We start from the raw sequence: 57,671 nt of genomic DNA, 5'->3' as shown, positions 1-57,671 counted from the left end.
CAATCGCGGCTTCCAGCTGTCCGCAACGGGCTACGTCATGAAGTACGAGAACTATCTCTACCTTGGCCACTCGGGCGCCCAGATGGCCAATCGCCTGCCCTTGAAATATTGGAAGCAGACCGATACGACGGTCAGGGGATTCGAGATCGACGCCTCCCAGGTGATTCAGCTTGGCAGCTACGGCAAGCTGAACCTCTCTGCATTTGCCGACCTGGTCAAGAACAAGGCGGACAATCCCGACAAGCTGCGCGCGCACAACGACGGCGCGTATCTGCCCAACATGCCCACCAACCGCTATGGCGCGAATCTGCTGTGGGAAAACCAGGGCTGGAAGGCCAGGCTGTCCAGCACCTGGTACGACAAGCAGAAGTACCTGGGCAAAAGCGTCAGCGAGGAAGTGCCACTCGACGGCTACACCATGATGAACTTCCAGGTGAGCCGCGCACTGCAGGTGCCGAATTCACCGTTCGCAGGCCTCGAAGTATTTATTAGCGGCACCAACCTGCTCGATGACGATGCCAGGCCGCACAATTCTCCACTGAAATACATCGCGCCCTTGCCGGGCCGGGGTTTCCAGATTGGATTGAGCGCCAAGCTTTAAAGCACGGTACCACCGCGCTCCCTGCCCACCAGCGCCAGCAGGCTGTCGCCCCGGTTGCCGTCGCAGCAGATGGCCAGGCCATCCGTGAAGTCGGGTGCCGTCAGCCGCGTCAGGACGCTGCCGGGCGGCATTTCCAGCGCCAGCCGTGCGCCCCGCTCCCACGCCAGGCGCACGGTACTGCTCCACTGCACGCGCTGCGCCATGTTGGCGGCCAGGCTGTCGCGGATGCGGGCCGGGTCGAACAGCGCGCGCGCCGCGCTGCTACTCAGGTAGACGAGCGATGGCCGGCGCACGACCACACCATCGAAGGCGGCAGCCATGTCGCCTGCGGCGGCCTCCATCAACGGGCAATGCGACGGCACGCTGACGGCCAGGCGCCTGGTCTTGCTGGCGCCATGCGCCAGTGCCAGTGCCATCACGGCGTGCAAAGCAGGTTCGCTGCCGGCAATGGCGATCTGGCGCGGCGCGTTCAGATTGGCGACATACACGGGCGTGGCCGCGCCATGCACTTGCGCCAGCAAGGGTTCCAGCTGCGCAAGATCAAGTCCGATGATGGCCGCCATGCCGTAACCGGTGGGATACGCCTGCTCCATCAACTCGCCGCGCCGCGCCACCAGGCGCACGGCATCGGTGAAATCGAGCGCGCCGGCGACGACGGCCGCCGCATATTCGCCGATGGAAAAGCCGGCCACCATGGCCGGCAGCGCGCCACGCGCCGCCAAGGAGCGCGCCATGGCCACGCCCGCAATCAGCAAACACAATTGCACGGCCCGCGTCGACGCCAGCGCGGCAGCCGTGTCCAGCGCCAAAGGATCGTGGCCCAGCACTTCAGCCGCTTCGGCCAGGGCCGCCGCCACGGCCGCATCGCCGGGCAACGCATGCAGCATGCCCGGAGTCTGGGCGCCCTGGCCGGGAAATGTAAATAACACGCTCATGCCAGCTCCCATGGCGTAGCCGTCAGCACGGGACCGTGATCCGTTTTCAGCAAGACCCGGCCCCGCCCCGCCGCCCACTCGGCATACGCAAAGCCGCCGCTACCCGTGTCGATCTGCAGATCCAGCCGGCATGCCGTGACGGTCGCCGCGATGGCGCGCAGGGCCTCGGCCTGGGCGGCGTCCGGCGGCGCGGCGATGCGCAGCACGAGATCGAGGTCGCTGTCGGCGCGCAGCACGGGCAAGCTGCTCGCCAGCGCAAAGCCCACGCCGCCCGTCGGCCCCCACGCCCAGCCCGTGGCGTCCAGCAGCGGCGCCACCTGCCGCAACGCGTCGAGCGCAGCGCAGGAACAATCAGGCACTGGCGCATGCGCCAGCATTTCCGGCGTCACGCGGCGCACGACGGCGGCGGCATCCACTTCGCACGCATGCCGCTCGCTGCGCAGCATGCCGCGCAAGCCCACGGGGATGCGCCCGGGCGAGCAGCTGGCGCGCCGCACCACCACCGGTGCGGTCTGCAGCCAGGCGACGTCGGCCCAGGCGGGCAAGGATGCGTCGTCCGGCAAGCCGTCCAGCCACAGCAAATCATGCGCGCGCCAGGCTTCCATCAGGCCACCACCGCCTTGACGGCAAAAAACAGCAACGATGGCCCCAGCAAGCAGCCCAGGCCCGTATGAAACGTGGCCACCAGCGCGCCATACGGCACCAGTTTGCGGTCGGTGGCGGCAAGGCCCGCCGAGACGCCGCTGACGGTGCCGGCCAGGCCGCCGAAGACCATGGCCGAACGCGGCGTTTTCAGGCGCAGGAAACGCGCTGCGGCGGGCGTGCCGACCATCACCAGGATGGCCTTGATGAGGCCCGCCGCGATGCTCAGGGCCATGACGTCGGAACTGGCGCCGATGGCCGCACCCGTGACGGGGCCGACGATGTACGTGACGGCGCCGGCGCCGATGGTGGTCATGCTGACGGCGTCCGAATAGCCAAACGCGTACGCCACGCCGGCGCCGACGAGAAATGGCAGCACCACGCCCAGCATCAGCGCCACGACGCCGATCAGGCCCGCCTTGCGCGCTTCCGTCGCCTGCACTTCGAAGGCCGTGGCAACGATGGCAAAATCGCGCAGCATGGCGCCGCCCATCAGGCCGATGCCGCCGAACAGCGACAAATCGGCCAGGCCCTTGTGGCCGCCGCTATGCACACCGCCCCAGTAAGCGAGGCCCAGGCCGATCACGATGGCAATGGCCGAACCGTGCACGCGGCCCAGGGTAAGGTATTTCGACAGCGCCACCGACAGCAGCATGATCAGGCCGACAAAGGCGAATGCCGTCACGAGGCCGTTGTGGATGGCGGCTTTCTCAAAGAGCTCAAGCATGACGGTGCTCCTTGATCAACATCGGGTCGGCTTCGGCGGAAGGGTTTTCCATCCTGTTCATCAGCGAAATGACGGCGCCGCAGACCAGCACGGAACCGATGGCGGCCAGCACGGCCACCGGGCCGCCGCGCAGGGCCGCCACCACGTCCTGCTGCGCCGCCATCGCCACCACCACGGGAATATACATGGCGCCCCAGTATTCAACGCCCCGCTCCGTCATTGGCGGCAGCCAGGCGCGGCGCTGCATGTAGAGCCGGGCGCAGATCAATAGCAGCATGGCGATGCCCACGCCGCCCACGTTGGTCTTGACGCCCATCAGCTGCCCGAGCAGGTCGCCCAGGAAGATGCCGAGCAAATGGCATAAGGCCAGCAGTGCGGTTCCGTAAATGATCATGATTGTCTCCGTTATAGGAATAGGAATGACTTGGTGTCTTCTCTGTTGTTTCACTTACCACTGCTGCCCCAGCACCTCCCTGACTTTAGCCGACGCCTGGCGGTGCGGCGCGCCCAGGCGGCTGGACAGGTCGCGCTGCGGATCGGCGCGGATGTCACTAAGGGCCGCCTGCAGGCAGGCGTCGACGGCGGCCGTGTCCTGCGCCGACGGATCGTCCGGCTGCGCCACCTGCAAGGTTTGCCAAAGCAGGCCCAGGGTGGCGTAGTTGCCAATGTCGTAGGCCATCGGCGCGATGCTTGCGGCCAGCGCTTCCAGCGCTGCGACGGTGCGCAGGGTGATGCGGGCGGCCGAGGCCTTGCCCATCGCATGCACCATCACTTGCGGATCGTCGAGCGCGATCAGGCGGTTGGCCTGGTAGCCGTGGGCGAGAAAGGCGCCCGACATGGCCTTGCCGACGATCAGGCCAATCACGGGATGGCCAGTCAGGCGCGCCTCGGCATACGCCCCCGCCGCGCCGGCCAGCGCCTGGTGGATGCCGTACGCTTCTTCGCGCCGGCCGTACGCCTGGCTGGCCACGTCGATGACGGCGACGATGGGCCGTTTCACGGCCAACTCGCGGTCTTCAAACACCACCTGCTGCACGGCGCGCGCCAGCTGCCACGCCTCGACCAGGCCGATTTCACCCGTGCGTGCCCGCGTAAAACGGTTGTCCGGGTCGGGCAGCACGGCAATGTAGCGCGCAGTTTCTCCGGCCAGCGGCGCGTCGACCACGCACACGGAAGGCGGATAACCGTCCAGCGGCGCAGCGTTATTCGTGAGTGCCGCCAGCCAGACGGCGCCCCGGCTCGTATCGGTGATGGCGTTCATGCTGCGGTTCCTTTGCTGTAGATGGCGCGCACGGCTTGCGGCGTGGCTTGCGGCCCGGCGTCCACTTGCGCCAGGCGGGCAAGAAAATCGTCTGCCTGACTGCTGCGGTGCTGCGCCGGCATGCCACGTGCAAACAATGCGGCCACGGCGGCGCGCATCTGCGCCGTATCGTCCTCGACATAGGCGTCGGCCAGGCCGCTGTGGAAACGCTGCTCGCCGCCCGTGAGGCTCCAGATGAACGGTTTGTTACGCGAGTCGAATTCGTCCACGCCCGCCTCCTGCTCGATCACGGCCGGCCCGTTCAAGCCCAATCGTGCTTCGCGCGTGACGACCAGATAGCTGCACAGGCCCGCCGCGATCGACATGCCGCCGTAGCAGCCCACCGTGCCGGCCGTAATCCCTATCACAGGCTGGTAGCGGCGCAGGTCGACGATCGCCGCATGGATGTCGGCGATGGCAGCGAGGCCCAGGTTGGCTTCCTGCAGGCGCACGCCGCCCGTTTCGAACAGGATCACGGCGCGTGTCGGTATTCCCTGGCGGTTGTCGCGCGCCGCCAGTTCCAGCGCGCCGGCGATTTTCGCGCCGCCCACTTCGCCCATGCTGCCGCCCTGGTAGGCGCCTTCGATGGCCAGCACCACGGCCGGCTGGCCGTCGAACAGGCCCTTGGCCACCACCACGCCGTCATCCGCCTGCGCCGTCACGCCTTGTTGCGGCAGCCACGGCGAGGCGATGCCGCAGAACGGGTCGAGCAGTTCGCGCATGCTGCCAGCGTCCAGCAAGGCCCTGGCCCGGCTGCGCGCCCCGCGTTCGATGAAGCTGTCGCGCTCCAGCAATTCCTTCAAGGTGCTCATGCCGTCCTCCCCGCTTGCAATTCTTCGTAGGCTTGCTCGATGCGCATGCGCACCACGCCCGGCGTGGCGCCGCAATCGTTGATGACGATGCGCGCCGCCGGCAGCGGCTCGCCGCCGAATACGCGCTGCAGGAGCGCATCCCACACGGCGCCCTTGCCATCGACCGAGGTGTTGACGACGATGCGGGTCACGCCATCGTCGCCTGGCTGCAGCAGCACTTCCAGATCGCCCGAGCCGACGACGCCGGCCAGCGCGCGGCTAGACGCCGGCGGCCCGGCCGGGAATGTATAGTCACGCGTTTCCATCCGCTTCTCCTTGTGTCAATCGGTCGAGGAACAGGGTGGCCGCCAGCAGGTCGGCCGCGCCGCCCGGCGACACGCCGCGCGCCAGCGCCACGGCTTCCAGCGCCAGCAGCGCCTTGGCGCCATCTGCCGTGGCGGCGCCACCAGCCGCCAGCACCCGCGCCGCCCCCTCCTGCAATGCCAGCAAGGCCGGCTCGCCGCCGCGCGACAGCACGCAGGTGTCATCGAGCTGGTTCACTATCGCCAGCAAGGCGTTCAGGCGCGCCGTCGTTTCGTTGTCGCCGCGTGCCCGCGAGGCGTGCAAGGCCGGCAATCCGGCGCCCGTCACCTGCGGAAAGCCGGCCCGGGCCTGGCCCCGTGCGCCATCGACCTGGTACTGGCGGCACGCCAGCTCGCCCTTGTTGCCGGTGGCGCCAGGCGCGCCGCGGTCATGCAAACGGGCCAGCGCACCGGCCCGCGCCGCCACGGCCGTTGGCGCCAGCGATGCGCCGCGCGCGCCCTGCTGCGCCGCCGCCGTCACCAGGAGACCCAGCGCCCAGATGGCGCCCCGGTGCGTGTTCACGCCGCCCGTCGCCGCCAGCATCAGCGCCTCGCCATCGCGGCCGATGGCGCCGATGCGCTGGCGCAGCTGGTCGTCGTCTTCACTCTGCGCGCCAGCGTCGGCCATGGCGGCAAACACGGGCTCCAGCAGGCAGGCCGAATGGCACATCAGGGCCCAGTTCAAGTCCGTGTGGGCGCCACGGCTGCGCAAATCGACCAGGCCCGGTTTCGGTGTCAGGGTCACTTCATCGAGCAGCGCCTGCAGCACTTGCCGTCCCAGCGCGGCAGAACGTCTCTGCACTGGCCTTATCATCATTGTGCTCATTGCAATCATTACCAGCTCCTGAATTTGGCGGGTGGTTGATACAGGCCGTCCGACCATTCGACCAGGTCGGCGATGCTTTTCGCGGCCAGCAGCGAACGGTTCGCCGCGCCGCGCTGCACACCGATATCCTCGGGCAGCGCGATCAGGCCGTCGGCGCGCAATTTCGCCGTCGTCTTCGGGTCGTGGCGCAAGCCGATGGGCGTGACGCCGGCGACCGCCGCCAGCATGGCCTTGCGTTCGTCGAGCGAACGGGCCTTGTACAGGTAGGCGATGCCCTCTTCCGTCAGCACGTGGGTGACGTCGTCGCCATAGATCATCACGGGCGCCAGCGGCATGCCGCTGGCCTGGCCCACGGCCACGGCGTCGAGCGATTCGACGATGGTCGGCTGGCCGCCGTCCTGGAACGTCTCGACCATCTGCACCACCAGCTTCTTGCCGCGCGCGAGCGGGTCGTCCGTCTCGATCAGGTCCAGCCAGGCCGGCGTCGGATGGCGCCGGCCATGCGGGTCGTGGCCCATGTTGGGCGCGCCGCCAAAACCCGCCAGCCGGCCATTCGTCACGGTGGACGAATTGCCCAGGCCATCCATCTGCAAGGTGGCGCCGATGAACAGGTCGACCGCATACTGGCCCGCCAGCTGGCACAGGGCGCGGTTCGAGCGCATCGAGCCGTCGCGGCCCGTGAAGAACACGTCGGGCCGCGCGGCCGCATAACCTTCCATGCCCAGCTCCGCGCCGAAGCAGTGCACGCTCTCGACCCAGCCCGTCTCGATGGCAGGGATCAGGGTCGGATGCGGGTTGAGCACCCAGTTGCGGCAAATCTTGCCTTTCAATCCCAGCTGCTCGCCATACGTGGGCAAAATCAGCTCGATGGCGGCCGTATTGAAACCGATGCCGTGGTTCAGCGACTGCACCTGGTGCTTTTCATACACGCCGCGGATCGCCATCATGGCCATCAGCACGTGCACGGGCTTGATCACGCGCGGGTCGCGGGTAAACAGCGGTTCGATGAAGAACGGTTTGTCGGACTGCACGACGAAATCGATCCACGAGCCGGGCACGTCGACCCTGGGTAAATCGCTGACGTCGTCGACGATCTGGTTGACCTGGGCGATGACGATGCCGTCGCGGAAAGCGGCCGATTCCACCAAAGTGGGCGTGTCCTCGGTGCTGGGGCCCGTGTACAGATTGCCCTGGCGGTCGGCCATGTAACCGGCCACCATGACGACGTTGGGCGTGAGGTCGACGAACAGGCGCGCATACAGTTCAATATAGGTGTGGATGGCGCCCACCTCGAGCAAGCCATCCTGCAGGAACTGGGCGATGCGCAGGCTTTGCGTGCCGGCAAACGAGAAATCGAGCTTGCGGGCGATGCCCCGCTCGAACAGGTCGAGGTGTTCGGGCAGGCTGACGCTGGGCATGATCAGGTGCAGATGGTGGATCTTGTCGGGGTTGACCTGGGTCAACATGCGGGCGAGGAAATCGGCCTGCTTCTGGTTATTGCCTTCGAGGACGACGCGGTCGCCCGGCGCCAGCAAGGCTTCCAGCACGGCGACCATGTCGCCCTGTTGCAGAACGGGGCCGCTGGCGTACTGGCGCACGGCTTCCAGGCGGCGGCGCTTCTCGGTGCGCCGCGTGTCCCATTGTTTTTGCCGCTGCCCTGGCGCTGCTGTGGCGGTTGACATCTTGCCTCCGAATTAAGCTATCGAAGCCTGACGATAGAGCGAAAACGGGGCCGCGACAATCAACCTGCTACCATGTTCATTACCCTGAAGTTAATGAACTCACGATAATCACGGTGATCATGGCCATCAACGAAGAAATCACGCTGAAAAAGCTCGAGGTGTTTCTCAGCTTTATGGAATTGAACAACCTGGCAAGGGTGGCCGATGCGCTGGGCCAGAGCACGGTCAGCGTGCACCGCGCCCTGCACTCGCTGGAAGACGGCTTGCGCTGCCCCCTGTTCAAGCGCGAGGGCCGCAGCCTGATCCCGCTGCATGCGGCCTACACCTTTGCCGAATCGGCGCGGCGCGCGCTGGCCGAGTGCGAGGAAGGTGTGCGCAAGGTGCGCGAAATGTCGGGCATCAACCCCGTGCGCCTGAAGATCGGCTCGCTGTATTCATTGACCCTGCACTGCATCCCGCAGCTGGTGATCGCCTTGAAGCTGCGCCGGCCCGGCCTCGACATCGACCTGACGCTGGGCTCGAACCGCGAACTGCTGCAAAGCCTGGCCGATGGACGTTTGGACGCCATCATCGTCGGCGTGCAGGAAGACGAACAGCATGCGGGCCTGGTGGCCGTACCCCTGTTCCAGGACGACATCTACCTGGCCGCACCGCTAGCCTCGCCGTATGCGGGAGCCGCATCGGTGGACTTGCAGCAGCTGCGCAACGATAAATTCGTCACCCTGAACGAAGGTTTCGTCACCTCGCAAAGCTTCAACCACGCGTTCGACCTGGCGGGATTCGTGCCCGACACGGCCATGCGCGTGGGCGACATCTTCTCGCTGATCAACCTGGTCAGCGGCGGCATCGGCTACAGCCTGCTGCCGGGCCGCGTGCGCGCCTTCAGCTCGCGCATCGAACTGCTGCCGCTGGACGCGCGCTACGGCTCGCACCAGCAGATTACCCTGCTGATGCTGAGCAGCCGCGAGCGCGACCCGAATTTGCTGGCCCTGGCGGCGGAGTGCCGATTGTATGGACGTGGCGAGCGCGCAACTGGCAACTGAAATAGCGTCGCAGGAGCGCCGCGAGCATGCCTGTATCAACTCAAGTTGGAAACTCTCCGCGCATATAGGTTTTCCAGAGATTGTCGATAAAGTCGATCTCGACTTTATTCTGGCATGCCTGCGCAATCAAGCCCATATCGTCCGACACGTAGCCAGCAAGGTCGGAATTTTCAGTGACTTGATACACTTTCTTGAATGCGATCTCCCTGATCTCCTTCACTTGGGCGCCTTCAGATGGACAAGATGAGCTCACTTTTTCGTAGCTGGCACACCATGCGCCATCAAACTCAGCAGATTCCCTGTCGTCCAATGCAGCATCCCAATCAGTCTCTTTCTGGAAAATAGTCTCAAGAAAAGTGCTGTCATTTATTGTCGCTAAAATGTCGTTTTCGGTCGTCATCTCGATATTTCATATTGATCAGTGTAGATGCCATTCGGCATTTCGTGTTCTGGCGCACCAAGGCGGGTGATGACCTGGCGCGGAATGACACGGTACGATTAAACCGCGCTATCCCAAGGCGCTGACAAGCGCACGGCGCAGTTGATGAGGCCCACCATCGAATACGTCTGCGGGAAATTGCCCCACATCTCGCCCGTCACGGGATGCGTATCTTCCGACAACAAGCCCAGGTGGTTGCGCGCCAGCAGCATGGTCTCGAAGATTTTGCGCGCTTCGTCTTTCCTGCCGATGCGCGCCAGCGCGTCGATGCGCCAGAAGGTGCAGATGTTGAAGGCCGTTTCAGGTTTGCCGAAGTCGTCGGGCGCTTCGTAGCGGCGCATGTAGGGGCCGTCGCACAGCGATGCTTCCAGCGCGTCGACTGTCGCGATGAAACGCGGATCCATGGGGTCGATGAAGTTGACTTCCGCCATCAGCAGCACGGAGGCGTCGAGGTCGCGCCCGCCCAGGCTTTCCGCGAAGGCCTGGCGCTCCTCGCTCCACGCTTCGCGCAGTAATCTCTCGCGTATCAGCACGGCGCGGCTGTTCCAGTGGTCGGCGCGGTCCGGCAAGCCCAGTTTATGGGCGACCTTGGCCAGGCGGTCGCAGGCGGCCCAGCTCATCAGCATGGACGAGGTGTGGACCCTGGCGCGCGTGCGCAGCTCCCACATGCCCGCGTCCGGTTCCGCGTGCAGTTTGAAGGCCTGGTCGCCCACGGCTTCCAGCGCGGCGAACTCGGCTTTTCCCGCCCGGTGGAACAAGCGATGGTCAAGAAACGCCTGCGCCGCGCCCAGGACGATGTTGCCGTAGACATCGTGCTGGAAATGTTCCTGCGCCTGGTTGCCCACGCGCACGGGACCATTGCCGCGATAGCCGGGCAAGTGGTCGAGCATGGATTCCGGCAACTGCTCTTCCAGGCCGATGCCGTACAGGGGCTGGATGTGGCCGCCCTTCGAGCGCGCGACGATATTCGTCAGCCAGCGCAAATACTCTTCCATCGTGCCCACTTCGGACAAACTATTGAGTGCCCGCACGACAAAGAAGGCGTCGCGCAGCCAGCAATAGCGGTAATCCCAGTTGCGGCTGCTGCCGGGCGCTTCCGGGATGCTGGTGGTCATGGCGGCGATGATGGCGCCCGTGTCTTCATATAAAGACAGTTTTAATGTGATGGCCGCGCGGATGACCACGTCCTGCCATTCCAGCGGCACGGCCAGGCGGCGCGTGTAAGTGCGCCAATAATTGATGGTTTCCTTTTCGAAGATGCGCGCCGTCTCGTCGATGCCGCCGGCCAGGGTTTCATCGGGGCCCAGCAGGAAGTTGGCCGTGCCGCCCAGCACGAAGAACGTTTCGCTCAATACATAGTTGAGCGACACATCCGTGTTCAGTCGCAAGGTCTGTTCAGGTCCCACGTAGCGGATATGGTGGCTGCCCTGCGTGATTTGTGGCGCCAGTTTGCCCCAGTCGTAGCGGGGGCGCAGGCGCACGCGGATGCGCACGGCGTGGTCGAGCGGCCGGACGCGGCGGATCAGCATCAGCGGGCGGAACATGCGGTCGCGGCTGAGGAATCGGGGCGCGAAGTCCGTGATTTCCACGCCGCGCCCCTGCGTATCGTACAGCCGCGTGCGCAGCACGGCCGTGTTCGGCTCGTAGAATTGCTCGCTGCGGGCAAAGTTTTCAATGTCGATGGCCCACACGCTGCCGTTTTCCGTCGCGTCCAGCAGGCCGTTGAAGACCGGGTCGCCATCGAAACGGGGCAGGCACGACCAGACGACTTGCCCCGCCTGGTCGATCAGCGCGCTGAAGGCGCAATTGCCCACCACGCCGCAGTTGAGGGACGCTTGCGCGGGCACGCCGCCGGGGGCGTCATAAGCTTGTTCAGGGGATATTGTCATCGGCTACTCCTTGAAGGGGGATACGGACGCGGCCAGCAGCGCCGTGCGCAAGGCGCCCGGGCTGGCCAGGCGCAGGGTGGCGGCGCTGGGGCCCTTGCCCACTTTCACGCCCTGCCCGCCTGCTTGTTGTACAAAGGCAAAGCCTGCCTCGTCGGTGGTGTCATCGCCCGCGAACACGGGACGGCGGCCGGCGAATGGCGCCTCCACCATGAAGGCGGCGATGGCGCCACCCTTGTCGGTGGCAGCCGGCTTGGCTTCCAGGACCATTTTGCCATGCAACAGCAATACCCCCGGGCACGCTTGCACGGCCGCCGTCATTTCGTGTACGCACAATTGCTCGAGTTCGGGCGCCAGCCGGTAATGCAGGGCCACGGCGCCGCGCTTGTGTTCCACCAGCAAGCCGGGATATATCGCCGCCAGCGCCCGGGCGCGGGCCAGCACGGGCGAGACGTCGGGCGTGGCCGCCACATGCAGCACGCCATCGGCGTCGCGCCGCTCCACGCCGTGCACGCCGGCAACCGGCAGGGTCAAGGGCGCCAGCATGGCGTCGATCTGGGCGATGGGACGGCCGGAAATGAGGGCCAGCGCGCCGCCGTGTCGCTCGGCCAGCAGCGCCAGCGCTTCGACCACGCCCGCTTCCAGACGCACGCCGTCGGGCGTGGGCGCCAGGTCGACCAGGGTGCCGTCGAAGTCGAGGAAGACAGCGCTGCCAGGCGCACCCAGCAGCTGCAGCAAAGCCGCACTATCGTCAGGTGTATCGTCCATCAGATCCCCTTGCGCCGCTTGATGCGGCTGTGGGCGTCGATCTTGGTCATGACCTTGTCGCGCTGGCGCAAACGGGCCGCGTCCAGCAGCATGCGCCCCGCCCAGCGGTAGACATTGAAATGTTTCACACGGGCCCGCATGCTTTTCATGCGCTCGCGCTGTTCCACGGGCGGCATCACAAGGGCGCGGTACAGGGCGTCGGCGCCCTGCTCGATGTGGTAGGGGTTGATGATCAGCGCTTCATGCAGCTCGCGCGCGGCGCCGGTGAATTGGCTCAGCACCAGCACGCCCAGCTCGTCGTCGCGGGCGGCAATGAATTCCTTGGCCACCAGGTTCATGCCGTCATGCAAGCTCGTCACCATGCACACTTCGGAAGCGCGGAAATAGCGCTGCAAATCGTCCTGGCCATGGTGCTCCGCTTTCAGCAGGATGGGCACGTAGTTGCCGCTGCCGAAGCGTCGGTTGATGCGTTCGACCATCTTGCGCACCCGGGCGTCGAAACTTTGATATTCGTCAAGCGAAGCGCGGCTCGGGGCGGCAATTTGCACGAAAGTAAAATTGCCCACCATGCCAGGCTGCTGTTCCAGCATGCGCTCGACGGCCTGGAAGCGTTCGACGATGCCTTTCGTGTAATCGAGGCGGTCCACGCCGATGCCCAGCAAGTGGTCGGGCGCCACGCCCAGTTCGCTGCGGATTTGCGCGCGGCACGTGGCCACGTCGGGCTGCGTCGGATTGTCTTCCGGCCAGGCGATGGAAATCGGATAATCCTCGACCTGCGTCATCTCGCCGCCGTAGGAAATCGTGGAAGCCTCGGGCTCGATGCGGGTTTCCAGGTAGCGGTCCACCGTTTCGAGGAAATTCTTGCGGTGGAATGGCGTGTGGAAACCGAGGATGGTGCTGCCCAGCAAGCCGTCGAGGATTTCTTCTCGCCAAGGGCAAATGCCGAACGATTCCGAGTTCGGCCAAGGAATATGCCAGAAAGTAATAATCGTCGCCTTCGGCAAGGCTTCGCGCACCATGCGCGGTAGCAAGGCAAAGTGGTAATCCTGCACCAGCACGACGGGGTTGTCCGTCTTCGCCTCGGCGATCACGGCGTCGGCAAAGCGGCGGTTGACTTTTACATACTGCTCCCAGTCGGACGAGCGGAACACGGGGCGCACGTGGGCGATATGGCACAGCGGCCACATGCCTTCGTTGGCGAAGCCATAATAATAGCCCTGCTCTTCCTCATCCGTCAGCCACACGCGGCGCAAGGTATAGCTGGGATTGTCGGGCGGCACGGGCACGTGGTCGAGCTTATCGACCGTCTCGCGGTCGGCGGAACCGGCGCCATGCGCGATCCACGTGCCGGAACAGGCGCGCATCACGGCTTCCACGGCCGTCACCAGGCCGCTGGCCGGGCGCTGCACCGCTATTCCATCTTCCGTTTTGGTGTGGATGTACGGCTCGCGGTTCGACACGACGAGCACCTGGTCGCCCTGCAAGTCCGCTTCCAGCAAGGCGCGCAGCTTGTCCGGCGTCCAGTCGGACGACCAGCCGTTATCGCCCTGGCGTTCCAAATGGTATTCCTGCAGCAATTCGCGCAAGTCGCCGATCAGCGGCTGCATTTCCGGCGGTGGCGCGGGCGCGGCGGCGGGTGCGGCAGCGGCCACTGCGCCATTACTCTTCGGCAGCAACTCGCCCCGTAAAATATCCTTGACGGCCGCCAGCCAGCCGCGCCAGCTCAGGTGCGCGACGAACACGGTCATCAGGGAAATCAGCACGGCCAGCACGGCCAGGAAAGCAAATATAAAACGTTTGGTATCCGTATTGCGGCGCTCGACAAAGCTCATGTCCTGCACCAGCACCAGGCGGCCCAGCTGCGATGCATCCTGCATCACGGGCGTTTCGCTGATGTGTACCTGGCCTTGCGGCAATTGCGCCAGGGATTTGTACAGGCCGCCCGTAGGAGGCGTGCTCCAGCAGCCGATGGAAGCCGGGTATTGCGCGGATTGGTACAGCAAGTGGCCCGCGTTGTCGCAAAAGCCGATGGCGATCAGGCGTTCGTCGCGCGTGGCGCCCTGGAACAGTTCGCTGATGCGGGTGGCGTCTTGCGCGGGCAGGTATTCGGTGAGCGAGGGCCGGAGGGTTCCAGCGAGCAATTCCGCCCGGCTGTCGAGATCGCGCACATACCAGCGCAGGGTGATATTGTCGAGCAGGGGTACTACGATATAGGCAAACAGTCCCAGCACCAGGGCCAGTGGCAGGATGAAGCGCAAGGACATTCGGAGTGATCGTACTATCATCGTTTTCCTTTGCAAAAACAAAAAGCATGGCAAGTATGACTATGTTTCCGCTGCGGCGACGCCCGTTTGCTTTCCGTATTGAAACGTCAACGTGACATGGCGCAGCGCAGCAATTTCGTCCAGTATCCACCTTGACGCAAGTCTTATCCGTACGGCAACGCACGCCCCCGTTACGCCATCTGCCCGTAAAATACCCGCTTCCGACATCCCTCACCAATCCAGTCTAAGGAGTTTTCGCCTATGGATCTCAGCACGTTCCACTCGCTGATGGGAGGCCCGCTGCGCTCGGCGCTGACCGTGCTCGTTTCCGCCCTGCTCGTCACCGTGGTCGCCATCGGCGTGCACCGGGCCGGCATCAGCCTGCTGAAAAGACTGGCCAATGGCCGCCCGTTCACCACCAACGCCACGCGCGTGGCCTTCCGCGCCAGCCAGCTGTGCGTGATCGTCTTCGGCCTGCGCATGGTGCTGGCCGGCGCGCCCGACGACACGCCAGGCCTGATCGCCATGTCGCACATGGCCAGCGTAGCGCTGATCATCGCGCTGACCTGGCTGGCCATGCAATGCATCCAGGCCCTCTCCATCACGATTTCCGAAGTCAATCCCGTCGACGTGGCCGACAACCTGCGCGCGCGCCGCCTGATCACCCAGGCCCGCGTGCTCACGCGCAGCGCGCACGCCATCGTCGTGATCCTGGGCCTGGCCTTCGTGCTGCTGACCTTGCCCGGCGCGCGGCAGATCGGCGCCAGCCTGCTGGCCTCGGCCGGCGTGGCGGGCCTGGTGGCCGGTATCGCCGCCCGTCCCGTGCTCGGCAATTTCATTGCTGGGCTGCAAATTGCGTTTTCGCAACCGATCCGCATCGATGACGTGCTGATCGTCAATGGCGAATGGGGCAAGGTCGAGGAAATCAAGGGCACGTATGTGGTCGTGCGCGTGTGGGATGAACGCCGGCTGATCGTGCCGCTGCAATGGTTCATTGAAAATCCGTTCGAGAACTGGACGCACAGTTCGTCCACCCTGCTGGGCACGGTGTTCCTGTGGCTCGATTTCAGCATCCCGCTCGAGCCCCTGCGCGCGGAACTGACGCGCATCTGCGAGTCCGCCACGCAATGGGATGGCCGCGTCTGCACCGTGCAGGCGACGGATTCGAACGAGCGGGCCGTGCGCGTGCGCTTTCTGATCAGCGCGGCAGATTCGGGCCTGGCCTTCGAACTGCGCTGCCTCGTGCGCGAGCAGATGCTGGCCTTCATCACCACCCACTATCCGCACGGCCTGCCCCGCTTGCGCTCCACGCACGACCCCATCGAACTGCACGCGATGCAGGCGCAGAACGACAGCGTGTCGCTGCACAAAGCATAAAAAACCTGCGGCGCGCTGCCCGGGCCCGCGCGCGGCTAGAATAAGGCGCATGAGCACCACCGCCTGGTTCATCCTGATCGGCTGCCTGATGCTGGCGCGCGGCCTGGGCGCCGACAGCATCGCGCGCCTGCCATTGACTTCGGCCATGGCTTACCTGGGCGTGGGCCTGCTGCTGGGCCCCATGTTCCTTGGCCTGTTTTCCTTCGACCTGGTGCGGCAGGCACCCCTGCTGGAAACCCTGACGGAAATCGCCGTCCTCATCTCCCTGTTTTCCGCCGGCGTCAAGATGCCCGTGCCGTTCAGCCTGGCGCGCTGGATGCCCTCGCTGCGCCTGGCGTGGCTGTCGATGGCCATTTCCGTGGCCCTGGTGGCCGCGTTCGCCTACTGGGTGCTGGGCCTGCCCCTGGGCGCGGGCGTGCTGCTGGGCGCCATCCTCGCGCCCACCGACCCCGTGCTGGCCACCGACGTGCAGCTGCGCCATGCGGGCGACAGCGAACAATTACGCTTCATCCTGACCAGCGAGGCGGGCATGAACGACGGCAGCGGCTTTCCCTTCGTCATGCTGGGCCTGGGCTTGCTGGGCTTGCATGAACTGGGGCCGCACGGCGCCACCTGGCTGTGGCGCGACTTGCTCTGGGCCAGCGCGGGCGCCATCGCCCTGGGCGCGGCCGGCGGCGCGCTGCTGGCCTGGCTGGGCTGGCAGGTGCGCGCCAAGGAACCGAAGCACGCCATGCTGGACGACCTGGCGGCGCTGGGCTTGATCGCCCTCGTGTATGGCCTGGCCACGTGGCTGCACGCGTGGGGCTTTCTGGCCGTGTTCTTTGCCGGCGTGGCCTTGCGCCAGACGGAACTGCGGCTGGCCGGCGCGCCAAAAGACCGGCAAGGCTTGCTGCAGGCCGAGGACACCCACGCCGTATCCGCCGCCAGGCCGCACGACAGCGACGTGCCGCTGACCGTCAGCGGCGAATCGCTCGTCTTCAAGGAACACCTGGAACGCCTGTCCGAACTGACCCTGGTGCTGCTGCTGGGCGGCGCCGTCACGGCCGCCGCCTGGAGCTGGCAGGCGTGGAGCGTGGCCCTGTTTTTGCTACTGGTGGCGCGCCCGGCCAGCGTGATGCTCGGCTTGCTGGCTTCGGGCACCAGCGTGCGCCTGCGGGGCCTGGCCGCCTGGTTCGGCGTGCGCGGCATCGGTTCGCTGTACTACCTCAGCTATGCCATCGCGCATGGCTTGCCGCGCCCCCTGGCGCGCGAGCTGGCCGACATCACCCTGGTCGTTGTCATCCTGTCCATCGTCGCGCACGGCCTGACGGTCAAACCCCTGCTGGTGCGCTACTGGCGCAAATAACGGGTGCAAACAAGCGCCGGCTCCCCCCTTTGTCATTGCTGCACAGCAATGTTTTGTCAATTGCCCCTATGGCGGGCAGAAATATTGTTAAGATCATTAAAAATGGCAAAAGAGAGAAGCAATGAAACGACGAAGTGTGCTGGGACTGGGCGTCTCACTGGCCCTGCTGCAAACGGGCTGCGCCACCGATCCGGCCAAGCTGGCGTGGGAAACAGAATTTGACGGCTTCATGCGCGACGGCCTGGCCCGCACGGAAACGCCGGGCATGAGCGTGGCCGTGGTGCGCGGCGAACAGACCATTTTCTCGCGCGGCTATGGCTGGGCCGACATCCAGGCCGGCAAGAAGGCCGATGCCAACACGGTGTTCCATGTCGCCTCCGTCAGCAAGCTCGTCACGGCCACGGCCGTCATGATGCTGCTGGAACAGGGCGCCTTCCAGCTCGACGACAAGGTGGCGGCCTATCTGGACTTCCCGCTCATGCATCCGAAGTTTCCCGACGTGCCCATCACCTTTCGGCATTTGCTGAGCCACACCTCGGGCATTTCCGACGCCGTGTACGAAAAGACGACGGCGTTTGCCGTGCAGGGCGACCCGCGATTGCCCCTGCGCGACTTCGTCAAGGGCTATCTGTCGCGTGGCGGCGCCTGGTATGACGCGGACGTGTCGTTTGCCGCCCGGCCCGGCACGGAATGGCGCTACAGCAATGTCGGCATCGCCCTGCTCGGCTATCTGGTGGGCCGTTTGAACCCCGACGGCCTCGACGCCTTTGCGCACGAGCACCTGTTCGAACCGCTGGGCATGGACAGCACGGCCTGGAATTTGGCCGGCTTGCCGCGGCGCGCCGTCGTGGCCCAGCCGTATGCGCACAAGGAACCGGGCCTGCAAGTGCTGCCGCCCGTCGGCTATCCGGACTGGCCGGCCGGCCTGCTGCGCAGCTCGGCGCATGACTTCGCCCGTTTCCTGGCCATCTTCAGCAATAACGGCCGGGTCGAAGGCCACCGCTACCTGCAGGACGCCACCCTGCAATTGTTTTTCGCGCCGCAAGCGGCCGCCGTCTCGCCCGCCGATGCATCCGTGCGGCAAGCCCTGGTGTGGCTGCTGCGCGACGTCGATGGCAGGCCGCTGGCCACGCACAGCGGCGGCGACCCGGGTGCCGCGTCCGTCGTCTGCGTGGACCGCGCCAGCAAGACAGCCGTGCTGGCCTTCGCCAACGTCAGTGCCGACAAGGAGTTTCGTTCATTCCAGAAAGAAGTCGTGCTGCGCCTGCTGGCCCATGGCGGCAGCGGCGTGCTGGCGCGGTAGGCATGCCGCTTGTGTGAGCGGGCGCACGGTAGCGTACAAGCAAGAAAGTATGCTGTGCTGGTCAGACTTGACACTCAACGAGGAGACCAGCATGACGAACCGCATCGGCAACAAGGACGTGGCGCAACAGCGCAGCAAGAGTGAAAAAGCCCGCATCAAGGCACAGAACATCGCCGGCGAGGCGGTCAAGCGGGCCGAGGCCAGGGCCAAGTACCTCAACGCCATCAAGGGACAAGCGGGCCAGCCGGGCCAGCCCGCTCCTGCTGGCTAGGCGCCGAACCAGCCGTGCAGTTTTTCGGCGGCCCGTTCCTTGACCTCGGCCGTGATGTAGGTGGCGACCGTGGCGACGGCCGCCGCCAGCACGGCCAGGTCATCCGCATAGCCGACCACGGGCGTGATGTCGGGAATCGCATCGATGGGCGAAATGAAATAGCCGAGCGCGCCATAGATGGCCGTCTTGGCCCACAGCGGCGTATTCGGCTGCTGCGCCGCGTAGTACAGCCACAGGGCTTTTTCGATGACTTCGCGTCCCGCCGTCTTGGCAAACTTGACGACCTTGTCCCAGAAGCTGTCATCCGTGTATTTCTTTTCATACTGCTTGTCGGCCTGGGGGGCGTGGTCTTCTTCCAGATTCTTTTTTCTGCCAAACATCTGCTGCTCCTGTCTGTGCCGCGCACGGCGTTACGAATGCGCACCTTAGCATAACGGCGCGACGGGTGCGCGGCCTGCAAGGTACCTTATATCCATGGAAATATCCGCCACCACCACGGCCCGCGCCGCCGGCCTGCGCTACACGGGCGACCACCAAAGCGGCATCGCCCGATTGGGCAAGCCCGGCAAGTTCCGCTACCGCGACGGGGACGGGGACGGCCATATCGTGCGCGATGCCGCCACCCTGGCGCGCATCAAGGCGCTGGCCATACCGCCGGCCTGGACGGACGTGTGGATCTGCCCGCACGCCAACGGCCACCTGCAGGCGACGGGACGCGACGCGCGCGGCCGAAAACAGTACCGCTACCATGCGCGCTGGCGCCAGGTGCGCGACGAAGTGAAATACGAGCGCATGCTCAGCTTTGGCCGCGCCCTGCCCGCCATCCGCGCCGCCGTCGCGCGCGGCATGCAGTTGCCAGGTTTGCCCCGTGAAAAAGTGCTGGCCACCATCGTGCACCTGCTGGAATTGACGATGATGCGCATCGGCAATGAAGAATACGCGCGCACAAATAAATCGTTCGGCCTGACCACCCTGCGCACGCGCCATGTGCAGGTCGACGGCAGCGCCGTGGCCTTCCACTTCAAGGGCAAGAGCGGCGTGCGCCACGATATCCGCCTGAGCGACCGGCGCCTGGCCAGGGTGCTGCAGCGCATGCGCGAACTGCCGGGACAGGAACTGTTTCAATATGTCGATGAGGACGGTGCGCGCCATGGCGTCGATTCGGGCGACGTCAACGACTACCTGCGCGAGGTGACGGGCGAAGACTACACGGCCAAGGATTTCCGCACCTGGTCCGGCACCTTGCTGGCTGCGCTGGCCCTGCAGGCGTTCGAACAGGTCGATTCCGATGCGCAAGCGAAGAAAAACATCGTGCAGGCGATCGAGTCCGTGGCGAAAAAGCTGGGCAACACGCCGACGATCTGCCGCAAGTGCTATGTGCACCCGGCCGTGCTGGAATCGTATCTGGATGGCAGTTTATTGGAAGGCATGCGCGCGCGGGCGCGGCAGCAGATGCAGGACGATTTACAGGCGCTGGCGCCGGAAGAAGCGGCCGTGCTGGCCTTGCTGCAGCAGCGGCTGCAGGGTGCGCTCAAGCCTGGCGCGCGGGCTGCGGCTGGCAGCGTGCCGACAGTGTGAGGGCGTCGCTGCTGCAGATGGGCAAGGCGCCGTGGCCCGCATCGCGCGCCACGGGCGCCGGCGCGGCGTCGCTGGCCGGCGCCTCGACCGTCGTCATCCAGGTGGCCGCCAGGGTCGAGAAGGTAAACAGGCAGATCAGCAGGAAAGGCTTGTTCACGTGGAGGGACTGGCCTGGCTTTTGCATCGCATACTCCGTCGGACTGGTTGGCTGTTTCAGCATGGACACGATCATCGCGTGTTTCCGCAAGGCATACAATCAGACAGTTTCGACAAGACGGGTAGGACAGCGCTGACAGGCTCAGCCATAAAGACCTGTGTCGGCAGATTTGACACCTGCTCCCGCCCGCATCCGCCAAGCCCTTGTTTTTACAGCATAATTGATACAGGAACGCTTCCTGCTTGACCTCCTGCCTGGGCACGCTTGGCGCCAGTCAACGGGGGAACGATCATGAGCTTTATCAAACAGGCGCTGCTGGCGCTGCTGCTATGTGTGATGTCTGCCGCGCACGCCACCAGCATCGGCTACACGGCAACATCGCTGGGCGGCACGCAGTGGCGCTACGACTATACGGTCAGCAATACCACGCTGGCCATTCCCATCGAGGAATTCACCTTGTTCTTCAGCGTGGGCCAGTACGCCAACCTGCACAGCATCTCCACGCTGCCAGGCTGGGACGTGCTGCTGGTGCAGCCAGACCCTGCCATTCCAGGCGACGGCTACCTCGACGCGCTGGCGTTGGCCGGCGGCATCGCGCCCGGCGCCACGGCCACGGGCTTTTCCGTCACCTTCGATTACCTGGGCGCGGGCAGCCCCGGCGCCCAGCCGTTTTCCATCCTCGACCCTGTCTCCTTCGCCGAGCTCGAGGCGGGCATCACGCAACCGGCCGCCGTCGCCCTGCCCTCCACCCCATGGCTGTTGCTGGCGGGCGTACTGGCCATGGCCTGCCTGCGGCGCCGGCAACTGGCGTGCGCCGCGCTGGCCACAGGGCTGGCAATGGGCCTGTGTGCCTGCGGGGGGCCGAACGATCCCACGCAAGCACCCGCGCCAAAGGTCATGCTGGCCGCCGCCGCGACCAGCACCACCGCCCAGGCCGCCGGAGACCTGGAAGTGACCTTGCTGGAAAAAGTGGCCGAGCAGCGCGTCAGCCGCACGGCGTGGGACTACACCTATCGCGTGCACATCCGCAACAATGGCGGCGAGACGGCCAGCAATGTGCAAGCCGTGCTGGCCAGCGCCCCGGCGGGCAGCACCATCATCGATGGCGAGGTGCTGGCCGGCAACATCGGCGCGGGCGCCACCGTCACGCCCACCGACACCATCACCCTGCGCATCGAGCGCAACATCCCCTTCCAGAGCGCCGGTCTGACGTGGACCTTCAGCACCGGCGCCGGCCTCGTCCTCGCCCCCGTGCGGCCCGCGCAAGTGGTCGTGCTGGCGCTGGCCGGGCTGGGCTTTCCCGACGGCGCCGACAGCGTCAAGACCAGCGGCGCCGTCACGGACGTGCTGCTGCAGGACGGCAGCCTGCGCTTTTCCACGCCCGGCGACACGGGCGTGGATCAGCACGCGCAATTTACCCTCAGCAAGGGCGGCAAGACCACCACCCTGGACTTGCTGATCCAGACGGCACTGCCCACGGCCGTGGAAACCTATGTGGAGCCGGACGACGATGGCAACCTGCCCTCCGCGGCGCCCGTGCTGGCCATCACGGGACTGGGGCCGAACAACCGCCTGCAGCCGGGCGCCCTGGGATTACGCCTGATGGGCGCGGCCCCGATGGCGCTGCAGGATGACAGCGACGGCCTGCTGTCGACCCCAAATGGCCTGGCCATCAGCCTCAAAGCCTACTGGACGTTCGATGCGGCCAGCGGCACCTTCAGCATCAGCGCCACGGCCATGCAGCAGCTGCTGGCATCTTTGCCCAACGGCAGTTATGACCTGAACCTCAATTTCGTCTCGCAGGATGGCGAATTCACGGCCAGCTATGCCTTGATCGTCATCAAGTCCGGCATCGTGCTGCAAGGACAGTTGCGCACGCCGGCAGGCGGCAATGCCACGGGGCTGGCCGGCAAGAAAATGTTATTGGCCGGCTATAACAACCACCAGCGCCAGGTGGCCATGGTCGACGCCACGGGCGCCTTCCACTTCGATGGCGTGCTGCCCGATACCTACCAGCTGACCTTGAACGACCTCGTCCACCCGAACGTGGTCAGCGTCAGCGCCGTCGTGTTTGAGAACAGCAGCAGCGTCAACGTCGGCATCGTCTACCCGTACGGGGCCGGCCTGGCACTGCGCGCCGAGGCGAAGACCTATGCGGCGGGCAGCGTCACGCAGGATGGCGCCGGGCCGCGCGCGCGCGACCTGCCCGCCGGCTCCCGCGCCGCGGACGACGCCACGCCGCAGGATGACGAGGGCAGCAAGACGTTCACGGCCACGGCGGCCGCGCAAAACCAGACCATCACGACGCCCGTCGCCTTCACGGTACCGAAAGGCACGAAAAACGTGGGCGTGAAAATCACCGTCAGCACGGCCGAGTATCCCACCTACACAACGGCGCAAAGCCAGTACAACGATACCTGGTCGTACGCCGTGACGGGGCTGCCCGGCGTCAACCTGGCCGCCACGGGCGCCGTCAACCAGACGCACTTCACGCAAGGCACCATCGTCAGGACGGAGTGCGTCGACGTCAGCAAGCAAACCGAGGCTGGAGCCTTGAGCCTGGGCGGCAACGTCAGCGCCACGAATATCGGCGACAGCGCCCTGGCCACCGTGACGACGGTGGAACTGAGCCTCGCCTGCAAGGGTTTGAAGGTGACGCTGGCGAAGTTCAGCTCGCCGAACCAGGCCGCCCACCCCGTGCTGCAGCCGATCAAGCTGACGGGCAATCTGGCGGGGCCGTATGTATCCGTGTCGCAAGGAGCGGCCACGGCCACGCACACCTTGCCGCTGGAATTGCACTACACGCCGGCGGCGGCAACGATTACGGAAGTCAACATCGGCATCTCGTCGGGCGGCGGCGATCCCGCCTTCAGCACGGAGAATTTATTGTCCCAGACGAATACCAAGACTGCCGGCACAGTGAAATTCCCCAGCCTGGTGCTGCCCGCCTTTGCCGGCGCCAAGCTCGACAAGAAGGCCGTCGTCACGGTGCGACTGAAAGGCAGCATCGACAATGTCGATGCCAGCTCCGACCCGGCCGAAGGGGGGCAAGTGGAGTTCAAGGGAGACACGGCCTACACCCCCCTGTACCTGGCCAACGACGAGGCGGCGCTGGCGGCGCGGCGCTACGGCACGCGCGATGCGGGCGGCGATTCGTGGGCCACGCGCCTGGCCATCGCCTGGCTGGCGGGCAAGCCCTACCGTTTCGACGACATCAGCGGCCAGCACGTGACGCAGACGGCAACGGGCCGTTCCATCCTCGGCCACAGCGGCCACAGCGACGGCCAGCAGATCGACTTGCGCTACGCGGACGGCGCGGGCGGCTACACGGACGCGCTGGGCGGCCAGAACGATGGCGCCGCCATTCACCAGCTGATCAATGCCGCGAAGGCGGAAGTGGCGGCCAACCCCGCGCAAAAGCCGAAACTGGCCGCCCTGCTGGCGTGGATCGCGGCGAACCGCGCCATGCTGGACTTGGAAGCGGCGCCGGCCAGCACGCGCGTCATCTACATCGGCCCCAGCTTCATCAAACTGGCCCTCGTCGACGGACGTTTTTCCGCCGCCCCGACCGACCATATCCCCGGCGCTGGCACCTGGACCAAGCCGGCAAAGGTGCACATCGAGGCGGGACACCTGAGCCACTGGCACATCAGCATCACGGCCCATCCGTAAGCAAGGTCAGGCGGGCAGATCGGACAGTTCCAGCTCCGAAAAGCCCGCCCGGCGCCGCGCTTCCAGATTGAACGGGCCGCGCAGGGTCGGCGCTTCGTAGCGCAGCGCCAGCTCGGCATAGGTGGCGCGCAGCTCCAGGCCCCTTTGATCGCACAGGTAGCCGTACCAGCGGTTGCCGATCTCCACGTGCCCCACTTCATCGCGCAGGATGATGTCGAGGATGGCGGCGGCGGCCATGTCGCCCGCCTGCGCCAGCTTGGCGCGCAGCGGCGGAATCGCGTCCAGGCCCCGCGCTTCCAGGGTGCGCGGCACGAGCGCCATGCGCGCCAGCACGTCGCCGCGCGTCTTGTCGACCATTTCCCACAGGCTATCGTGGCCGGGAAAGTCGCCGTACGTGTGGCCCAGCACCTGCAAGTGCGCCTGCAGCATGGCAAAGTGCGTGGCTTCCTCTTTTGCCACGCGCAGCCAGTCCGTATAGTAATCAAAGGGCAAATCGGGGAAGCGCCACAGGGCGTCGAGCGCCAGATTCATCGCATTGAATTCGATGTGCGCGAGCGCGTGAACCAGCATGGCGCGCCCTTCCGGCGTGATCATCGAACGCCGCCCCACCAGGCGCGGCGGCACCAGTTCCGGACGCTCGGGACGCCCTGGCACGGGGCCGGTCGGCGCCAGCGGCGCCTGCGCATCGAGCGCAAGCTGTGCTTCGGCCATGGCCGCCACCATCGCCACCTTGGTCGCCGGATCCGGTTCGAGCAGGCAGGCCAGCGCATAGGCACGCAATTCCTGTGGCGTAGCAGTGGTGGTGATAGTGGCGAAGGTCGATGGAAATTGTTGCATAGGGATACTTTCGGCGCTAATTTGAATAAGGGCGCAGTCTATCAAAACCAGGTGCAACTTACTTCGAGTGGGAAACGAGGCTCGATAGTATAAGAGGGGTAAGGCACGCGTACTCGCATGGTGAACAAAGGTGAACCCTACTTCGGACGCCATGCGTTGATGCCTACAACCTTGACTACTACTGCCCCCATCTTGTTCGAAGTTACCTGTGCAGCATAGTCCGTGAGATGCAATATCAATTGATCGAAGTTCCTGTACCTTCCATCAATACGCCACTTTCTGAACTCATGCAGACTGATAACCAAAATGCCATGACGACGATTTTGGGGGAGTAAATAGAGACTAGCCAGCTGTTTCGATACAGCAGCCTCGTATTGCTTGACCGTCCATCCCTTGTTCGCGTTTTTAATTTCAATAGCGATCTGTGCCGGACACGATGTCGACGATACAACGATATCTGGCTCTTTACTGTTAGCAACTTTCGGTTCTCGATACGTATGGTAACGGGCTTTGCTGAGATCATTCAGCCGTTCGGTCAGCCATTGCTGTACCTTTTCTTCGTCATCTGCCAAAGCAAGGAGGGAACGACTGGAGGCATCCGCGCAGTCGAACGAGGCAGTTATATCAGACAATACGGCCATGGCAAGTCGAAGCAGTTGCTCTCCATTCTTGACTGGCGCTACATGTAGACGGCCGAAATCATTCACCTCGGCAACAGTCCATGGATCAACGTCTGCATCCGCATGTGCCTTCCGATGCGCCAGCTCCGAAAACCGCATGGCATGGGGGGCATATTCCGGACTACCTGCCATCTGCATCAACACATCGTAAGCATCTGCTTCGCGCCTGGCCATTACCTCACTCAGAAGAGAGTTTCGCGCACTCTCTGCCAGATCCCTCCGGGAGACGGTCGAGTCGCTTTCCGATGTTCTATCGTCACGCGGACGAACATGGCGATAAGCCAATTTCAGCAACTTGGCAAGTAGCTCTAATCTCATGCTGTGAAGTGCAACGAATGCGACTCCGCCGCTAGTGTGACAATCAAACAATCTACCAAGCCAATGTTGTACCCTTAATTCAAACTCGGGCTTCGACTCCGCGGATGTGCGTACGAGTTGGGTGAGTACAAGTCTGGCCAAGCCATCGCCATCGACTGATGCCAAAATCCGAAGATACACAAAAATCCGCTCGTCGTCCCCTGACGCCATGTGCACAAGCAAGCGCTGTTGAGCCAGTGCAATCACACCCTTTCTAGCCAAGAAATCCACGTGACGCGCGACAATACGACTACAGTAGTCCAACGTTTGCTTGTCAGTGGGCTCCCTACGCTTTAAATGCTGAAAGACTTTCTCGGTAACTATCTGCTGGCCCGGAACGTCATGATAGGCGGCATTTGATAGGATATCGTTGACTTGGTTATTAGCGCCGAACTCGTATTGCAATGCTGCAACAATTTCCAGCAAGACGATTTCAGGTCTTGCCATGATGAGTTTATCAACCCATGCAGATTTAATCGTCCCCGCGATCATTGCATGACGAACGGCAATCTTTGCATCGGCGTCACTCAAATCCGTGGCCCAGTCGCTGCTCTGGCAATCCAAAGCCAATGCATCGAGTGCCAGACGGCTTGAACGCGTGAACGTGCGGCTAATGCCTGAAACATCCGGCCGGATTGGCTTAGACAGGCGCCATACTTGGCGCATGCCGGCAGCGTAATGATTGATAACCTCAGGGTCAAATACGCCATTGAAAAGTGAATAAGATAAAACACCGCTTTTGCCATCCTTGGCTGCACGCTTTTTTAACCATGTTGTCAAGTAATAAAGCCTATGTAAGCCACCACTCCAGGATGTCAATGCATCGGCGTGATCGAGGATTGCCGGAGTTTTACGAAGCTCCTCACGAAAATCAATCCACGATTGCTTCGCTTTCGCAGTTTTTTGCTTCTCTTCAAGCTCCGCCTCAAGTTGTTTCTGCACATAGACGTCTGGTTCGCGTGGTTTTAAAAACTCGGCAAGATCCCTGCCCAATACCAAATCTCCGGACGCCAATCGATCCAAACACATCCGTAAAGGCGATACCTCATCAGCTTTCAGCGCATGCCAAAGCGCGCTGAAAGCAATACGCCGATCATCTTCACTACACATTTTCTGCGCATCGTCCAAAAGCCACTCAAGGTCGCTTGCATCGGTTCCCCAAAGAGTACGACTATAAAAGGGTCCAATCTGACAGAAATGGACGATTGGATGATCCGTTGCCGGCCTACTGCGCCAAGCAGCGGCGTCGGCCCACATCAGTTGGCGATTCAACTGTTTATCCCCACGTACCCTATCTTTAAGCACAGGCAACGCCGCGTCATCATGGTAATAGTCCAACACGCGTTCGACCGCCATCAGCAAGCGCAACATTCCTTCCTCAACCTCGCCTTGTCCGCATATTGTAAATTCAACATTCGCCAGTTCTGCAATTCCCTTGCAAAGCTCGGCATACCGTGGAACAGTTTCGTTCGGGGCATTCCGGCGATCCGAACCGAGAACCAGATCGGCGATACCAGCAACCAATCGCTTCTTGTCTGGCCTAGATGGCGTTTGCTTGTGCAATGTGGCAAGGTAACTAGCAAAGCCATCGGATGAGAATTTTCTTGCTTGCTGAGAGCGGTCGATCAGCATGAGAAGGCCTGTGGTATTCAGGTAGTTCGGGTAAAGCAGCTCAGCCAACCGGGGTGCAAGATGAGCATTCAATCGGTCAGGTTCCGCAATCAACTGTCTCGCAATTTTTTTCAAACCGGAATGATCGTTGCATACGACCATGGCTCGGGTTGCAGCTATACGCATGTCGTCTTGAGATTGGTCGCAAGCGGCCTGCCGCGCCAAGTGCACACATGCTTCAACCCGGCCTTCTTCAATGAAATGCAAGAGATGCAATCTAAATCCCGCTTTGGAGTTAGCTTGCCAAGCGAGCTTAATTGCATTTGCTAGCGCCGCATTCGAAAACATCCACGCTGCTCGATTATCGATATATTCATAATCAAGCCTGCCGGCAGCATCTAGGTGAGCGTAGGATTTCAGCAAAGCCCCCCTAGCCTGCAAGGAAAGAGATTTAGGATCGCCGTGCACAATCAGTGCAACAGGTTCGCGCTCAATCAATTCATGACAAACTTCAGGCACCCACTGAGACAGCCACGCGGTTACGGCAAGTAACGACGGAACTGCAGTCTTTGCGCCATACGGATCCGCGAAGAGCAATCTTTTTATTTCAGATATGGGGCAATTATGCTCAAGCAAGGTACGCAGCCAGCAGGCAGCAAGGAACTCCTGTGTAGTCCGATGGTGAAACTTGATGCGTCCGTATGTGCTTGGCGCAAATACACCAGTCCGCAATAAGGCATTTACCTCATGTGGAGGCCAGTCATCCAATATATCGGAAGGATTAATTGCCCCTTTCGACAAGGTGATGTCTGGCTCTTGCCCGGGCGCTTTCAGCGCAAACGTCTTGGCGAATACTAAGGCAGCGGCCAGTCGCATTGCCCCATCCATTGCACGCTCCGGACTTAACAGCCCGGCCCGATGTTGGTTTTCCTCACGGAGCTTGCGGCGCACACCCGCTGCCGTCATTTCGATCAGCGAAGCAAGCCGCGAATGTTCAGCCCAATAAGCAATCAAGTCTATAAAGTCACCCGGACGCTCTGCCATTGCATCTAAACCAGATTGGTTAATAGCTTGAAGCAGCGCTAGTCCGTCAATTTTGGCCGCGTCTGCCATTTTTAGCTTCTGTTCGTCGGTCAAAGGAACTAACTGAACGACAAGTAAATTACTAGACCTAGGCACCTCACCCCAACTTGCTGTGTTGGTCTGTATCGTATGCTTGTCAAAAATAGGCCCTAATAAGATTTCGTCACGATCATGGCACGCTAAATTATTATCAACGAAAGGTAGTTCGGTCTCAATTGCTTCGCGATCGGACTTGCCTTTCCAGTCACTGACTCGGCAGCTAACAATAATAAACGCTCGATTCAGGCTATCATTACCCAGTTCATTGCTGAGGGTCCGGAGAGCACCTGGAAACGACTTGTTGTTAATTCTGGCTTCATCGACCGAATCAAGAAAAAACCAGGCATCGCCCGTCTTGCTCTGCTTCCACGTGTCAAACAACTGGGCATCGTCCGTTCGCAGAGCGGCTATGAAGCCACGATCTATCAGATCCTCAATACGAACATAAAACGCGGGGTGCCCTTGCCCCCTTTGCATTATGGCTCTTTGCTCAAGTTCCTTGGTTTTCCCGCACAACGCTTCCGCAAGCAGGACCACACGGCGACGCTCGAGAAGTTCTGCCCAGTTAAGCCAATTTCCATACTTTCGTCCTAAATGTAAACTCCAGTCGAGTTCCTCATCCTTGTCTTTGCATATTGGTGCGAAGTGGCGTTCCAGATCGACGAAGTCCATCATTTAGGGATAGCTCTGTATGGTTTGTATTGCTCAAATGATACCACTTTCTAAGGGCAATGAACCCTGACATCGGCACAAGCCATCATTTGAGAAAGTAGTGGCGCTTGGGCTAGCTTAAGTTCACGAGTATTAGTGAAATGGCTAAAAACTATGTAACGCGTTTCAGCGACTAACTGAAACCTGCCCCATCAGCCAGTCCAGCAGCGCCTGCACTCTCGCCGGAAGTGGCCGGGCGGCATGCACGAGGTAGTACGCCTGCGGGCTGGCAAAGGAAAAATCGCCGAACGGCAAAACCAGCTGGTCACTATCCAACCACGGCTGCACCAGCTGGCGCCGGCCCATGGCCACGCCCGCGTGGTGGATGGCCGCCTGCGCGCACAGGTCGGCGCGGTCGAAGCGCAGGCTGCGCGCGGGCAAGCTCACCTCGGGCGCCTGCGCGTCCAGCCACAGCCGCCACTCGGCATCGGGCGCGCAGGCGGGCCAGGCCAGGGTGTCGTGCAGTACCGTCGCGCCGGGCAAGTTGTGTGGCGCATCCAGCAAGCCGTGCTCGCGCGCATAGTCGGGACTGCAGACGGGCGCCAGCCATTCCTCCATCAGCTTGCGCGAGGCCAGGCCGGGGAAATGGCCGTCGCCATAGTGCAAGGCCAGGTCGACCTGGCCGGCGCGAAAGTCCACGCTATCGTTGCCCACGCGCAAGTCCATCGACACGTCCGGATATTGCGCCGTAAAACCTGCCAGGCGCGGCACCAGCCAGCATTGGGCGATGGACGGGCGCGCATGCACGATGAGGCTGCCCGTGAGCGTGTCGCCGGCGGCCAGGGCCGCGTGCAGGCTGTCCCAGCCGATTTGCAGCGCGGCAAAGATGCGTTCGCCGTCGGCCGTCAGCTTGACTTGCCGTGTCAGGCGCTCGAACAGCCGCAAGCCCAGGCTGCTTTCCAGCCGCGCGATGCGATGGCTGACGGCGCTGGGCGTGAGCGCCAGTTCCTGCGCGGCCAGCGCAAAGCTGGCATGGCGCGCCGCCACGAGAAAGGTATGCAGGTTGGCGAACTGGCTGGCCGTCAGCGTTGTCGTGAGCGCCGCGCCGGCCGGCATCAGGCGGCTCCGGCCGCCAGCAGCGCGCGGCCACGCGCCACGTAGGCGTCCATTTCCGCCTGCGGCACCATGCTGCCGCCCGTGCCCCACACCAGATGCGTGGCCTGGGCCAGATTCGGTTGATATTGCGGCGCGGCCAGCACGGGCTTGATGCCGGCGAAACCGGCCACGGCGGACGGTTCCAGGCGCAGCTGCTCCGTTTGCTCCAGCGTCGCCAGCAAGCGGTACAGTTCTTCATCCGTGACGGTGGCGTAGCCGTCGATCAACCGCTGCATGGCGCGCCCGACGAAGCCGGACGGGCGTCCCACGGCCAGGCCATCGGCAGCCGTCAGGTTGTCGATGCCGATTTCCTGCACGCTGATGCTATCGTGCAAGCCCGTGTGCACGCCCAGCAGCATGCACGGCGAGTGGGTTGGCTCGACGAACACACAGTGAACATCGTCGCCAAAGGCCAGCTTCAAGCCGAAGGCAACGCCGCCGGGGCCGCCGCCCACGCCGCACGGCAGGTAGACGAACAGCGGGTGGTCCGCATCGACCGTGACGCCAGCCGCCGCAAATTGTACTTTCAGCCGCTGGCCCGCCACCGCATAGCCGAGGAACAGATCGTGCGAGTTTTCATCGTCGACGAAGTGGCAGGTCGGATCGTTTTCCGCCTGTTTGCGCCCCGCTTCCACGGCCACGCTGTAGTCGGTCGCGTATTCGACGACGGTGACGCCATGGCTGCGCAAATTATCCTTCTTCCACTGGCGCGCGTCGGCCGACATGTGCACCGTGGCGCGAAAGCCCAGGCGCGCGCTCATGATGCCGATCGACAAGCCGAGATTGCCCGTGGAGCCCACGGCGATCGCATACTGGCCAAAGAAGGCCCGCACGGCGTCGCTGGCCAGCAGGCTGTAATCATCGCCCTCCTTCAGCAAACCGGCGTCCAGCGCCAGCGTTTCCGCATGTTTCAGCACTTCATAGATGCCGCCACGCGCCTTGATCGAGCCGGAAATGGGCAAATGGCTATCCTGCTTGAGCCATAGCTGACCGCTCGTCATGCTTGATGCCAAGCCCAGCGCCGCCTGCATGGCCGGCAGCGGCACGACGGGCGACTCGATGATGCCGCCGCTGGCCTGCGTTTCCGGAAAGGCCTTGGCCAGATAGGGCGCAAAGCGTGCCAGGCGCGCGCTGGCGTCGGCCACGTCAGCCGCCGTCAAGCCCACGTCATTCAAGGCCTCGGCAGCGGGTGCGATGGCGGGATTGAACCAGCTCAAGGGCTGCAAGGCCATCAATTCTGTAATCAGGGGAAATTTTTCGCGCAGCGCGGAGATGGCGGAAGTGGGCAGCATGGCAAGCTCGTCAAGGAAGAAGCCATGATTAGACCGCATCCTGACGCCGCTGGCAAACGATGCTTGCTCAGGCGATGGATGACCACAGATCATCTGTGATGCCGCGACAGAAAAAAAACAGGCTAGTCGCCAGGGGCAGGAGCCCTGGATTTTCTGCTGCTCAAGAACGATGCGATGAACACGGCTGGAAAACAGGCCAGCCAAAGATAGCATCCGGCACCGAATCCCAGCACTTCATAGGAACCATTATCACTAGGAATTGTCTTGATGCCAAAGGCTGTCAGTGCCAGCGCAAAGCCAAAAAAGGCGGCCAGCTTGGCGGCACTGGGCTTGTCTTTCGAGAAGTACATGGCAAAAATAAGCAGCGGATTGGCAAACCAGGCAAAACTGCCAGCCAACGGCCCTAACCAGCCGAGCAATAATACGCCCCCACCCAGCAAGACTTCGTGGGAGTGCACGATTGCCGTCAAGAACAGCGATACCACATACGCGACAACAGTCAGGGACAGCACGATGGCGGCGGCATCTTCGCCAAGCAGTTTGCGGGGAAAAATACTTATCTCCTTATGGTTCACACGGCACGGAGCCAGCTTCCTACCCGCACAGACCTCGCTATCGCACCTGGACGGCACATGCCGGCAACAGGACGCCATGCAGCATAACAAATTACCAAGAAGAAACATACGCACATTGTCACGACCACCTGGCTTTCGCCTATGCGGTGAGTTCGGCAGGCGCCTTCCACCTGCCGCAACGGCAGCTGGAAGGCGCCATTGCGCTTAGAACGTCAGCTGCAGCCCCAGATCAATCGACCGGCCCTCGGCCGGCAAGGCTTGCAGCGCGCCGCCGTTCGCCTTCAAGCCCGACAGATACACGCCACCGAGCGGGTCCGCATACGCGCGGTTGAACAGGTTGCTGACACCGGCGCTCAGGCTGGCCATCTTGTTCAATGCCACGCTGCTGCGCAGGTTGACGAGCGCGTAACCGCCCGTTTCCGGTTCGAAGCGGCGCGCATCGACCTTGTCCTTGCGGACCACGATCTTCGTTTCGATGCGGCTGCTCCAGGACCCCAGCTTGTGCTCGACGGCCAGCAAGGCGTTGAACGGCATCATGCGGTACAGGTCGCCGCCATCGCTGCGCTTGCCCCGCGTGTAAGCGGCATTGCCCGTCGCCATGAAGCGGCCCCAGCGCGCGCTGCTGGCCAGCGGCAACTGCCACGCCACATTGGCGCCATACAACTTGGCGTCGTGGTTGGCAAAGCGCAGCAAGTTGCCGTTGGCACCCATTTTCATGTACGGATGGAAAGACGCCAGCACGTCGACGTCGATGTAATTGTCGACCTTGCTGTAATAGGGATTGACGCGCAGGAACCAGCCCTCCTCGCCGCCGCCATGCCAGTCGGCCGTGAATGCCGCCGTATAAGCCGTCTCGGGTTTCAGGTCGATATCGCCCACATAGCCGTTGCCGTCGCCAAACCAGTTGGTCATGGTCATGGCCATCGAGCCGCGGCCCCAGGAATAGCGCTCGTACAGGTTGGGCGAGCGCACCTTGCGCGCCAGCGCGAATTCATAGCTGCTGGCAAGATCCGGCGTGAAGGTAGCTTGCGCCGAAGCATCGATATTCGTGTCGCGCTGGCTGCGGCTGCGCGCATTGAAGGCCTTGGCGGCCATCAGGTCCGGCATGTTCATCATATTGGTGCCGTACGATTGCACGTCGCCCGCATCCATGCGCACGGATTCGCCGCGCAAGCCCAGCACGCTCGTCCAGCGCGCATCATGGCGCGTTTCCAGCTCGCCAAACAGCACGGTGCGGTCGCGCTTGCCATCGTTGATGTTCAGATAGGTGCGCGGCCCCATCATCATGGAACCGGGCACGGCCGGCCAGTAATCGTCGAGGCGGAAGCCATGCCACTCCTGGCCCAGGCGCAACTCGCCCGCGCTCATGGGCAGGCTGGCCATCAGCGCATAGCCAGTATTGCGTCCATGCGTAATCATCGGCATCGAACCCTTGCGCTCGGGCGAGAAAAAGCCCATTTCATGGTCCGTCTGCTGCCAGTAGGCGCGCGCGTCGAGCACGCCCCAGCCGAATTCGCCTTTGTAGGCGAGATTGGCGAACTGGCCATGGTTATCCGTCATGTCCATGTACTGGTTGGGGAAGCCCTGATACGGAATGTGCTGCACGCCGGCGCGCAGGGTCAGCTGCTGGCCATCGCGCTTGGCCGCCAGCACGATGGACTGGTTGATGCTTTCATACATGCTGGCCAGCACTTTATTGCCGTGACCATCTTCATAGCTGTGGCCGCGCGCGTAAGCGCCGCTGTAGCCGATGCTGAGCACGTCGCTGGCGGCCGAGGCGTTCACGCTGGTCGCCACGCTGTTGTTGACGCTGCGGCCCGACACGGCAAAGCTGCCTTGCGTCAGCAGGCCCGCACCGGGCTGGGCGAACACGGGGGCGTTCGATTGCACCTCGATGGTGCCAGCGATGCTGTCACCGCCCGCGCTGACGGGTGTCACGCCCGCGATCAACTTGATGCGCTGCACCTGCTGCGGATCGACATACGACAGCGGCGCATTCATGTGATTGGCGCAGGCCGACGTCAATTCCATGCCGTCGATGCGGATCTTGATGCGATCATCGGCAAAGCCATTCACGACAGGCAAGCCGGATACGCCGCCGCCTGCCGCCACGCTGTAGCCGGGTGTGCTGCTGAGCATCAGGGCCGTGTCGGCGGCGGGACGGTAGCCGTCGCCAATCGCCGTGACGATGACTTTCATTTCAGGCAGTACCTGTTCAGTGCGCGTTTGCGCCACGGCGGGCATGGCGATGGCGAGGGAAATCAATATTGGTAAATGTTTCATGATGCTGCTTTCACATTCTGAGTAGACAAGGCGAACGGCGGCGCGCGCACAATCGGCGCGGCAAAAAAGCCATTCACACGGGAAATGAAAAAATCAGAAAGCGGCGGGCGGGCCGCGGGGCTGGACGGGTGTCCAGGCGAACAAGGGCGTGGCGGATTGGTAAAACAGCAGGGGCAGCAAGCCCGTGATGAGCTCGCCGGAAGCAAGCACGAGAGTCTTTGTGGGAATATCCAGGGCTGCCGCATGCATGCTGCAGCACGGGCAATCACCCATGCGCAGGCTGCCCTTGGAGGTATCGGCCGTATCCGTGGAGAATGTTGTGGACAGCATATTCATGCCGCCCGCCACCGAGCAGATTTCCAGGCTGGGCACGGCCAGGCCGCTGGCGACCGTCAGCGCGCGCGACACCGTAGGGGCGAGCGTGGCCAGGAAGATGGCGATACACGCGATCCACAAGACGATGCTGGCCTTGCCTTTGCTGATGAACATGGCAACATTGTATCAGCGCCGATCACCCGTGGACAGCGCGCAAGTCAAGCCTTACAGATCCACCTTCATCGACAGCTTGATGGCGCGCGGGGCACCGGAGGCCAAACGCGTACCGGCGCCAGCCCAGTAGCGCTTGTCGGCCGCATTTTCCACGTTCAGCTGCCACACGACGGCCTTGTCCAGCACGCGGTTCGCATAGCGGGCGCCGGCGCTGAACAGGCTCACGCCACCTAAGAAGGCCTGGTTCAGGTCGTTGACGGGACGAGCGCTGTAGTAATACGCGCCGCCGTTGACGGACAGGCCCGGCACGGCGTCGAACGCGTAGGCGAGAAAGGCGCTGGCCGTGCGTTTCGACGCGTTTTCCGGCGCCTTGCCGTTGTAGTCGGCGTTGATGTGCGCAAAGCGAGGGTCGAGGAACTGGGCCGACGTCTGCCACGACAGCTGGCGCGTCAGCTTGCCCTGGGTCGACAGTTCCAGGCCACGGTAGCGCTGTTCACCGTCCGACGTGAACACATTGCCGGCATTCGTGTAGTAGCCGGGGCGCGTGATGTCGAACAAGGCGGCGGAGAGCAAGGTGCCGCTTGGCGTCAACCAGCGCGCGCCCAGCTCCTTTTGTTTACTCACGCCGGGCGCCATCTTGACGCCCTGGTTGACGGTGCCCGTCGGGCCCGTCTCGCCCTCTTCCAGCCCGCGCGCCGTGGATGCATAGAACGACAGCTCGGGCGTGGCCTTGTAGATCAAGGAGGCCATCGGCGTCGTCTTGCTGACGTCGTAGTGGCTGGCGCCCTGGTCGCTTTGATAGCTGCTGCGGCGCACGCCGATGACGCTTTGCCATTGCTGGCTGAAAACCATGCGGTCGAGCGCGTACAGTCCAGTGTCGCGCGTATCCAAGGCGGCCGTCGTGGGCGCCGTCGGCTTGGGACCGAACACGACATTCGTCACGGGGACGGGGTTGTACAGGTTTTGCGAGGCGATCGTGTAATTGCTCTGGTAGATAGCATCTTGCGACTTGTCCGTGCGCGAGGCGCCCAGGGTCAGTTCGTGGACAATGAAGCCCGTATTAAAATTGCCGGCCAGTTCCGCGCGCAGCAAATCCGACGCCATCACGCTGTGCTGGATATTGCCCGTGATGCGGCCCGCGCCCGTGGCCAGCGCGGCCGCGTTGTTCAGGCGGAAGATGGCCAGACGGCGGTCGCGCGCCGTTTCCGAGTGGCCCGCCTCCACCGTCAAGGCCCAGCCATCGGTGATGGCGTAGTCGGCGCGCAATTGCGCGTTTTTCGTTTGCGCTTCGAAGTTCGACCAGTCCGGGCCAATCAGCTTGCGCGGATCGACGGCGCGCGGCAAGCGGATCACGCCTTTGACGGCCGTGGGCAAGGCCACGCCCGCCTGCTCCGTCACTCTGCGGCGCTCGTATTCCAGGTCGGCCTTGAGCAGCAATTTGTTCGTTACTCTCCAGTCGAGTGCCGTGGAAAGGAAGCGGCGGTTGCCGTTGCCGACATGATCGAGGTAGGAACCGAGGGTGCCGCCGGCCGCATTCACGCGCACGCCGAATTCCTGTTGCGCGCCAAAGCGGCGCGCCACGTCGACGTTCGCCACGGCACTGCCACGGTCATCGAGGCTCAAGCCCATGCTCGTGACGGGCTGGCTGCCGGCCCGCTTGGTGACGAAATTGACGACGCCGGCCGGCGATGTAAAACCGTAGTACAGGGCCGAGGCGCCCTTCAGCACTTCCACCCTTTCCTTGTTTTCCATGGGTACTTGCGAGAAGTTCATGATGGGCATGGAACCGTTGAGGCGGTAATTCGTGCGGTTTTCCACGGCAATGCCGCGTATCACCAGCTGATCCCACGTCTCGCCGCCGTTTTGCTGGCGCGTTACCCCAGCCGTGTTACGCACGGCGTCATACAGGCCGGACACGGCTTGCTGCTCCAGCAATTCGCGCGTGATCACGTTGACGGTCGACGGCACGTCCATGATGCTGGCGCCACGGAAACTGCCCGCCTCCGTGGTCAGCGGCACCAGTCCTTGCGCGCGGGCGCCCGTCACTTGCACGGCTTGCATGACTTTCTCATCGCCAGCCGTCGGCTCGTCCTGGCCGCCGGCCCCATTGGCCGCCAGCACGGCGTGGGAAGCGAAGGCCAGCGACAGGGCTGCGGCGACTGGAAGTAAGCGGGTGCGGGGAGTGACGACAGGCATGACATCAGGCTTTCAATGAGAAAATGGTGCGAATGAGAACTTACGGTTAGCGGACATGATACCGATAATGAGAATCATTATCAAGTAAGAGTGAGTTTGTGTGAGTTTTATAGAAGAAACTAGCTCCCTTAGGCGCCTGTTATCACTTGAACACGTTTGGATTTTGCAGACGAGGCCGCAAAGAGGCATACTGACAGTCACGGCGCGCAAGACGTGCCATCTAACAAGATCAAAAGGTAAGTTCGTGAACACAATCGACAACAAAAGCGTGCAGACGAAAACATTTCGCTGGAAACGCTGGCAGCGCTGGGCCGTCGGCACAGGCTGCGCCCTGGCCGCCTACAGCGCGGCCGGCTTCTGGCTGGTGCCCTACGTCATCAAAAACCAGCTGCCTAAATTTGCAGAAAAAGAACTCGCGCGCCAGGCCAGCATAGGCGACGTGCGCTTCAACCCGTTTACCTTGCGCCTGGAAGCGGACCAGATCGCTTTCAAGGAAGCGCCCGGTGCAAACAATGCGCCGCTGCTGTCCATCGGCGCCCTGGCCGTGCAGCTGGAATGGAAATCCATCGTGCGCCGCGCCTGGAGCCTGGCGGAAATCCGCATCACGGCCCCGCAAGCCCAGCTGACGATCACGCCGGACGGCAAGTTCAACCTGGCCGAAGTGCTGGCCACCTGGCAACGCAAGCATCCGGAAAAAAGCGAAGGTGGCATGCCGCGCCTCGTCATCGCCCACTTCGCGCTGGAACAAGGCAAAGTGGACTGGCACGACGAGAAGGCGGGCTATGCGGACAACTTCACGCCCATCAACTTTACGCTCGACAATATCTCCACCCTGCCCGACGCCAACGGCAGCTACAGCCTCAGCGCCGACGCGGCACGTGGCGGCAAGCTGCACTGGCGCGGCACGGCATCGCTCAGCCCGATCCGTGGCGAAGGTGAACTGATACTCAACGACGCTTCCCTGCCCGGCCTGGCCGCGTATTTGAAAGCTTATACACGCGCGCTAGTGACCAGCGGCAAGCTGTCGGCGCGCCTGCCCTACGCCTTTTCCTATGCCGACGGCAAGCTGGAAGCGACCGTCAAAGGCGCGGGCCTGGCCTTGTGCGACCTGGCGCTGGTGCAAAGTGGCAAGAGCGCGCCATTTACGTCGCTGGATACCCTGGGCATTGCCGGCGTGAACGTCGACCTGGCGCGCCAGAAGGTCACCGTGGATAAAGTCAATCTGGTCGGCGGCAAGGTGGCCGTGCGGCGCGACAGCAAGGGCGAGATCGACGTGGCGAACCTGATGCTGCCGGGTAATCCCGCACCAGCCGCATCGGCCACCGCCGCACCCGCCGCACCAGCCAAGCCTGGCAAGTGGAAGGTGGACTTGAAGCAGCTGGCGCTGGCCAATGTGGATGTGTCCGCCATCGATGAAACCGTCTCGCCGGCCCTGCAATTGAGCGCGAAACAGTTGCAACTGCAGCTGCAGCTGGGCTTGCAGCAAGGGCAAGCAGGAAACAGCGTGCTGGTCGACAACGCCAGCTTTGCCCTGGCCGATCTGGCCATGCAACGGGGCGCGCAAACGCCGTTCAAGCTGCAGAAACTGGGCTTTACCGAAGGCAAGATCGACCTGGCGGCGCATACCGTGCACCTGGGCGCCGTGACAGCCAGCGGCGCGCAGATCGACCTGGCGCGCAACCGCCAGGGAGAATTTGCGATTGCGCAAAAGCTGCCCGTGTTTGCCTCCAGCAAAACCGACGCGGGCAAGGATGCACCATCCGCGCCCTGGTCCACCAAGATAGACAAGGTAGAACTGAGCAAGTTCGGCGCCCGTTTCGATGACGCGGGCACGGGCATCAAGGGCAACTTGCAAGATGCCCGTTTGTCCCTGCACAACGTCAGCAACGACATGAAACAGGCGCTGCCGTTCGAGCTGGGCGTAGGCCTGCGCGAAGGCGGCCTATTGACGGCCAATGGCAAGTTCGTGCCGGGCACGGGCGCCGTCGATGCGCAGCTGAATTTGAAGCAGCTGACCCTGGCGCCCGTGCAACCGTTGCTGGCGCAGCATATCAAACTGAAACTGGCAAGCGGGTCGCTCTCCGGCAGTGGCCGCCTGACGACGGGCGGCGGCGCGCCGAAAGCGCCCAAGGTCCGCTATGTGGGCGGCGTCGATATTGCCGGCCTCGTGCTCAATGAAACGGATGGCAAGCGTTTCGCCTCGTGGAAAAGCGTGCGCGCCGACAAGCTGACGGCCAGCGTGGGCCCGGATTTTATCGACATCCCCGAGCTGCGCGTGGTGGAACCGAACGCCCAGCTGATCATCGAAAATGACCGCAGCCTGAACGCGCAGCGCCTGCTGGTGAAGGCGCCCGAGCCTGCCACCGCTCCGGCGCCTGCCGCCGCCACGCCGACGGCCGACGCCGCCTTCCCCGTGCGCGTGCGCCGGGTACGCCTGCAAAACGCCAAGCTGGACTTTGCCGACCTCAGCTTGCGGCCCCAGTTCGCCGCCAAGATCTATGAACTCAATGGCGTCGTCACGGGCCTGTCGACGAAACGCGATGCGCGCAGCCAGATCGAACTCGACGGCCGCATCGACGAGTTCGGCCTGGCCCGCGTGCGTGGACAGCTGAACCCGTTCGCCCCGACCGACAACACGGACTTGAACGTCGTCTTCAAGAACGTCGACATGGTCTCCGCCTCGCCGTACACGATGAAGTTCGCCGGCTACAAGGTGGCCGAAGGCAAGATTTCGCTGGACTTGCAATACAAGGTGCGCAACCGCCAGCTCGACGGCACCAACCAGATCGTGCTCGACAAACTGACCCTGGGCGAGCGCATCGACAGCCCGGACGCCTTGAAACTGCCATTGGAACTGGCGCTGGCCATCCTCAAGGATAGCGACGGGCGCATCGACCTGGGCTTGCCCGTGTCGGGCGACATGAATGACCCGCAATTCAGCTATGGCGCCCTGATCTGGAAAGCCGTGGGCAATGTGCTGACGAAAATCGTCACGGCGCCGTTCCGCGCGCTGGGCAACTTGCTTGGCATCAGCGCCGACAAGCTCGAAGCTATCGATTTCGATGCGGGCAGCGCCGTGCTGCTGCCGCCCGAGCGGGAAAAGCTCAAGCAAGTGGCGCAAATCCTCGCCAAGCGCGAACAGCTGAGGCTGGCCGTGCCGGGCCAGTACAGCGACACGGACGGGGCCGCCCTGCGCGCCCAAGCCGTGCGCCGCGCCATCGCCGCCAAGGCCGGCATCAAGCTGGAAGCGGGCGAGGAACCGGGACCGTTGAACCTGGGCGAACGCAAGATACGGGGAGCCCTGCGCGACCTGTACGGCGAGCGCTTCGGCAAGGCCGAGCTGGACAAGCAGAAAAAGGCGGCGGAATCGGCGGCGCCCGTAGCAGCGTCGGCATCAGCTGCCGCATCGGCTCCGGCAAAAATCCCCGTATTCCAACGCCTGGGCAAGCTGATCGAAGGCGAGCCGCAAGTGGCCGACACGGGCGCCTTCTACAACGGCTTGCGCGAGCAACTGGAAGCCAAGCAACCGCTGCCAGCCGACGCCTTGAGCAAGCTGGGCACCCAGCGCAGCGCGGCGATTCTGGCCGCCCTGCAACAGGACGGCACGCCTGCGGCCAGGGTCAGCGCGGGTGCGCCGGAAAAAACGGAGGCCGCGCCGGGCAAGCTGGTGGGACTGAAACTGGGATTGGCAGCGCAATAAAATCTGGGGTCAGACCCGTGGGGTCTGACCCCAGCTCTTTGCCTGTGGGCTCCAAGCATCCCGCAGCATGCACATTAAGCCCTTTACTTTTTCTTCTCCACCGCCTCATCCGGCAAGGCAAACGCCACCAGGCTATCGCCCATCTTCGTCCCCAGCGAACCGTGGCCGCCGGCCATGACGACGACATATTGCTTGCCCGTCTTGTCTGACACGTAACTCATCGGCGTGGCCTGGCCGCCGGCTGGCAGGCGGGCTTTCCATACGGTCTTGCCATTGCGCACGTCGTAGCCGCGGATATAGTAGTCGAGCGTGCTGCTGAGGAAGGCCACGCCGCCGCCCGTGGTGCTGATGCCGCCCAGGCTGGGCACGCCCAGCGGCAAGGCGATGGGCACGGGGGCGCTGTCGCGCGTGGTGCCGTTCTTGTGCATCCACACTTTTTTCATGGTGCGCAAGTCGACGGCGGCGATATAGCCCCATGGCGGCGCCTGGCATGGGAAGCCCAGCGGCGAAAGAAAAGGCTTGATTTCCACGGCAAACGGCACGCCCGTCTGCGGCTGCAAGCCCATTTCCGAGCCCGTGCCGCCCTTCGCGTTGGCTTGCGCGCGCGGCACCAGGCGTTCCAGGAAGCCCATGTAGTCGGGGTTCACCAGCAGCAATTGACGCACGGGGTCGACGGCCGCCCCGCCCCACTCGAAGATGCCGAGCGGGCCCGGCGAGATGATGGCGCCCTTGATCTTGCCTTCGGCCACCGTTTGCGGCGTGAACGGCCCTTCATAGCGGTGCTGGCGGAAGATGATGCGGCACGCCAGCTGATCGAACGGCGTCGTACCCCACATATCCGTTTCGCTGATGTTTTTCTCGGGCAAGAAAGTGAGGGCCGAAAACGGCTGCGTGGGCGACAGGCGGTCGCCGGGCGCCGGGTTGTTCGTCGGCACGGGTTTTTCCGGTGCCGGCACCACCAGACTGCCATCGCGGCGGTCGATTACATAGATATCGCCCCGCTTGGTCGTGGCCACGACGGACGGCACTTTACCTTTCGGCGTGTCGATATCGACCAGGGTGGGCTGGCCGCCGATATCCATGTCCCAGATATCGTGGTGCACGGTCTGGTACACCCAGCGTACCTTGCCCGTCGCCAGATCCAGCGCGACGATGGCGCTATTGTATTTCTCGCCATGGGGATTGCGGTTGCCGCCCCACGTGTCCGGTGTTTCATTGCCCATCGGAATGTACACCATGCCCAGCTTTTCATCGACGCTGGACACGCCCCAGGAATTGGGCGAGTTGTTGGTGTACGTCTTGCCGTCGGCAATCGGCGCCGTGTCGTCGGGGTTCGAGGCATCCCAGTTCCACATCAGCTTGCCGGTGACGGGATCGTAGCCGCGGATCACGCCGGACGGCTCTTCCGTGGAAAAATTGTCGGTCACGCTGGCGGCCATCACCACCACGTTCTGCGCCACGGCCGGCGGCGACGTCGGCATCAAAAAGCCCCGCTTCTTCATGCCCATGCCGTGGTACAGGCCGATCACGCCGTTTTCGCCAAAGCTTTTGCACGCTACGCCCGTATCGGCATTCACGGCGATCAGGGTGGCATCCATGGTGGGCGCGAGGATGCGGCGCGGGCATTCCATGCCGGCCGCCTCGGGTGCCGGGTCGCCCTTGGCGCGGCCCGCGTTGACGTCCCAGTAGGCGACGCCGCGGCAGATCATGTGCTGGTAGCTCGATGCGTCGCGGTTGATCTTCGGATCATGGCGCCAGATTTCCTTGCCCGTATCCGGATCGAGCGCGATGACGATGTTATGCGGCGTGCACAGGTACAGCATGCCGTTTACCTTCAGCGGCGTGACTTCGTTGGCGATCTCGCCCGGATCGTTCGGGCCCTTGAAGTCACCCGTGTTGTAGACCCACGCCTGTTTCAGCTGCGCAGCGTTGGCCGGCGTGATCTGCGCGGCCGGCGCGTAGCGGTCGCCATAGCCGGAGCGGCCATACGCGGCCCAGTCGTTGGGCGCCACGCCGGGCGCAAAATCGCCTTGCGGCGTGGCCGCCATGTTTTCGGCCGGCACTTCGCCATGCAGGGTGTAATAGTCCTGGAACAGGGAGAACACGCCCACGGCGGCGGTGACCAGCACGGCGGCCGTCAGCGCGCTCTTGCCCGCGTCGCGCGGTTTCGCCCCGACCGTCAAGGGCGGATCGAGGCGGCGGTCGACGAACGGCAGCAGCAGCCAGACGGCGGCGGCGAACCAGATATCGAGGCGCGGCAGCAATTGCCACCAGTCGAATTTCACTTCGATCACGGACCAGATCAGGGTGGCGAACAGCAGCAGGGCGAGAAACAGCTGGGCGCTGCGCCGCCCCTTCCACACGAGCGCGCCCGCGATGAGCATGCCGATGCCGGCCACGACGTAATACCAGGAGCCGCCAAGGCTGACGAGCCAGGCGCCGCCGCCGGCAAGCGCCAGGCCCAGCAAGATGAAGATGACTGCGGTGATGACAAGCAAGGGTCCAGGCCGGGCAGAGGCAGTCATGATGCTCCTTTACAAGAGTCAGTCGGCGGCACGCGCCTGCGCACCGTATTTGATGGCAATCAAGGAATTCATTTTTTCACTAATCGGCAAAGCGTGCCACACGCCAGAAGGCCAGGTACACGCCGTGTGGCTTTTTATACACGGCCTGACGGTCCAGCCCGTCACAATCATGCGATTTTGATGAAAAACATCGATTAAAATAAATAAACAACAAATTTCTCGAATAAAACAAATTTATGTCGTAAAATAAAAAAACAGACAGACCAAGCATTTCCGTGATTTTTCACTTTCCCTGGAGCGGCGCCCATCATGACCATCGCTAAACGCCTGTACGCATTGATCCTTTCCGTCGTCTTTGGACTGGCCGCCCTGGCGGGCTTTGGCATCTACCAGATGGACCGCGTGTACACGGCGGCCAGCTATGCCACCGTCAACACCGTTCCCAGCCTGCTGACCTTGAACCAGGCGTTCGTGCCGTTCGCGCAGATGCGCACGGCCGTCTGGCAGCACATGGCCAGCAAGGATGCCGCCGGGCGCGACAAGCTGGAAGCGGGCATCACGGAAGCGCGCGCGGCGGTCGGCAAGGCGCTCGACCAGTATGAAAAAGAAGACATCACCGATGAACAGGACCGCGCGCTGCTGGCCGCCGAGCGTGCCGTACTGCTGCGCTACGACACGCTGCGCGACAAGGTGCTGGCCCTGTCGAAAGCGGGCGAACCCGGCGCGGCACGCGACTTGCTGATGGCAAGCCAGCCCATCATCAAGGAACTGGTCGACGCCCTTGCCGCCCACCACCGCTACAACGAAACCCTGGCCGCCAGGGGTGCGGCCGACGGCGCCGCCGCCGCTGCCAGCGCGCGCTGGATTGCCATCGGCCTGGCCCTGGCCGTGACGGCCCTGGTGGCCGGCATGGGCCTGCTGCTGGCGCGGCGCATCGCCGCCTCGCTGGACGGCGCCATCGGCGTGGCCCGCACCATCGCCGGCGGCGACCTCAGCGTGCAGGTCCGCGCCGCCTCGAACGACGAGGTGGGCCAGCTGATGACGGCCCTGGCGGACATGAGCGGGAGCCTGGTGCGCATCGTGGCCGAAGTGCGTTCCGGCACGGATACCATCGGCACGGCGTCAAGCGAGATCGCGGCAGGCAACCTGGACCTGTCGGCGCGCACGGAGCAGCAAGCCGGTTCGCTGGAAGAAACCGCCTCGGCCATGGAAGAACTGACGGCCACCGTGCGGCAGAATGCGGACAACGCCCGCCAGGCCCAGCAAATGGCCGTCAGCGCCTCGGACAAGGCGCAGCGGGGCGGCCAGGTGATGGGCGACGTGATACGCACGATGGAAGCGATCGACAGCTCGTCCAACAAGATCGCCGACATCATCGGCGTCATCGACGGCATCGCCTTCCAGACCAATATCCTGGCACTGAATGCGGCCGTGGAGGCGGCGCGCGCCGGGGAGCAGGGACGCGGCTTTGCCGTCGTGGCCACCGAAGTGCGCAACCTGGCGCACCGTTCCGCGGCGGCCGCGAAGGAAATCAAGGTGCTCATCAGCGACTCCGTGCAACAGGTGCAGCAAGGCGGCAAGCTGGTCCGGCAGGCCGGCGCGAGCATGACGGAAGTGGTTGACACGGTACGCAGCGTTACCGACATCGTCAGCGAAATCTCGGCCGCCAGCGTGGAGCAAAGCACGGGCATCGAGGAAATCAACCGCGCCATCACGCAGATGGATGAAGTCACGCAGCAGAATGCGGCCCTGGTCGAGCAAGCGGCGGCGGCATCGCAATCGCTGCAGGAGCAGGCGGCCAGCCTGGCCGGCGTGGTGGGCTCCTTCAAGCTGGCGCAGGGGCAAGCCGGCGCGGCGCCCCAGGCGCCTTCAGCCCGGCGGCCCGCACAACACAAGGCCACGCTCAGGCTGGTCGCCACGCGCCCCGCAGGCCAGGCCAGAAACACAGCCCCGGCCGCCGCCGATGCGGGCGACTGGGAAGTATTTTAGGTCCGCCGTCACGCAGGATCACTAGCATAGCCCGTACTGGAGCACTGCCATGAACGCCTTTCTCTCGATCCACCCCTTCCTGCGCTGCGAAGACCTGTCGCTGATGCGCCCGGCGCTGGCGCTGGCAGGCTTGCTGTTGCTGCTGGCCGCCCTGCTCTGGCGCCGCAAGCGCTGGCGCCAGGCCGGCCGCGCGCCGGCCGCCAGCGGCGCGCCGTCCGATCTGCATGCGCTGCTGCAAATGCGCAAGACGGCCCCGCAGGCGAAGGCGGCTGGCAGCGCACCGCCGCCAGCCCCCAAGGCACCGGACACGCCGCCGTTCGACGCACCCCGCCTGGACGCCATGTTCGGCTACGACCGGCGCCTGCAGGGCGAGATTCTGGCCCTGTTCGTGGCCGAGACGCGCGACCGCCTCGCCGGCATCGCCCATGCGCTGCGCTGCGAGCGGACCGCCCCGGCAAGAGTGCTGGCGCAGGAAATTCTCGACGGCAGCCAGTCCATGGGCCTGCTCCCCTTGCAGGCGCTGGCGCGCCAGGCCGTGCATGCAGGCTTTTCCAACGATATCGGCGCACTGCGCCGACTGCATGCGGAACTGCTGATGGCGCTCGATGCGCTGTCGCAAGCCGTCACGGCCCTGCAAACGGGCGCGGCGCTGGCTGACGACCGCAGCGGCGTCGGCAGCCGGCCATGAGCACGCGCCAGACCACGGCTCGCCACATGCAAAGTTTTTAGTGAATTCATCTAATTCGTTGAAATTGATTTTTTATGCACGATTGCGTATCATCCCCTTCAACTACATCCGCGACCATAAAGCCCATCATGCACACTGCAGACGTTTGCACTACCCAAAAGGCTGCCGAAATCCTCGGCATCTCGGTCACTTCGGTGCAGCAACTGGTCGAGGCAGGCGTCATCGAAGCCTGGAAGACCAAGGGCGGCCACCGGCGCATTCCCCTTGCGGCCGTCGAAGCGTACAAGGGCAATCCCGGCCAGCCGGGCCAGGACCAGCGCGCGGCACGCGCCAGCCGCCCCGCCCCATCGGGCCGCCCGCCCTCGATCCTGGTCATCGAAGACAATCCGATCGAACGCGCGTTGTATGAAAAGCAGATCGGTTCATGGGGCTTGCAGGCAAGCTTGCGCTTTTGCGAAAACGGCTACCAGGCGCTGATGGAAATCGCCCGCGACCAGCCCGACATCCTGCTGGCCGACATCATCATGGAAGGCATCGACGGCTACGAGGTGATCCGCACCATCCTGGCCGACCCGCTGCTGGCGGAGATGCACATCGCCATGCTGTCGAGCCTGACGCCTGAGGAACTGGAAGAACGGGGCGGCGTGCCGCCCGGCGTGGTGTTCTTTGCCAAGCCCGTCAATTACGACGAGTTGCGCGGCTATCTGCGCGCCTGTTGCGCCGGCCATGCCCGGCGCAACAGCCTGGCCGCATAGGTCGCCACCGCCTCCCCCTTCGTCACGGAGCCGCCATGCCAGCCTATCGCCACATCGATCCTGCCGTGCTGTTCCACGCCACCGGCCACGACCTGGAGATGTTCCGCGCCCTGTCGCAGACCTACCTCGATACGTCGCCGGCCATGCTTGCGCGCGTCGAGCAGGCCGTGCGCGGCGGCGCGGCGCAAGCCATCGTGCACAGCTGCCATACCTTGCGCGGCACCGTCGCCCTGCTGGGCGCCAGCGCCCTGGTGGCGCGCCTGGCGGAACTCGAACAGCTGGTGCGCCACCAGGGCGTGGCGGCACCGTGCTGGCTGGCCGAAACGGCCGCGCTGGTCGGAGAAGTGGAGCGGGAGGTACGCCGCAGCATGCTTGACTACACGGGTGTACAGGCATGAACGGGGGCCAGGAGCGCGGCGCGGCCATGGCGCCGCAACCGGGCGAAGAAGCGGCCTCCCTACCCGCACCTGCCCCGGAACCGGGCGCGCGCATCCTGCTGGTCGAGGACACGGCGCTGAACCGCCAGCTCGTGTGCCTGCAGCTGGCCGGCCGCGGCTACAGCATCGACACGGCGGAGAACGGCGCGCTGGGCCTGCAGGCGCTGGCCGCGCAGCCATACGACCTGGTGCTGATGGATTGCATGATGCCCGTCATGGACGGCTATCAGGCGTGCCTGGCCCTGCGCGCCGGCGAAGCGGCCAGCGGCGCGCCGCGCCTGCCCGTCATCGCCCTCACGGCCGGCGTCACCGGGGATGACCGGCAGCGCTGCGCGGCGGCCGGCATGGACGATTACCTGTCCAAACCCTTCACGGCCGCCCAGCTGCGCGATATGGTCGAGCGCTGGCTGACACGCCAGCCGCCCGGGCCGGCGTCCGATACAACACTTCCCACATAAAAATCATTTTATTCGATAAAATCAATTATATTCGCTATAATTGATTCATATTGACGCGCGCCGGTGACGCCGGACATCCACGCGTAACGCTTTATCCTGCGGAGGCGGCATGCGGCAGCACACAGATGGCAAGGCCGTGGCCTGGGAGCGCTGGGATGCGCGCACCCTGCTGTCGCTCTTCATGGCCATCCTGCTGGCGGGGCTGTGGAGCATCACCGTGCTGCAACTGCGGCACGCCCACGACGCCGCCATCGCCGCCGGCGGGCGCGATGCGCGCAGCATGGCGCGCGTCTTCGACGAGCACGCGATCCGCACGATCGAGGCGGCGGACCAGGCGGCCACCTACCTGCGCAGCCGCTACCAGGCGCTGGGCAACCGCCTCGACATCGTGGCGGACCTGCGGCAAGGCCTCAATCCAGGTCCCCTGTACAACCTGTTCAGCATCATCGACGAACACGGCGACACGGTGCTGTCGAGCCGCCCCTTCCAGCCGACCAATCTGGCCGACCGCGAGCACATCCGGGTACACATGCAGCGCGACAGCGGCGAACTGTATATCAGCAAGCCGGTGCTGGGCCGCGTGTCGAAAAAATGGTCGCTCCAGATGACGCGCCGCATCAACCACGCCGATGGCCGCTTCAAGGGCGTCGTGGTGGTCTCGATGGACCCGTATTACTTTACGCGCCTGTATGATGAAGTCGACCTGGGCGAGAACAGCTCCATCGCGCTCGTCGGCAGCGACGGCGTGGTGCGCGCGCGCCGGGTCGGCGCCGTCAATACCATCGGCCAGGATGTCGGCGACAGCAAGGTATTTGCCCTGATGCGTGGCGGCGCGCGCGGCAGTTTCACGGAGCGCAGTCCCGTCGACGGCACGCTGCGCCTGTATGCGTTCGAAAAACTGGCCGGCTACCCGCTCTACGTGCTGGTCGGCCTGGACCACGACACCATATTGGCCGACTACGTTTCGCGCCGCGACCAAGCCTTGCTGATGGCGGCCATCACGAGCGCGCTGATCGTGCTGTCGTGGGCCGCGCTGGTGCTGCTGATCGGCCGCCTGGTCGACAGCCGCGCCAGGGCCATCGCCGCCAGCGAGGCCAAGTCGCGCTTCCTGTCGAACATGTCGCATGAACTGCGCACGCCCCTCAACGGCATCCTCGGTTTCTCCGAGCTGCTGCAGGAACAGCTGCGCGAGCCGGAACAAGCCGCCTACGCGCAAACGATACACGACTGCGGCCGCCAGTTGCTGTCCATGGTCGAGGCGGCGATGGAATTGAGCGCGCTCGAGCACGAGCAGGTGCGGCTGGCGCCGGGCGCCGCGTCCCTGGACCAGCTGCTGGAACTGGCGCTGGCGCCGCACCGGCCGCGCGCCGCGCACAAGGGCTTGCAGCTGGCCGCGCAAGTCGCGCCCGCCACGCCGCCCGGCATCGATTGCGACCGCGTCCGCCTGGTGCGCGTGCTCGATATCCTGCTCGACAACGCCATCCGCTACACGGCCGCGGGACGGGTCGACGTGCACGTCATGCACAGCGGCGCCGAGCTGCAGATCGAGGTGCGCGATACGGGCATCGGCATCGCGCTGGCGCGGCAGGACGACATCTTCGACAAATTCTCGCAGGCCGACGACTCGCCGAGCCGCGCCCATGGCGGCGCCGGCATGGGCCTGGCCATCGCGCGCCAGCTCGTCACCCTGATGGGCGGGCGCATCGGCGTGACCTCCGCGCCGGGCCGCGGCACCGTCTTCCGCCTGCACCTGCCGCTGGGCGGCAAATTGACCACACTATCAACTGCATAGTCGTGGCAAAAGTTGTTCTTCGTGCATATCGGGTATAGCATCGCCACATGAACCTCCACCCAGATGCGGCGGCAGTGCGCAGACGATTGATCGAATGGCTGTTTTTCCTCCTCGGGCTGCTGATCATGGCTGCCGCCCTCGCCTACGCGCACCTGTCTGAAGTCTCGCGGCATGACGCGGCCGAACGCGAGCGGCTCAGCGTGCTGACGGCGCTGCTGGCAAAAAACATCGAAGTCGACCTGGCGGCGACCAACCTGGTGCTCGACGGCGTGATCCGCGACTACCTTGGCGCCGGCGCCGCTCCCGACGCCGGGCTAGCGCTGCCCCGGCGCCTGGCCGCGCTGGTCGACGCCATGCCGGGCGTGCGCACCATGCTGGTCATCGACGCGAATGGCAAGCCGGTCGCCACCAACATCCCGGAACTGGCCGGCCAGGACTTTTCGCGCCGCGGCTACTTCCAGACGGCGCGCAACGCGCCCGATGCACGCATGCTGTACATCTCGGCGCCTTTCCTGTCCTTCAAGCGCGACCTGGTCATCACGGCGGCGCGCATGGTGCAGGACCGGCAAGGCCGCTTTGCCGGCGTTGTGGTGGCCACCTTCGACCCCGAATACTTCACGGCCAAGTTCCGCACCGCCATGTATGCGGCCGATGTCTGGGCCGTCGTCGTGCATGGCGACGGCCGGCAATTCCTCAACTATCCGGCCAGAAGCGCGAACGGCGGCAATGTGGACCTGCCCGGCAGCTTCCTGCGGCGCTTCCGCGACAGCGGCTTTCAGGCGGGCGTGCTGAGCGGCGTCGAGATTGCCGGCGCCGGCGGCGCCGCCTCCCCCCGCGTCATGGCGATGGCGACCATCGCCCCCGCCGCGCTGCGCATGGACCGCGCCCTGATCATCGGCCTGAGCCGCGAAGAGGCGGCCATCGCCGCCCCGCTGCGGCGGCAGGCGCTGAGCTACATCCTCGGCTTTACCATGCTGGCGCTGGCCGGCGCCAGCCTGCTGTTCTGGAGCCAGCGGCGGCGCCGGCAGCAAGCCGCCTGGCAGGTGGAACAGGAAAGGGAGCGCCAGGCCATGCAAGCCGTGTCCGACAGCGAAACGCGCTTTCGCACCCTGATCGAAGATGCGCCCGTGGCCATCGCCATCCTGCGCCATGGACGCTTCGTGTATTCCAATCCCCGCTACCGCCACCTGCATGGCTATGCCCCCGAGGATGACCTGAGCGGCCTGGCCTGGCGCAGCATGCTCACGGCCGCCTCGCAAGTGGCGCTGGCAAGCAACGAAGCGCTGATCGAGGCCGATTCGGCCAGCGAACAGATGTTTGAAGCCGTCGGCGTGGACAAGCAGGGCCGGCCCGTGCCCATCCTCAAGACCAGCACGCGCGTGATGCTCAAGGATGGACCGGCCACCCTGATTTTTGCCCAGGATATTTCCGCGCAAAAGCAGGCCGAGGCGGCCATGCTGCTGGCGCGCGACGGGGCCGAAGCGGCCAACCGCAGCAAGGCGGAATTCCTCGCCAACATGAGCCATGAAATCCGCTCGCCGCTGAACGCCATCCTTGGCATGGCCTGGCTGCTGGAAAGGGGCAGCCAAGACGAAGAAGGACTGCTGATGACGCGCAAGATCCGCGCCGCCGGCCAGTCCCTGCTGGGCATCATCAACGATGTGCTGGACGTGTCGAAAATCGAGGCGGGCCACATGACCATCGAACAGGCGCCGTTCCGCCTGGCCGAGGTGATCGAGAAGATCGCCGCCAGCATGGGCGTGGCCGCGCACGACAAACCGGTCGAGGTGCGCATCGGACCGCTGCCCGACGGCATCGACCACGTGCTCGGCGACGCGCTGCGGCTGGAGCAAGTGCTGGTCAACCTGGGCAGCAATGCCATCAAATTCACGCCGCAGGGCACGGTCGAGCTGCTGACGACGCTGGACAGTCGCGACGGCGACGCCGCCGTGCTGCGTTTTTGCGTGCGCGACACAGGCATCGGCATCGCCCCGGAAGTGCAGGAGGCGATCTTTTCCGCCTTCGCCCAGGCCGACACGTCCACCACGCGCCGTTTCGGCGGCACGGGCCTGGGCCTGACCATCTGCCGCCAGCTGGTGCGCCTGATGGGCGGCACCCTGCACCTGCAAAGCGCCCTGGGCCAGGGCAGCGCCTTCAGTTTTACGGTGCCGGTGCGGCTGATACCCGCCGGCACCCCGTCCTCGCCCGGCATGCAGGGCATGCAGGATCTGCGCGTCTTGCTGGCCGATGGCAAGGCCGGCACGCGCGAGGCCGTGGCCGCCGTGGCGCGCGGCCTGGGCTGGCACGTGCATGCCGTATCCGGCGGCCAGGCCGCGCTCGATTATGCGCTGGCCTGCGCCGACGACGCGCGCCCCGGCGTGGTGTTGCTGGCCGCGCGCATGCCCGACATGGAAGGGGAAGCCGCGGCGCGCGCGCTGCGCGAATACTTGCCGCCGCAGGACTGCCCCGTCGTCATCCTGGCCGCCAGCGGCGCGCCGGCGACGTCACCCGCGCGGCGCGGTACCGACCCGGCCAATGCCGCCGATGCCATCCTCAACGAACCGGTGACGGCTACGAGCCTGTACCACGCGACGATGGAGGCGCGCCAGCAGCGCGCCATGGCCGCCGGCCTGGACGCCAGTCTGGTGCCACTGGAAGAGCGCCAGCTGGCTGGCGTGCGCGTGCTGGTGGTCGACGACAGCGAGATCAACCGCGACGTAGTCAGGCACATCCTGTGCGACCAGGGCGCCTTGCCCTCGTTCGCCTGCGATGGCCAGCAGGCGCTGGACTGGCTGCTGGCCCACCCCGACGACGTCGACATCGTGCTGATGGACGTGCAGATGCCCGTCATGGATGGCTTGCAGGCGACGCGCGCGCTGCGCCAGCTGCCGCAGTTTCAGGATTTGCCCGTGGTGGCGCTGACGGCCGGCGCCTTCCAGACGCAGCGCACGGCGGCACTGGAAGCGGGCGTCAACCATTTCATCAGCAAGCCGTTCGACGTGCCGCAGACCATCGCCCTGGTCGCGCGCACGCACCGGCGCCATGCGCAAGGCTTGCCAGCCCTGCCGCCGGTCGTGGCCGAAGGCGCGATGCCCGTGCCGCCGGGCGGCGCGGCGCCTGTGATCGACCTGGCGCAAGGTCTGGCGCAGTGGCTCGATGAAGCGCCCTACCGCCAGCACCTGTCGCGCTTTGGCGACACCTACAGCAACACGGTAGGCGCCATGCGCGCGCTGCTGGCGGCCGATGCACGCGACGACGCGGCCGCGCTGGCGCACAAGCTGGCCGGCGTGGCCGGCAGCCTGGCCCTGCCCGCCACCCTGCATGCGGCCCGGCATGCGGAACAGCTGCTGCACGCGGGTGACGATGCGGCCGCCGCGCTCGATGCACTGGAACAGGCGCTGGCGCACGCCATCGAAGCCGCCGCCGCCTTCACGGCACAGACGCCGGTCGTCCAGGCGCCCGTGCCAATGACAAACCTGTCAACATGAAAACTGGGAGAACACCATGATCTGGTGCAGGGATTTGCTGCTGAAGGCCATCATGCTGGCCCTGCTGCTCTTCGTCGTGGGCGATTCGCTGTCCTACTGGACGCCGGAAATCAGGGAACTGATAAGCTGGCGCCCTTCCTGACCCTGGCCTAGCCTTCGCGGCCATCGACCCTGGCGCGCCACAGGTACGGCGCATACACGCACGCATACAGGCCAAAGGCCAGCGACCAGCAGGCGCCAGCCGCCAGCAGCAGCGGCATGGACAGCGTAGCGGGACCGACGGCGGCCAGCAGGCGCGCCAGCGCGCCCAACTGGATCAGCCAGTACATCGCCGCCTCCGCCCTGCCGCCCTTGAGCACACGTCCCGTGTGACCCAGGGTGGTGCGCGTCATCATGCCGATGATCAGGCCCGCCATCGAGCCCACGGTCAGCGCGTGCAAGGCGGCGCTGGCCGGCAGCAGGCCCAGGCTGGCGGCCGCCAGCAGCGCGAAGCCGATGCCGATCCACGCATACGACAGGTGCAATATCCACAGCAGCGGCACGCGCAAGGTGCGCTGCGGCTGCCAGGCCAGCAGGTTGGCCAGCGACACGCCGCTTGCCACGAGGGCCAGCGGCGCCGTCAGCCAGGCTGGCGCGCCGGCCAGCCACGCGATCGCGGCAGCCGCCATGCAGGCCACGGCGACCAGCGCGCGCTTCGGGCTGGCCACGGGCGTGCTGCCAGGTGCGCCATTGCGGGTAAACATGGGGATCACGCGCGCGCCGATCACCGATTCGATCAGCACGATGATGAAGATGGCCGCCTGCACGGGCAGGAACAGCGACAGCGGCAACCAGCCCAGCACGGCTGCGTGGAACAGGCCATTGGCCAGCGCCAGCAGGGCCAGCAGAGCGACGAGGAACAGGTTGCGCGTATTGCCCGAGCGGCGCAGCACCAGGTACAGGGGCCAGGCCGCCAGCGGCAGGAACAGCCAGTCGACCAGCGCCGGCAACAGGCCGGGACCGCACAGCATGGCCACGCGTCCGGCCAGCCACAGCCCCACCAGCGCCATCAGCTGCGCGCCGTGCGGCGTGGGCAAGCCCGTCCAGTTGCGCCCTGCCGTGTAGAGGAAACCAACGACGACGGCCAGCGCGAAGCCGAACACCATTTCATGCATATGCCAGCCCAGGCCTACTTGCAAGCCGCCCGTCAGCCAGCCCGCATAGCTGGCCAGCCACAGGGGAATGCCGAGGGCCGCGAACACGGCCGCCAGCAGATAAAACGGGCGAAAACCCAGTTGCCAGACGGCGTGGCCGGCCTGCCAGGGCGCGGCGCCTGCCGTCGTGGAAGGTGGGGAAGGTTCGCTGATCGGGGTAATGGCCATGATGGGCTCGCTTTTAAAGATATATTCAATATACTACTTTAAAAGCGCAAGGACATCCATCGGCAAAAAGGACTAGAGAGAGATATTCGCCATGGGGTCCGGCCCGGCGGGTCAGACCCCGACTCGGGCTATTTGCCCTGGCGGTGCTCGACCGCGTACACGGCCGCCTGCACGCGGCTGGTGAGGTTGAGTTTTTTCAGCACGTTCTGCACGTGGATCTTGACCGTGCTTTCGGCCAGGTCCAGCGTGCGGGCGATGCCCTTGTTGCTCTCGCCGCGCGACAGGCAATCGATGATTTCCTTTTCGCGTGGCGTGAGCTTGTCCAGTTCCGACACGGGTTCCTCGCGCCGCGTGCCCGCCTGCAGCTGCGCCACCAGTTTGCCCGTCATCGCTTCGGCGATGACGACTTCACCTGCCGCCGCACGGCGGATGGCGCGCACCAGGTAGTCGGCGTCGATATTCTTGATCAGATAGCCGCAGGCGCCCGCGCGCAGGGCCGTCGCCAGGTCTTCCGCATCTTCCGACACGGTCAGCATGACGATGGCCGTATCGGGGCAGTCGTGCTGCATCAGCTGCAGCGCTTCCACGCCGGACATGCCGGCCATGTTCAGGTCCAGCAGCACCACGTCGGGCTGCAGCTGGATGGCGCGCTTGATGCCTTCCACGCCATCGGCCGCCTCGCCCACGACGGAAAAGTCCGTGTGCCGCTGCAGCAGCGAGCGTATGCCGCTGCGGAACAGCGCGTGGTCGTCCACCAGCATGACGGTGATCGGTTTATCGGGTGTCTCCATTTTTTATACTTTCAGGTAGTTACTCAGGCGGCGCGGCGCTGCTCGCGCGACAGATGCAATTCGACCGTGGTGCCGCCGCCCTGGCAGGCATGCACGTCGAACGTGGCCTCGATGCGCTGCGCGCGCTCGCGCATGATATGGATGCCGACATGGCTGTCGCCCTTTTCCAGCACGGCGGCGGCGTCGAAGCCAACGCCATTATCGCTGATCGTCAGCGTAAAATCCTGGTGATCGGCGAGGCGCACTTCGACGTGGCTGGCCTGGGCGTGCTTGCGGATGTTCGACAGCGCTTCCTGCACGATGAATAATAACTGCAATTGCTGCTCGCGGGGGAATGGCGCGCCGTCCACGTCAGCCAGCAGATCGGCCTCGATGCCCGTCTGGCGGCGGAATTTGTCCACCGCCGCGCGCAGGGAGCCGATCAAATCATCCTCCATCAATCGGCTGCGGAAGTTGGCCAGCAATTCGCGCACGTCTTCATAGCTTTCCTTCACGCCTGCATGCAGGGCCGGCACGATGCCCGCCACCTCGTCGAAACGCGCGTTGCGCACGGAGTCGTCAAGCATCTGCACTTGCAGATTGAGGAAATTGAGGCTTTGCGCGATGCTGTCGTGCAGGCCCTGCGCCACCAGGTTGCGCTCTTCGGAAATGGCCATCTCGCGCTCGCGCGCGGCCAGGCGCAGGTTTTCCAGCGCGATGCCCAGCAGCTGGCCCAGGGTTTCCAGCAAAGCCAGCTCGCGCGCGGAAAACACGCGCGCATGGCGGAAATGCAGGTTGAAGAAGCCCAGGTGCTGTTCGTGCGCATGGATATGGAAGACGGAAACGGTGGCAAAGCCTTCGCGGTGGCAGCGCAGCTCGTGCGCCTTGTCGATGCGGCGCATGTCGTGCACCTTCGCCACTTTCATTTCGACGGCCGTGCCGCACAGGCAGTCGCCCACCTTCAGGCAGTGCTCGGACGCCACCAGTTCTTCGGACAGGCCCGTATGCACCACCATGTGCAGGTTGCCGCGCTCGGCGTCGAGCACGCGCACGGTGGAGCCGTCCGCCTCGAAATAATCGACGATGCGCTGCATGAAGCCGCCGCAAATGTCTTCCAGGGGCTGCGGGCGCTGCAGGAAAGCGGCGCTTTCGTACAGCAAGGCCAGTTCGCGGTTGCGGTATTCGAGCGTGGCCGTCTTGCTGCGCACGCCCTCTTCCAGGTTGCCGTACAGCGCCTGCAGGCGGTCGGCCATCTGGTTGAAGCCACTGGCCAGCTGGCCGAATTCGTCATTGCTTTCGACGGCCAGGCGCACGCTGAAATCGCGCTCCTTCATGCGCTGCATGCCCAGGCGCAGGCGCGTGACGGGCTCGATGATGAGCATGAACATCAGGTAAATCATGCTGACCGTGCCGATGACGGCCATGCCGACGAGGATCAGTTGCGAGGCGCGCAGCCAGAAGGTGCGCTGTTCGCTATCGTGCTCGATCAGGCGCACCAGTTGATCGACCTGTCCCACAAAGGTGTCGGCGTCATGCTCGAACTGGCGCGCGCGCGCGGTGGAGTCCGCGGCCAGGGCCGACGGGCGCAAGGCGCCGCGCCAGGCCGTGCCGATGCGTTCGAATTCGGACTTGATGGCCGTGCTGGGAGGCAGGAACAGGGGGCGCTGCGGATCGCCGTGGCCGATCTTGGCCAAGGTTTCGTCGATCAGCAGCACTTGCTGGCGCGCCTGTTCGCGCGCGTCGCTGGCAAGCAGCAGAGTCAGGCGGTAGGTCTGCATGCGCAGCCGGCCCGTCTCGTTGATGGCGGCCGAACTGCCTTCGAGCTGCCACGACAAAAACAGGGTGCAGCCGATGGCGCTCAGGGCCAGCACCAGCATGAGCAGCAGCGCGCCGACGATCTTGGTCGACAGCTTCTGCCAGGAGGAAAACATCGCTTTAAATTTCATACACCCTTTACTTGGCACCGCCCCGTTCAGCCTCCGGTTTGGGCCATAAAACGGATAATCTTGTCTGGCTGCGTATTGAAATCATGCTGCTGCGGCTTGAGTTCGATGGCGGCGCGGATCGCCGCTTCGATCTCCGCATCCGTGGCCCCGCCGCGCAGCATGGGGCCGAGGGCGAATTTCTCTTCCTGGCCCAGGCACAAATACAGGGTACCATCGACGGACAGGCGCACGCGGTTGCAACTGGCGCAAAAATGCTGCGACATGGGCGTAATAAAACCGATGCTCGAGCGTCCATCGGCTGTCGCCATGTAGCGCGCCGGCCCGCCGCCCAATTCCTGCGCCTGCGGCACCAGGCCAAAACGGGCCGACAGGCGCTCGCGCACGGGACCGAGCGGCATGTAGCTGGCATTGCGGCCCGTACTGCCCATCGGCATGGCTTCGATCAGGCGCAGAATGAACTGCTGCTCGATGCAAAACGCCGCCATGGCCTCGATCTGGCCGTCATTGATGCCGCGCATGGCCACCATATTGATCTTGATCGGGTC

Annotated in this window: 45 protein-coding genes (2 of these 45 cut by a window edge); 17 read left to right on the top strand and 28 right to left on the bottom strand. The window is 64.2% G+C overall.

Going from position 1 to position 57,671, the window contains the following annotated elements:
* Positions 1 to 601, top strand: partial view of a TonB-dependent receptor gene (locus tag FG13_RS03620; RefSeq protein ID WP_235211656.1) — the 3' end only. The gene continues 1,703 nt to the left of window position 1, outside the view; the window shows 601 of its 2,304 coding nt (coding positions 1,704-2,304); its start codon lies beyond the left edge, outside the window; the stop codon is at positions 599 to 601.
* On the opposite strand, the gene mdcH is transcribed toward FG13_RS03620, so the two are convergent.
* The 9 genes from mdcH to mdcA are packed head-to-tail and all read right to left on the bottom strand — an operon-like array spanning position 598 to position 7,866.
* Positions 598 to 1,536, bottom strand: a complete 939-nt coding sequence (gene mdcH, locus FG13_RS03615; protein WP_035827081.1) for a malonate decarboxylase subunit epsilon — start codon at positions 1,534 to 1,536, stop codon at positions 598 to 600. The genes FG13_RS03620 and mdcH overlap by 4 nt on opposite strands.
* Entirely contained in the window at positions 1,533 to 2,141 is a 609-nt protein-coding gene (locus FG13_RS03610) for a malonate decarboxylase holo-ACP synthase (protein ID WP_035818468.1), read from the bottom strand. Before FG13_RS03610 ends, mdcH begins: the two co-directional genes overlap by 4 nt.
* Positions 2,141 to 2,905, bottom strand: coding sequence for a malonate transporter subunit MadM (madM, locus tag FG13_RS03605; protein ID WP_035818466.1), 765 nt, complete (start codon positions 2,903 to 2,905; stop codon positions 2,141 to 2,143). Before madM ends, FG13_RS03610 begins: the two co-directional genes overlap by 1 nt.
* Positions 2,898 to 3,299, bottom strand: a complete 402-nt coding sequence (madL, locus tag FG13_RS03600; protein WP_035818465.1) for a malonate transporter subunit MadL — start codon at positions 3,297 to 3,299, stop codon at positions 2,898 to 2,900. The genes madM and madL overlap by 8 nt, the downstream gene beginning before the upstream one ends.
* 54 nt (positions 3,300 to 3,353) lie before the next feature.
* The gene (gene mdcE, locus FG13_RS03595; RefSeq protein WP_035818462.1) at positions 3,354 to 4,166 is read right to left on the bottom strand and encodes a biotin-independent malonate decarboxylase subunit gamma; all 813 of its coding nucleotides are present in this window, start codon (positions 4,164 to 4,166) and stop codon (positions 3,354 to 3,356) included.
* Complete coding sequence (locus FG13_RS03590) at positions 4,163 to 5,017, bottom strand: biotin-independent malonate decarboxylase subunit beta (RefSeq protein WP_035818459.1); 855 nt, start codon at positions 5,015 to 5,017, stop codon at positions 4,163 to 4,165. The genes mdcE and FG13_RS03590 overlap by 4 nt, the downstream gene beginning before the upstream one ends.
* The gene (locus FG13_RS03585) at positions 5,014 to 5,322 is read right to left on the bottom strand and encodes a malonate decarboxylase subunit delta (RefSeq protein WP_035818456.1); all 309 of its coding nucleotides are present in this window, start codon (positions 5,320 to 5,322) and stop codon (positions 5,014 to 5,016) included. Before FG13_RS03585 ends, FG13_RS03590 begins: the two co-directional genes overlap by 4 nt.
* A complete protein-coding gene (locus FG13_RS03580; protein ID WP_035818454.1) occupies positions 5,309 to 6,193 on the bottom strand; it encodes a triphosphoribosyl-dephospho-CoA synthase in 885 nt (294 codons plus the stop codon). Before FG13_RS03580 ends, FG13_RS03585 begins: the two co-directional genes overlap by 14 nt.
* Entirely contained in the window at positions 6,193 to 7,866 is a 1,674-nt protein-coding gene (gene mdcA, locus FG13_RS03575) for a malonate decarboxylase subunit alpha (RefSeq protein ID WP_035818452.1), read from the bottom strand. Before mdcA ends, FG13_RS03580 begins: the two co-directional genes overlap by 1 nt.
* A gap of 119 nt (positions 7,867 to 7,985) precedes the next feature.
* Between mdcA and FG13_RS03570 the strand changes: the two genes are divergently transcribed.
* Positions 7,986 to 8,909, top strand: coding sequence for a LysR family transcriptional regulator (locus FG13_RS03570; RefSeq protein ID WP_035818450.1), 924 nt, complete (start codon positions 7,986 to 7,988; stop codon positions 8,907 to 8,909).
* A gap of 40 nt (positions 8,910 to 8,949) precedes the next feature.
* Here FG13_RS03570 and FG13_RS03565 read toward each other — a convergent pair whose 3' ends face one another.
* The 4 genes from FG13_RS03565 to FG13_RS03550 form a co-directional block, all read right to left on the bottom strand.
* Positions 8,950 to 9,309: a hypothetical protein gene (locus FG13_RS03565; protein ID WP_035818448.1), complete on the bottom strand. Its 360-nt coding sequence runs from the start codon at positions 9,307 to 9,309 to the stop codon at positions 8,950 to 8,952.
* Between the two features lie 98 nt (positions 9,310 to 9,407).
* The gene (locus tag FG13_RS03560) at positions 9,408 to 11,237 is read right to left on the bottom strand and encodes a glycoside hydrolase family 15 protein (protein WP_051958463.1); all 1,830 of its coding nucleotides are present in this window, start codon (positions 11,235 to 11,237) and stop codon (positions 9,408 to 9,410) included.
* A 3-nt stretch (positions 11,238 to 11,240) separates the two neighbouring features.
* Positions 11,241 to 12,002 carry a trehalose-phosphatase gene (otsB, locus tag FG13_RS03555; protein ID WP_051958461.1) on the bottom strand — a complete coding sequence of 254 codons (762 nt, stop codon included), beginning with the start codon at positions 12,000 to 12,002 and terminating at the stop codon, positions 11,241 to 11,243.
* On the bottom strand, positions 12,002 to 14,266 hold the full coding sequence (locus FG13_RS03550; protein ID WP_152598661.1) for an alpha,alpha-trehalose-phosphate synthase (UDP-forming): 2,265 nt from the start codon (positions 14,264 to 14,266) through the stop codon (positions 12,002 to 12,004). The genes otsB and FG13_RS03550 overlap by 1 nt, the downstream gene beginning before the upstream one ends.
* Positions 14,267 to 14,527: 261 nt before the next feature.
* On the opposite strand from FG13_RS03550, the gene FG13_RS03545 reads away from it, so the two are divergent.
* The 4 genes from FG13_RS03545 (at position 14,528) to FG13_RS03530 (ending at position 18,562) form a co-directional block, all read left to right on the top strand.
* Positions 14,528 to 15,643: a mechanosensitive ion channel family protein gene (locus tag FG13_RS03545; protein ID WP_035818443.1), complete on the top strand. Its 1,116-nt coding sequence runs from the start codon at positions 14,528 to 14,530 to the stop codon at positions 15,641 to 15,643.
* Between the two features lie 49 nt (positions 15,644 to 15,692).
* Positions 15,693 to 16,988, top strand: coding sequence for a cation:proton antiporter (locus FG13_RS03540; RefSeq protein ID WP_035818441.1), 1,296 nt, complete (start codon positions 15,693 to 15,695; stop codon positions 16,986 to 16,988).
* A gap of 121 nt (positions 16,989 to 17,109) precedes the next feature.
* Positions 17,110 to 18,291, top strand: coding sequence for a serine hydrolase domain-containing protein (locus FG13_RS03535; RefSeq protein WP_081922402.1), 1,182 nt, complete (start codon positions 17,110 to 17,112; stop codon positions 18,289 to 18,291).
* A 91-nt stretch (positions 18,292 to 18,382) separates the two neighbouring features.
* Positions 18,383 to 18,562, top strand: a complete 180-nt coding sequence (locus FG13_RS03530) for a hypothetical protein (protein ID WP_035818439.1) — start codon at positions 18,383 to 18,385, stop codon at positions 18,560 to 18,562.
* On the opposite strand, the gene FG13_RS03525 is transcribed toward FG13_RS03530, so the two are convergent.
* A complete protein-coding gene (locus tag FG13_RS03525; protein ID WP_051958457.1) occupies positions 18,559 to 18,942 on the bottom strand; it encodes a YkvA family protein in 384 nt (127 codons plus the stop codon). The genes FG13_RS03530 and FG13_RS03525 overlap by 4 nt on opposite strands.
* A 94-nt stretch (positions 18,943 to 19,036) precedes the next feature.
* Here FG13_RS03525 and FG13_RS03520 point away from each other — a divergent pair, with 94 nt between their 5' ends.
* A complete protein-coding gene (locus FG13_RS03520; protein WP_035818438.1) occupies positions 19,037 to 20,140 on the top strand; it encodes a DNA topoisomerase IB in 1,104 nt (367 codons plus the stop codon).
* Here the strand turns inward: FG13_RS03520 and FG13_RS03515 are convergent.
* Positions 20,094 to 20,324, bottom strand: coding sequence for a hypothetical protein (locus FG13_RS03515; protein WP_161784143.1), 231 nt, complete (start codon positions 20,322 to 20,324; stop codon positions 20,094 to 20,096). The two genes, FG13_RS03520 and FG13_RS03515, sit on opposite strands and share 47 nt — an antisense overlap.
* A 264-nt stretch (positions 20,325 to 20,588) precedes the next feature.
* Between FG13_RS03515 and FG13_RS28720 the strand changes: the two genes are divergently transcribed.
* Positions 20,589 to 23,969: a hypothetical protein gene (locus FG13_RS28720; RefSeq protein ID WP_051958455.1), complete on the top strand. Its 3,381-nt coding sequence runs from the start codon at positions 20,589 to 20,591 to the stop codon at positions 23,967 to 23,969.
* A 6-nt stretch (positions 23,970 to 23,975) separates the two neighbouring features.
* On the opposite strand, the gene FG13_RS03505 is transcribed toward FG13_RS28720, so the two are convergent.
* The 8 genes from FG13_RS03505 to FG13_RS03470 form a co-directional block, all read right to left on the bottom strand.
* Positions 23,976 to 24,806: a ferritin-like domain-containing protein gene (locus FG13_RS03505; protein ID WP_051958452.1), complete on the bottom strand. Its 831-nt coding sequence runs from the start codon at positions 24,804 to 24,806 to the stop codon at positions 23,976 to 23,978.
* Between the two features lie 137 nt (positions 24,807 to 24,943).
* Positions 24,944 to 29,251: a hypothetical protein gene (locus FG13_RS03500; protein WP_035818432.1), complete on the bottom strand. Its 4,308-nt coding sequence runs from the start codon at positions 29,249 to 29,251 to the stop codon at positions 24,944 to 24,946.
* A gap of 162 nt (positions 29,252 to 29,413) precedes the next feature.
* Entirely contained in the window at positions 29,414 to 30,343 is a 930-nt protein-coding gene (dsdC, locus tag FG13_RS03495) for a DNA-binding transcriptional regulator DsdC (RefSeq protein ID WP_035818430.1), read from the bottom strand.
* Entirely contained in the window at positions 30,343 to 31,674 is a 1,332-nt protein-coding gene (locus tag FG13_RS03490) for a D-serine ammonia-lyase (protein ID WP_035818427.1), read from the bottom strand. Before FG13_RS03490 ends, dsdC begins: the two co-directional genes overlap by 1 nt.
* A gap of 122 nt (positions 31,675 to 31,796) precedes the next feature.
* Complete coding sequence (locus FG13_RS28715) at positions 31,797 to 32,249, bottom strand: hypothetical protein (protein WP_051958450.1); 453 nt, start codon at positions 32,247 to 32,249, stop codon at positions 31,797 to 31,799.
* 204 nt (positions 32,250 to 32,453) lie between these two features.
* A complete protein-coding gene (locus FG13_RS03480; protein WP_035818424.1) occupies positions 32,454 to 34,532 on the bottom strand; it encodes a TonB-dependent receptor in 2,079 nt (692 codons plus the stop codon).
* 93 nt (positions 34,533 to 34,625) lie between these two features.
* The gene (locus tag FG13_RS03475) at positions 34,626 to 35,021 is read right to left on the bottom strand and encodes a DUF2946 domain-containing protein (RefSeq protein ID WP_051958448.1); all 396 of its coding nucleotides are present in this window, start codon (positions 35,019 to 35,021) and stop codon (positions 34,626 to 34,628) included.
* A gap of 51 nt (positions 35,022 to 35,072) precedes the next feature.
* Entirely contained in the window at positions 35,073 to 37,217 is a 2,145-nt protein-coding gene (locus FG13_RS03470; protein ID WP_035818421.1) for a TonB-dependent siderophore receptor, read from the bottom strand.
* A gap of 244 nt (positions 37,218 to 37,461) precedes the next feature.
* Here FG13_RS03470 and FG13_RS03465 point away from each other — a divergent pair, with 244 nt between their 5' ends.
* Positions 37,462 to 40,917: a DUF748 domain-containing protein gene (locus tag FG13_RS03465; RefSeq protein ID WP_235211654.1), complete on the top strand. Its 3,456-nt coding sequence runs from the start codon at positions 37,462 to 37,464 to the stop codon at positions 40,915 to 40,917.
* Positions 40,918 to 41,000: 83 nt separating this feature from the next.
* Here the strand turns inward: FG13_RS03465 and FG13_RS03460 are convergent, their stop codons facing one another.
* On the bottom strand, positions 41,001 to 43,442 hold the full coding sequence (locus FG13_RS03460) for a membrane-bound PQQ-dependent dehydrogenase, glucose/quinate/shikimate family (RefSeq protein ID WP_035818420.1): 2,442 nt from the start codon (positions 43,440 to 43,442) through the stop codon (positions 41,001 to 41,003).
* 309 nt (positions 43,443 to 43,751) lie between these two features.
* Between FG13_RS03460 and FG13_RS31145 the strand changes: the two genes are divergently transcribed.
* The 8 genes from FG13_RS31145 to FG13_RS31055 all read left to right on the top strand — a co-directional run bounded on the left by FG13_RS31145 (position 43,752) and on the right by FG13_RS31055 (position 53,191).
* The gene (locus FG13_RS31145) at positions 43,752 to 45,431 is read left to right on the top strand and encodes a methyl-accepting chemotaxis protein (RefSeq protein WP_081922401.1); all 1,680 of its coding nucleotides are present in this window, start codon (positions 43,752 to 43,754) and stop codon (positions 45,429 to 45,431) included.
* Between the two features lie 49 nt (positions 45,432 to 45,480).
* Positions 45,481 to 46,119: an Hpt domain-containing protein gene (locus FG13_RS03445; RefSeq protein WP_035818416.1), complete on the top strand. Its 639-nt coding sequence runs from the start codon at positions 45,481 to 45,483 to the stop codon at positions 46,117 to 46,119.
* Between the two features lie 128 nt (positions 46,120 to 46,247).
* Positions 46,248 to 46,874 carry a response regulator gene (locus tag FG13_RS03440; protein WP_035818414.1) on the top strand — a complete coding sequence of 209 codons (627 nt, stop codon included), beginning with the start codon at positions 46,248 to 46,250 and terminating at the stop codon, positions 46,872 to 46,874.
* Positions 46,875 to 46,909: 35 nt separating this feature from the next.
* Positions 46,910 to 47,272, top strand: coding sequence for an Hpt domain-containing protein (locus tag FG13_RS03435; RefSeq protein WP_051958446.1), 363 nt, complete (start codon positions 46,910 to 46,912; stop codon positions 47,270 to 47,272).
* Positions 47,269 to 47,769, top strand: a complete 501-nt coding sequence (locus tag FG13_RS03430; protein ID WP_035818412.1) for a response regulator — start codon at positions 47,269 to 47,271, stop codon at positions 47,767 to 47,769. The genes FG13_RS03435 and FG13_RS03430 overlap by 4 nt, the downstream gene beginning before the upstream one ends.
* 109 nt (positions 47,770 to 47,878) lie before the next feature.
* The gene (locus FG13_RS03425) at positions 47,879 to 49,561 is read left to right on the top strand and encodes a sensor histidine kinase (protein ID WP_051958445.1); all 1,683 of its coding nucleotides are present in this window, start codon (positions 47,879 to 47,881) and stop codon (positions 49,559 to 49,561) included.
* Positions 49,562 to 49,608: 47 nt separating this feature from the next.
* Positions 49,609 to 53,049: a response regulator gene (locus FG13_RS28710; protein ID WP_081922400.1), complete on the top strand. Its 3,441-nt coding sequence runs from the start codon at positions 49,609 to 49,611 to the stop codon at positions 53,047 to 53,049.
* 16 nt (positions 53,050 to 53,065) lie between these two features.
* Positions 53,066 to 53,191: a hypothetical protein gene (locus FG13_RS31055; protein WP_268747009.1), complete on the top strand. Its 126-nt coding sequence runs from the start codon at positions 53,066 to 53,068 to the stop codon at positions 53,189 to 53,191.
* 7 nt (positions 53,192 to 53,198) lie between these two features.
* Here FG13_RS31055 and FG13_RS03415 read toward each other — a convergent pair whose 3' ends face one another.
* From FG13_RS03415 to moaA, 4 genes are all read right to left on the bottom strand, one after another.
* Positions 53,199 to 54,410 (bottom strand): NnrS family protein, encoded by a 1,212-nt coding sequence (locus FG13_RS03415; RefSeq protein WP_035818409.1) that lies wholly within the window; start codon positions 54,408 to 54,410, stop codon positions 53,199 to 53,201.
* A gap of 128 nt (positions 54,411 to 54,538) precedes the next feature.
* A complete protein-coding gene (locus tag FG13_RS03410; protein ID WP_034781594.1) occupies positions 54,539 to 55,201 on the bottom strand; it encodes a response regulator in 663 nt (220 codons plus the stop codon).
* A 23-nt stretch (positions 55,202 to 55,224) separates the two neighbouring features.
* Positions 55,225 to 57,126 (bottom strand): type IV pili methyl-accepting chemotaxis transducer N-terminal domain-containing protein, encoded by a 1,902-nt coding sequence (locus tag FG13_RS03405; RefSeq protein WP_035818406.1) that lies wholly within the window; start codon positions 57,124 to 57,126, stop codon positions 55,225 to 55,227.
* Between the two features lie 26 nt (positions 57,127 to 57,152).
* Positions 57,153 to 57,671: the 3' portion of a GTP 3',8-cyclase MoaA gene (moaA, locus tag FG13_RS03400; protein ID WP_035818403.1), read on the bottom strand. The gene runs 468 nt beyond the window's last position; 519 of the gene's 987 nt are visible here — the last part of the coding sequence; the start codon falls outside the window, past its right edge; it ends in the stop codon at positions 57,153 to 57,155.

Source organism: Janthinobacterium sp. RA13 (assembly GCF_000745325.1).
Classification (GTDB): Bacteria; Pseudomonadota; Gammaproteobacteria; order Burkholderiales; family Burkholderiaceae_D; genus Janthinobacterium; species Janthinobacterium rivuli.
The sequence above is the reverse complement of the archived record's forward strand: the minus strand, read 5'-3'. Positions and strand labels throughout refer to the sequence as shown.

What these genes read in the sequence shown, in the direction of transcription:
- mdcH (WP_035827081.1), bottom strand. Translation starts at nt 1,536, where the DNA reads ATGAGCGTGTTATTTACATTTCCCGGCCAGGGCGCCCAGACTCCGGGC.
- FG13_RS03610 (WP_035818468.1), bottom strand. Translation starts at nt 2,141, where the DNA reads ATGGAAGCCTGGCGCGCGCATGATTTGCTGTGGCTGGACGGCTTGCCG.
- madM (WP_035818466.1), bottom strand. Translation starts at nt 2,905, where the DNA reads ATGCTTGAGCTCTTTGAGAAAGCCGCCATCCACAACGGCCTCGTGACG.
- madL (WP_035818465.1), bottom strand. Translation starts at nt 3,299, where the DNA reads ATGATCATTTACGGAACCGCACTGCTGGCCTTATGCCATTTGCTCGGC.
- mdcE (WP_035818462.1), bottom strand. Translation starts at nt 4,166, where the DNA reads ATGAACGCCATCACCGATACGAGCCGGGGCGCCGTCTGGCTGGCGGCA.
- FG13_RS03590 (WP_035818459.1), bottom strand. Translation starts at nt 5,017, where the DNA reads ATGAGCACCTTGAAGGAATTGCTGGAGCGCGACAGCTTCATCGAACGC.
- FG13_RS03585 (WP_035818456.1), bottom strand. Translation starts at nt 5,322, where the DNA reads ATGGAAACGCGTGACTATACATTCCCGGCCGGGCCGCCGGCGTCTAGC.
- FG13_RS03580 (WP_035818454.1), bottom strand. Translation starts at nt 6,193, where the DNA reads ATGATTGCAATGAGCACAATGATGATAAGGCCAGTGCAGAGACGTTCT.
- mdcA (WP_035818452.1), bottom strand. Translation starts at nt 7,866, where the DNA reads ATGTCAACCGCCACAGCAGCGCCAGGGCAGCGGCAAAAACAATGGGAC.
- FG13_RS03570 (WP_035818450.1), top strand. Translation starts at nt 7,986, where the DNA reads ATGGCCATCAACGAAGAAATCACGCTGAAAAAGCTCGAGGTGTTTCTC.
- FG13_RS03565 (WP_035818448.1), bottom strand. Translation starts at nt 9,309, where the DNA reads ATGACGACCGAAAACGACATTTTAGCGACAATAAATGACAGCACTTTT.
- FG13_RS03560 (WP_051958463.1), bottom strand. Translation starts at nt 11,237, where the DNA reads ATGACAATATCCCCTGAACAAGCTTATGACGCCCCCGGCGGCGTGCCC.
- otsB (WP_051958461.1), bottom strand. Translation starts at nt 12,002, where the DNA reads ATGGACGATACACCTGACGATAGTGCGGCTTTGCTGCAGCTGCTGGGT.
- FG13_RS03550 (WP_152598661.1), bottom strand. Translation starts at nt 14,266, where the DNA reads ATGTCCTTGCGCTTCATCCTGCCACTGGCCCTGGTGCTGGGACTGTTT.
- FG13_RS03545 (WP_035818443.1), top strand. Translation starts at nt 14,528, where the DNA reads ATGGATCTCAGCACGTTCCACTCGCTGATGGGAGGCCCGCTGCGCTCG.
- FG13_RS03540 (WP_035818441.1), top strand. Translation starts at nt 15,693, where the DNA reads ATGAGCACCACCGCCTGGTTCATCCTGATCGGCTGCCTGATGCTGGCG.
- FG13_RS03535 (WP_081922402.1), top strand. Translation starts at nt 17,110, where the DNA reads ATGAAACGACGAAGTGTGCTGGGACTGGGCGTCTCACTGGCCCTGCTG.
- FG13_RS03530 (WP_035818439.1), top strand. Translation starts at nt 18,383, where the DNA reads ATGACGAACCGCATCGGCAACAAGGACGTGGCGCAACAGCGCAGCAAG.
- FG13_RS03525 (WP_051958457.1), bottom strand. Translation starts at nt 18,942, where the DNA reads ATGTTTGGCAGAAAAAAGAATCTGGAAGAAGACCACGCCCCCCAGGCC.
- FG13_RS03520 (WP_035818438.1), top strand. Translation starts at nt 19,037, where the DNA reads ATGGAAATATCCGCCACCACCACGGCCCGCGCCGCCGGCCTGCGCTAC.
- FG13_RS03515 (WP_161784143.1), bottom strand. Translation starts at nt 20,324, where the DNA reads ATGCAAAAGCCAGGCCAGTCCCTCCACGTGAACAAGCCTTTCCTGCTG.
- FG13_RS28720 (WP_051958455.1), top strand. Translation starts at nt 20,589, where the DNA reads ATGAGCTTTATCAAACAGGCGCTGCTGGCGCTGCTGCTATGTGTGATG.
- FG13_RS03505 (WP_051958452.1), bottom strand. Translation starts at nt 24,806, where the DNA reads ATGCAACAATTTCCATCGACCTTCGCCACTATCACCACCACTGCTACG.
- FG13_RS03500 (WP_035818432.1), bottom strand. Translation starts at nt 29,251, where the DNA reads ATGATGGACTTCGTCGATCTGGAACGCCACTTCGCACCAATATGCAAA.
- dsdC (WP_035818430.1), bottom strand. Translation starts at nt 30,343, where the DNA reads ATGCCGGCCGGCGCGGCGCTCACGACAACGCTGACGGCCAGCCAGTTC.
- FG13_RS03490 (WP_035818427.1), bottom strand. Translation starts at nt 31,674, where the DNA reads ATGCTGCCCACTTCCGCCATCTCCGCGCTGCGCGAAAAATTTCCCCTG.
- FG13_RS03480 (WP_035818424.1), bottom strand. Translation starts at nt 34,532, where the DNA reads ATGAAACATTTACCAATATTGATTTCCCTCGCCATCGCCATGCCCGCC.
- FG13_RS03475 (WP_051958448.1), bottom strand. Translation starts at nt 35,021, where the DNA reads ATGTTCATCAGCAAAGGCAAGGCCAGCATCGTCTTGTGGATCGCGTGT.
- FG13_RS03470 (WP_035818421.1), bottom strand. Translation starts at nt 37,217, where the DNA reads ATGCCTGTCGTCACTCCCCGCACCCGCTTACTTCCAGTCGCCGCAGCC.
- FG13_RS03460 (WP_035818420.1), bottom strand. Translation starts at nt 43,442, where the DNA reads ATGACTGCCTCTGCCCGGCCTGGACCCTTGCTTGTCATCACCGCAGTC.
- FG13_RS31145 (WP_081922401.1), top strand. Translation starts at nt 43,752, where the DNA reads ATGACCATCGCTAAACGCCTGTACGCATTGATCCTTTCCGTCGTCTTT.
- FG13_RS03445 (WP_035818416.1), top strand. Translation starts at nt 45,481, where the DNA reads ATGAACGCCTTTCTCTCGATCCACCCCTTCCTGCGCTGCGAAGACCTG.
- FG13_RS03440 (WP_035818414.1), top strand. Translation starts at nt 46,248, where the DNA reads ATGCACACTGCAGACGTTTGCACTACCCAAAAGGCTGCCGAAATCCTC.
- FG13_RS03435 (WP_051958446.1), top strand. Translation starts at nt 46,910, where the DNA reads ATGCCAGCCTATCGCCACATCGATCCTGCCGTGCTGTTCCACGCCACC.
- FG13_RS03430 (WP_035818412.1), top strand. Translation starts at nt 47,269, where the DNA reads ATGAACGGGGGCCAGGAGCGCGGCGCGGCCATGGCGCCGCAACCGGGC.
- FG13_RS03425 (WP_051958445.1), top strand. Translation starts at nt 47,879, where the DNA reads ATGCGGCAGCACACAGATGGCAAGGCCGTGGCCTGGGAGCGCTGGGAT.
- FG13_RS28710 (WP_081922400.1), top strand. Translation starts at nt 49,609, where the DNA reads ATGAACCTCCACCCAGATGCGGCGGCAGTGCGCAGACGATTGATCGAA.
- FG13_RS31055 (WP_268747009.1), top strand. Translation starts at nt 53,066, where the DNA reads ATGATCTGGTGCAGGGATTTGCTGCTGAAGGCCATCATGCTGGCCCTG.
- FG13_RS03415 (WP_035818409.1), bottom strand. Translation starts at nt 54,410, where the DNA reads ATGGCCATTACCCCGATCAGCGAACCTTCCCCACCTTCCACGACGGCA.
- FG13_RS03410 (WP_034781594.1), bottom strand. Translation starts at nt 55,201, where the DNA reads ATGGAGACACCCGATAAACCGATCACCGTCATGCTGGTGGACGACCAC.
- FG13_RS03405 (WP_035818406.1), bottom strand. Translation starts at nt 57,126, where the DNA reads ATGAAATTTAAAGCGATGTTTTCCTCCTGGCAGAAGCTGTCGACCAAG.